Source organism: Hallella mizrahii (genome assembly GCF_009695775.1).
Taxonomy (GTDB): Bacteria; Bacteroidota; Bacteroidia; order Bacteroidales; family Bacteroidaceae; genus Prevotella; species Prevotella mizrahii.
In genome coordinates this window covers 1-57,671 of record NZ_VUNG01000003.1, presented here as the reverse complement: position 1 = coordinate 57,671, position 57,671 = coordinate 1, and the positions used below count along the sequence as shown (strand labels likewise).

48 protein-coding genes (1 of these 48 running past the window's edge) are annotated in these 57,671 nt (G+C 51.1%); 16 read left to right on the top strand and 32 right to left on the bottom strand.

What is annotated here, in order from left to right:
• The 3 genes from fabF to nadA all read left to right on the top strand — a co-directional run.
• Positions 1-1,172 carry the 3' portion of a beta-ketoacyl-ACP synthase II gene (gene fabF / locus FYJ73_RS02160; RefSeq protein WP_154533068.1) on the top strand. It extends 91 nt beyond the left edge of the window, so the window shows 1,172 of its 1,263 coding nt (coding positions 92-1,263); its start codon lies beyond the left edge, outside the window; it ends in the stop codon at positions 1,170-1,172.
• A gap of 24 nt (positions 1,173-1,196) precedes the next feature.
• Positions 1,197-2,261, top strand: coding sequence for a ribonuclease III (rnc, locus tag FYJ73_RS02155; protein WP_154533067.1), 1,065 nt, complete (start codon positions 1,197-1,199; stop codon positions 2,259-2,261).
• Between the two features lie 653 nt (positions 2,262-2,914).
• Positions 2,915-3,913, top strand: a complete 999-nt coding sequence (gene nadA / locus FYJ73_RS02150; protein ID WP_154533066.1) for a quinolinate synthase NadA — start codon at positions 2,915-2,917, stop codon at positions 3,911-3,913.
• Positions 3,914-4,354: 441 nt separating this feature from the next.
• On the opposite strand, the gene FYJ73_RS02145 is transcribed toward nadA, so the two are convergent.
• The 13 genes from FYJ73_RS02145 to rnr form a co-directional block, all read right to left on the bottom strand.
• Positions 4,355-4,570, bottom strand: a complete 216-nt coding sequence (locus tag FYJ73_RS02145) for a hypothetical protein (RefSeq protein ID WP_154533065.1) — start codon at positions 4,568-4,570, stop codon at positions 4,355-4,357.
• A gap of 20 nt (positions 4,571-4,590) precedes the next feature.
• Complete coding sequence (locus FYJ73_RS02140) at positions 4,591-6,759, bottom strand: chitobiase/beta-hexosaminidase C-terminal domain-containing protein (RefSeq protein ID WP_154533064.1); 2,169 nt, start codon at positions 6,757-6,759, stop codon at positions 4,591-4,593.
• Between the two features lie 285 nt (positions 6,760-7,044).
• Complete coding sequence (gene miaA, locus FYJ73_RS02135; RefSeq protein ID WP_154533063.1) at positions 7,045-7,980, bottom strand: tRNA (adenosine(37)-N6)-dimethylallyltransferase MiaA; 936 nt, start codon at positions 7,978-7,980, stop codon at positions 7,045-7,047.
• A 407-nt stretch (positions 7,981-8,387) separates the two neighbouring features.
• Positions 8,388-9,347, bottom strand: a complete 960-nt coding sequence (locus FYJ73_RS02130; RefSeq protein WP_154533165.1) for an aldo/keto reductase — start codon at positions 9,345-9,347, stop codon at positions 8,388-8,390.
• A 120-nt stretch (positions 9,348-9,467) separates the two neighbouring features.
• A complete protein-coding gene (locus FYJ73_RS02125; protein ID WP_154533062.1) occupies positions 9,468-11,327 on the bottom strand; it encodes a 4-hydroxy-3-methylbut-2-en-1-yl diphosphate synthase in 1,860 nt (619 codons plus the stop codon).
• Positions 11,328-11,386: 59 nt separating this feature from the next.
• Complete coding sequence (gene purE / locus FYJ73_RS02120) at positions 11,387-11,893, bottom strand: 5-(carboxyamino)imidazole ribonucleotide mutase (RefSeq protein ID WP_154533061.1); 507 nt, start codon at positions 11,891-11,893, stop codon at positions 11,387-11,389.
• Between the two features lie 75 nt (positions 11,894-11,968).
• Complete coding sequence (locus FYJ73_RS02115; protein ID WP_154533060.1) at positions 11,969-12,580, bottom strand: phosphatase PAP2 family protein; 612 nt, start codon at positions 12,578-12,580, stop codon at positions 11,969-11,971.
• 2 nt (positions 12,581-12,582) lie between these two features.
• Complete coding sequence (rpoN, locus tag FYJ73_RS02110) at positions 12,583-14,112, bottom strand: RNA polymerase factor sigma-54 (protein WP_154533059.1); 1,530 nt, start codon at positions 14,110-14,112, stop codon at positions 12,583-12,585.
• A 23-nt stretch (positions 14,113-14,135) separates the two neighbouring features.
• Complete coding sequence (locus FYJ73_RS02105) at positions 14,136-14,795, bottom strand: hypothetical protein (protein WP_154533058.1); 660 nt, start codon at positions 14,793-14,795, stop codon at positions 14,136-14,138.
• A 167-nt stretch (positions 14,796-14,962) separates the two neighbouring features.
• Positions 14,963-17,026, bottom strand: coding sequence for a dipeptidyl-peptidase 5 (locus FYJ73_RS02100; protein WP_154533057.1), 2,064 nt, complete (start codon positions 17,024-17,026; stop codon positions 14,963-14,965).
• Positions 17,027-17,169: 143 nt separating this feature from the next.
• Entirely contained in the window at positions 17,170-18,654 is a 1,485-nt protein-coding gene (gene cysS, locus FYJ73_RS02095; RefSeq protein ID WP_154533056.1) for a cysteine--tRNA ligase, read from the bottom strand.
• Between the two features lie 855 nt (positions 18,655-19,509).
• Positions 19,510-21,243, bottom strand: a complete 1,734-nt coding sequence (locus tag FYJ73_RS02090) for an AAA family ATPase (RefSeq protein WP_154533055.1) — start codon at positions 21,241-21,243, stop codon at positions 19,510-19,512.
• Positions 21,244-21,406: 163 nt separating this feature from the next.
• Positions 21,407-23,761 (bottom strand): ribonuclease R, encoded by a 2,355-nt coding sequence (gene rnr / locus FYJ73_RS02085; RefSeq protein ID WP_154533054.1) that lies wholly within the window; start codon positions 23,759-23,761, stop codon positions 21,407-21,409.
• 128 nt (positions 23,762-23,889) lie between these two features.
• Between rnr and FYJ73_RS02080 the strand changes: the two genes are divergently transcribed.
• Together FYJ73_RS02080 and FYJ73_RS02075 are read left to right on the top strand one after the other, a co-directional pair.
• Positions 23,890-24,885 carry an NAD-dependent epimerase/dehydratase family protein gene (locus FYJ73_RS02080; protein ID WP_154533053.1) on the top strand — a complete coding sequence of 332 codons (996 nt, stop codon included), beginning with the start codon at positions 23,890-23,892 and terminating at the stop codon, positions 24,883-24,885.
• Positions 24,885-25,856 carry a phosphatase PAP2 family protein gene (locus FYJ73_RS02075; RefSeq protein ID WP_154533052.1) on the top strand — a complete coding sequence of 324 codons (972 nt, stop codon included), beginning with the start codon at positions 24,885-24,887 and terminating at the stop codon, positions 25,854-25,856. Before FYJ73_RS02080 ends, FYJ73_RS02075 begins: the two co-directional genes overlap by 1 nt.
• A 138-nt stretch (positions 25,857-25,994) precedes the next feature.
• On the opposite strand, the gene FYJ73_RS02070 is transcribed toward FYJ73_RS02075, so the two are convergent.
• From FYJ73_RS02070 to pckA, 11 genes are all read right to left on the bottom strand, one after another.
• Positions 25,995-27,215, bottom strand: a complete 1,221-nt coding sequence (locus FYJ73_RS02070; RefSeq protein ID WP_154533051.1) for an FtsX-like permease family protein — start codon at positions 27,213-27,215, stop codon at positions 25,995-25,997.
• 12 nt (positions 27,216-27,227) lie between these two features.
• Positions 27,228-27,566 carry a 30S ribosome-binding factor RbfA gene (gene rbfA / locus FYJ73_RS02065; protein ID WP_154533050.1) on the bottom strand — a complete coding sequence of 113 codons (339 nt, stop codon included), beginning with the start codon at positions 27,564-27,566 and terminating at the stop codon, positions 27,228-27,230.
• A gap of 21 nt (positions 27,567-27,587) precedes the next feature.
• Positions 27,588-28,472, bottom strand: coding sequence for a glutamate racemase (murI, locus tag FYJ73_RS02060; protein WP_154533049.1), 885 nt, complete (start codon positions 28,470-28,472; stop codon positions 27,588-27,590).
• A 106-nt stretch (positions 28,473-28,578) separates the two neighbouring features.
• The gene (locus tag FYJ73_RS02055) at positions 28,579-29,142 is read right to left on the bottom strand and encodes an OmpH family outer membrane protein (RefSeq protein WP_154533048.1); all 564 of its coding nucleotides are present in this window, start codon (positions 29,140-29,142) and stop codon (positions 28,579-28,581) included.
• 185 nt (positions 29,143-29,327) lie between these two features.
• Positions 29,328-29,822, bottom strand: coding sequence for an OmpH/Skp family outer membrane protein (locus FYJ73_RS02050; protein WP_154533047.1), 495 nt, complete (start codon positions 29,820-29,822; stop codon positions 29,328-29,330).
• Positions 29,823-29,853: 31 nt separating this feature from the next.
• Positions 29,854-30,405, bottom strand: a complete 552-nt coding sequence (locus FYJ73_RS02045) for an OmpH/Skp family outer membrane protein (RefSeq protein ID WP_154533046.1) — start codon at positions 30,403-30,405, stop codon at positions 29,854-29,856.
• Between the two features lie 227 nt (positions 30,406-30,632).
• Positions 30,633-33,266, bottom strand: coding sequence for a BamA/OMP85 family outer membrane protein (locus FYJ73_RS02040; protein ID WP_154533164.1), 2,634 nt, complete (start codon positions 33,264-33,266; stop codon positions 30,633-30,635).
• A gap of 23 nt (positions 33,267-33,289) precedes the next feature.
• Positions 33,290-34,054 (bottom strand): isoprenyl transferase, encoded by a 765-nt coding sequence (locus FYJ73_RS02035; RefSeq protein ID WP_154533045.1) that lies wholly within the window; start codon positions 34,052-34,054, stop codon positions 33,290-33,292.
• Between the two features lie 2 nt (positions 34,055-34,056).
• Positions 34,057-34,755 carry a type IX secretion system protein PorG gene (gene porG / locus FYJ73_RS02030; RefSeq protein ID WP_473733507.1) on the bottom strand — a complete coding sequence of 233 codons (699 nt, stop codon included), beginning with the start codon at positions 34,753-34,755 and terminating at the stop codon, positions 34,057-34,059.
• A gap of 25 nt (positions 34,756-34,780) precedes the next feature.
• Complete coding sequence (locus FYJ73_RS02025) at positions 34,781-36,130, bottom strand: DUF6242 domain-containing protein (RefSeq protein ID WP_154533044.1); 1,350 nt, start codon at positions 36,128-36,130, stop codon at positions 34,781-34,783.
• Between the two features lie 639 nt (positions 36,131-36,769).
• Complete coding sequence (gene pckA, locus FYJ73_RS02015) at positions 36,770-38,386, bottom strand: phosphoenolpyruvate carboxykinase (ATP) (protein WP_154533043.1); 1,617 nt, start codon at positions 38,384-38,386, stop codon at positions 36,770-36,772.
• Positions 38,387-38,635: 249 nt separating this feature from the next.
• On the opposite strand from pckA, the gene upp reads away from it, so the two are divergent.
• The 3 genes from upp to guaA all read left to right on the top strand — a co-directional run bounded on the left by upp (position 38,636) and on the right by guaA (position 41,865).
• On the top strand, positions 38,636-39,295 hold the full coding sequence (gene upp, locus FYJ73_RS02010; RefSeq protein ID WP_154533042.1) for a uracil phosphoribosyltransferase: 660 nt from the start codon (positions 38,636-38,638) through the stop codon (positions 39,293-39,295).
• A 153-nt stretch (positions 39,296-39,448) separates the two neighbouring features.
• Positions 39,449-40,276, top strand: coding sequence for a sugar phosphate nucleotidyltransferase (locus FYJ73_RS02005; protein ID WP_154533041.1), 828 nt, complete (start codon positions 39,449-39,451; stop codon positions 40,274-40,276).
• Positions 40,277-40,320: 44 nt separating this feature from the next.
• A complete protein-coding gene (gene guaA, locus FYJ73_RS02000; RefSeq protein WP_154533040.1) occupies positions 40,321-41,865 on the top strand; it encodes a glutamine-hydrolyzing GMP synthase in 1,545 nt (514 codons plus the stop codon).
• Between the two features lie 127 nt (positions 41,866-41,992).
• Here the strand turns inward: guaA and FYJ73_RS01995 are convergent, their stop codons facing one another.
• The 5 genes from FYJ73_RS01995 to nrfH all read right to left on the bottom strand — a co-directional run bounded on the left by FYJ73_RS01995 (position 41,993) and on the right by nrfH (position 46,717).
• The gene (locus tag FYJ73_RS01995) at positions 41,993-42,163 is read right to left on the bottom strand and encodes a hypothetical protein (protein ID WP_154533039.1); all 171 of its coding nucleotides are present in this window, start codon (positions 42,161-42,163) and stop codon (positions 41,993-41,995) included.
• A gap of 326 nt (positions 42,164-42,489) precedes the next feature.
• On the bottom strand, positions 42,490-43,284 hold the full coding sequence (gene ccsA / locus FYJ73_RS01990; protein WP_154533038.1) for a cytochrome c biogenesis protein CcsA: 795 nt from the start codon (positions 43,282-43,284) through the stop codon (positions 42,490-42,492).
• A 2-nt stretch (positions 43,285-43,286) separates the two neighbouring features.
• The gene (locus tag FYJ73_RS01985; protein WP_154533037.1) at positions 43,287-44,564 is read right to left on the bottom strand and encodes a cytochrome c biogenesis ResB family protein; all 1,278 of its coding nucleotides are present in this window, start codon (positions 44,562-44,564) and stop codon (positions 43,287-43,289) included.
• A 28-nt stretch (positions 44,565-44,592) separates the two neighbouring features.
• Positions 44,593-46,086, bottom strand: coding sequence for an ammonia-forming cytochrome c nitrite reductase (gene nrfA / locus FYJ73_RS01980; protein ID WP_154533036.1), 1,494 nt, complete (start codon positions 46,084-46,086; stop codon positions 44,593-44,595).
• Positions 46,087-46,114: 28 nt separating this feature from the next.
• Entirely contained in the window at positions 46,115-46,717 is a 603-nt protein-coding gene (nrfH, locus tag FYJ73_RS01975; protein WP_154533035.1) for a cytochrome c nitrite reductase small subunit, read from the bottom strand.
• A 168-nt stretch (positions 46,718-46,885) separates the two neighbouring features.
• Between nrfH and FYJ73_RS15675 the strand changes: the two genes are divergently transcribed.
• Positions 46,886-47,035, top strand: a complete 150-nt coding sequence (locus FYJ73_RS15675) for a hypothetical protein (RefSeq protein WP_206081666.1) — start codon at positions 46,886-46,888, stop codon at positions 47,033-47,035.
• A gap of 31 nt (positions 47,036-47,066) precedes the next feature.
• On the opposite strand, the gene murQ is transcribed toward FYJ73_RS15675, so the two are convergent.
• Positions 47,067-47,879: an N-acetylmuramic acid 6-phosphate etherase gene (gene murQ / locus FYJ73_RS01970; protein WP_154533034.1), complete on the bottom strand. Its 813-nt coding sequence runs from the start codon at positions 47,877-47,879 to the stop codon at positions 47,067-47,069.
• Positions 47,880-47,895: 16 nt separating this feature from the next.
• Entirely contained in the window at positions 47,896-48,315 is a 420-nt protein-coding gene (gene mscL / locus FYJ73_RS01965; protein ID WP_154533033.1) for a large-conductance mechanosensitive channel protein MscL, read from the bottom strand.
• 219 nt (positions 48,316-48,534) lie between these two features.
• On the opposite strand from mscL, the gene gap reads away from it, so the two are divergent.
• The 7 genes from gap (at position 48,535) to FYJ73_RS01930 (ending at position 56,726) form a co-directional block, all read left to right on the top strand.
• On the top strand, positions 48,535-49,605 hold the full coding sequence (gap, locus tag FYJ73_RS01960) for a type I glyceraldehyde-3-phosphate dehydrogenase (RefSeq protein WP_154533032.1): 1,071 nt from the start codon (positions 48,535-48,537) through the stop codon (positions 49,603-49,605).
• A 236-nt stretch (positions 49,606-49,841) separates the two neighbouring features.
• The gene (locus FYJ73_RS01955; protein WP_154533031.1) at positions 49,842-50,720 is read left to right on the top strand and encodes an AraC family transcriptional regulator; all 879 of its coding nucleotides are present in this window, start codon (positions 49,842-49,844) and stop codon (positions 50,718-50,720) included.
• Complete coding sequence (locus tag FYJ73_RS01950) at positions 50,717-52,183, top strand: rhamnulokinase (protein ID WP_154533030.1); 1,467 nt, start codon at positions 50,717-50,719, stop codon at positions 52,181-52,183. The genes FYJ73_RS01955 and FYJ73_RS01950 overlap by 4 nt, the downstream gene beginning before the upstream one ends.
• Before the next feature lie 8 nt (positions 52,184-52,191).
• A complete protein-coding gene (locus FYJ73_RS01945; protein WP_154533029.1) occupies positions 52,192-53,442 on the top strand; it encodes an L-rhamnose isomerase in 1,251 nt (416 codons plus the stop codon).
• A gap of 79 nt (positions 53,443-53,521) precedes the next feature.
• Entirely contained in the window at positions 53,522-54,556 is a 1,035-nt protein-coding gene (locus FYJ73_RS01940; RefSeq protein ID WP_154533028.1) for an L-rhamnose/proton symporter RhaT, read from the top strand.
• 20 nt (positions 54,557-54,576) lie between these two features.
• Positions 54,577-55,386, top strand: coding sequence for a rhamnulose-1-phosphate aldolase (gene rhaD, locus FYJ73_RS01935; protein ID WP_154533027.1), 810 nt, complete (start codon positions 54,577-54,579; stop codon positions 55,384-55,386).
• A gap of 575 nt (positions 55,387-55,961) precedes the next feature.
• Positions 55,962-56,726: a CPBP family glutamic-type intramembrane protease gene (locus tag FYJ73_RS01930; protein ID WP_154533026.1), complete on the top strand. Its 765-nt coding sequence runs from the start codon at positions 55,962-55,964 to the stop codon at positions 56,724-56,726.
• Between the two features lie 100 nt (positions 56,727-56,826).
• Here the strand turns inward: FYJ73_RS01930 and FYJ73_RS16270 are convergent, their stop codons facing one another.
• The gene (locus FYJ73_RS16270; RefSeq protein ID WP_419471123.1) at positions 56,827-57,207 is read right to left on the bottom strand and encodes a CPBP family intramembrane glutamic endopeptidase; all 381 of its coding nucleotides are present in this window, start codon (positions 57,205-57,207) and stop codon (positions 56,827-56,829) included.
• Positions 57,208-57,671: the final 464 nt, after the last annotated feature.

The window sequence follows — 57,671 nt, the reverse complement described above, 5'->3', positions numbered from 1 at the left end:
GCAAGAGCGGTGCAGCACCTATTACATCATTTGACACAACCAATTTCAAGACGAAGTTCGCTTGTGAAGTCAAGGACCTCAATGTTAATGACTACATCGACCGCAAGGAGGCTCGTAAGATGGACCGCTGCACCCAGCTGGCCATGATCAGTGCCATTCAGGCTGTCAAGGACTCGGGCATGGATTTGGAGACTGTCGACAAAAACCGCGTGGGCGTGGTCTACGGTATCGGCATTGGAGGCATCAAGACATTCCAGGACGAGGTAGTGTACTACGGCCAGCACATGGATCGCGGACCGATGTTCAACCCGTTCTTCATCCCCAAGATGATTTCAGATATTGCAGCTGGACAGATCAGCATTCACTTTGGCTTCCATGGTCCCAACTATGTGACCACCAGTGCGTGCGCTTCGTCATGCCATGCTTTGGCTGACGCTTTCAACCTGCTGCGCCTGGGCAAGGCTGATGTCATCCTGGCCGGAGGTGCCGAGGCTGCCATATGCGACTGCGGTGTCGGTGGTTTCAACGCCATGAAAGCACTGTCCACACGCAACGACGATCCTCAGGGCGCAAGCCGCCCATTCAGCGCAAGCCGCGACGGATTTGTCATGGGTGAGGGTTCGGGCTGTCTTATTTTGGAGACTCTCGAGCACGCCAAGGCTCGTGGTGCTAAGATCTATGCCGAGATTGCCGGTGAGGGCATGAGTGCAGACGCATATCACATCACTGCCTCTCATCCTGAAGGACTCGGTGCTAAGCTCGTCATGAAGGCAGCTCTCGAGGACGCTGGCATGAGCGTGGAGGATATCGACTACATCAATGTCCACGGTACTTCCACTCACGTAGGCGACATCTCTGAGGCCAAGGCCATCAAGGATCTCTTCGGCGAGCAAGCTTACAAGGTCAACATCAGCTCTACCAAGAGCATGACCGGCCACCTCCTCGGTGCCGCAGGTGCCGTAGAGGGCATGATCTGCGTGCTGAGTGTAAAGAACGACATCGTGCCGCCGACCATCAACCACGCCGAGGGCGATGATGATCCGGAGCTGGACTACAACATGAACTTCACTTTCAACAAAGCTCAGAAACGTACCATCCGCGCTGCCCTGTCCAATACCTTCGGCTTTGGCGGACACAACGCTTGCGTCATCGTCAAGAAGTACGCTGAGTAATAGATTGCTGAACAAAGAAAGTATATGTTTAATCATATCTTAGACAGAATAAGGCTCCCCTTCCGAAAGGATAAGGAGCTTTATTCTTCTTTATACCATATCATCGGTGTATATCCCCACAACATCAGCTATTACAAAATGGCACTGATGCACAAAAGTGTCATGCACCGAAACAAAAAAGGCAAACCCGTCAACAACGAGCGACTGGAATTCCTGGGCGATGCCATCCTCGACGCTGCTGTAGGCGACATCGTCTATCGACACTTCCCCGGAAAGCGTGAGGGCTTCCTCACCAACACTCGATCGAAACTCGTACAGCGCGACACACTCAACAAACTGGCCATGGAGATGGGCATCAACAATCTCATTCTCTCCAGCGGCCGCTCCGCCACCCACAACAGCTATCTCGGTGGCAACGCTTTCGAGGCACTCGTCGGCGCACTCTACCTCGACCGTGGCTACGACGCCTGTATGACCTTCCTTAAGAAACGCATCCTCTCGCAGATGATCAACATCGACAAGGTGGCATACAAGGAGGTGAACTTCAAAAGCAAACTCATCGAGTGGAGTCAGAAAAACAAGGTGAACCTCGACTTCAGCCAGACCACACAGAGCAAGGATGCCAACGGCAGTCCCACATTCTGCTGCGTGATCAAGCTCGAAGGTCTTGACGGATGCATGGGCAAAGGCTTCTCGAAAAAGGAAAGCCAGCAGAAAGCCGCAAAGGACACCCTCGATAAACTCAAGCGCGAACCACAGTTCATCGACAGTGTCTTCGCCGCCAAGGCCAGCCGCACCAAGATGGAAGAGGAACCGGTACAGGATGTACCCAGCACCAGCGAGGCTGAAGCTTTCGTCAAGACGACAGACGCTTCCCGCAACATGGGGCCGAAGCACGAGACATCGTTCCGCGAGCAGGTCTTCTCCGAAGAAGACAGTGCACTCGAGCAACCAGCCAACTCTGTAGAGGCAAAGGAAGAGGAATTCGACCTGAGCGATATCAGTGCCAGGGAGAAAACCCGGGAGGAGATCATCGCTGCCGCTGAAGAGGCTGCCTTCGTTGAAGACGGAGACAATCAGAAACAATAGCTTTTATTCTATCCATACGATGATGATGGGCCCAACCTCGCCGCAGGTTGAGCCCATCATTGTTTTTCAACGCCAACCTCCTTATGCCTCTACAACCTATGAAAATGACACAGTCAGGCTGACACGCCCTCCTCATGATCTTTCATATACTCTATCCGCTCATGTTTACATAGCACATGATACACGATACACGATCAGTGATCCATAAAATCTTATTCACTATACACAATACATTGTCATTTCTATGTGGATAACCTTGTGGAAAACTGTGGAAAAACCCCGGAATAACTTTATGCTTATCCACACGATCGTGTCGAAAAGCCACGGACTGGGGATATCCACAGTCTTTTGAAAGCAATGCGACAAAGTTTTCCACGCTTTTACACCGAAAAAAGATATAAACTTATTATCTTTGCACAATAGTTGATAATTGTGGATAAGTAGACAACCAACTGATAAACAAAGAGAAGATATTCAACCATGATGTGGATCTTTCTATATCCAATGTTGATATCCTAAACACCAAATATTTCAATATCATAATATCAACTTTTCCACATTACATCATCATACTATTATTTCTTTTTTTATAGAAGAAAGACTAATAGAATAATAATGAATGGTGGATAACACCGAAAACAGAACGCATACACATGGAGACGATCAAGAAGGAATGGAAGGAAAAAGGATATGTCGATGAGCCGATTCCCGAGGGACTGGACTTGAAAAAGGCCATCAGACAACTGTGCAAGGAGAAGGATGCCATCATCCTGGCGCACTACTATACCGTAGGCGACATTCAGGACATCGCTGACTTTGTCGGTGACTCGCTGGCTTTGGCCCGTAAGGCGGCAGACACCGACGCGAAGATGATGGTGATGTGTGGCGTGCACTTCATGGCAGAGACCTGCAAACTGCTCTCTCCCGACAAGACAGTGCTCTGTCCCGACCTCACAGCAGGCTGCTCTTTGGCCGACAGCTGCGATGCTGCAGACCTGAAGAAATACAAAGAGGAGCACCCGGGCTATCAGGTGGTGAGCTATGTCAACACCACGGCGGCTGTCAAGGCGCTCACGGACTGTGTGGTCACCTCGGGCAATGCCGAGAAGGTGATGGCGAGTTTCCCCAAGGACGCAAAAATCATCTTTGGGCCGGATTATAACCTTGGCAACTATATCAACAGCGTCACGGGGCGCCACATGCTCTTGTGGAATGGTGGCTGCCATGTCCATGAGAAGTTCTCTGTCGACGGCATCGTGAAACTCAAGCAGGAGCATCCTCATGCCGTGGTGATGGCGCATTTGGAGTGCAAGGCTCCTGTGCTGGCCATCGCTGACGTGAAAGGCTCCACTGCCACAATGCTGAAATATGCCCAAGCGCATCCTGAGATCAAGGAGTTCATCGTGGCTACTGAGGCGGGCATCTTGCATGAGATGCAGCGCACGTGTCCCGATCAGACTTTCATCCCCGTACCGCCGGAGGTCAGCGAGGGAGGAGTAGGGTGCTCATGCAACGAGTGTGAGTATATGAAGAAAAACACGCTTGCCAAGATCTATAATGCGTTGAAGTATGGTTGGCCAAGCGTAGAGATAGACCCGGCGATCGCCCGTGAGGCCGTGAAACCTATTCAGCGCATGCTCTCGCTGTCGTAAGGGAAACAGCCTCACCCCCAACCCCTCTCCAAGGGGAGAGGGGAGTAAAATGCTCTGCGGACGATAAGGTATTGGCGTAGGGGCGGCTCGCTGTGGCCGCCCTATCCCCCGTATGGCAACCTACAGAACAACCAAGGCTGTTTGGAGGTTAACGCCCCACTACGTGGAATTACGAATATCCCCGAATATTAAGAATATTATTCTCGATATTCGGGGATATAATTGTTACCACCAAGCATGATGATCGATATATATGTCTTGCGGGGTTAGTGGCGTTGATAATATATGTCTTGCGGAGTTAGTGGCGTTGATAATATATGTCTTGCGGGGTTAGGACGGCCACGGCGGGCCGCCTCTACCTTGTTGACCCCTTGTTAGTAATTACTCCCCTCTCCTTTGGAGAGGGGTACAGGGGTGAGGCTGTGTTTGGGGGTGAGGCTGTTATTCTTCCTCCTCCCACTGGTTGCCGGGGAACGACCCTTGCTTTGAGAGGGCACTGGTACCACTTACCTGCGGCGTGTTTTCCGTGGTGCCTATTATACCAGTATAGCTTTCACCTGTTGGAGTGAGGTTGTTTCCTCTACTTCCGGTGAGCATGCTTTCAGCTGCGTCTATCTCCTTGATCTTCAAGGAGGGTTTCATATAAATTGCTTTCATTGTATGATGTTTTAAGGGTTTTACTTTCTGATGACTTTATGGCCGTTGACGATGACCAGGCCTTTGTAGTTGTTGTCGACACGCTGTCCAGCGAGGTTATAGTGCACGTCTTCTACGTTTTTATTCTCTTCCATGGTGTTGATGATGCCGGTAGTGGTGTTGCCGATGGCATAGAATGGTTTGGCGGCAACGGTAGAGGCAGCGTTGATAGCGAGGTAGCCTTTGAAAGGAGAAAGAGTTTCATTGGCTTTCATGGGATAGAAGCCGCAGCCATTGCCATGCTTGGCAAGCACATAGATAGTGAAGGCTTTAGTCACCTTCATGTCTGTATATTTAAATTTCAGGTCATTGTTTACTATTGTTGTACTTTCCTTGCTTCGTTGCAATTCATACGTTCCCGCGTTGGCCTTGACAACTACTGCCGTATTGCCAGGAATGGCAGTTACAGGGGTGAGTGTTACTCGGTTGTTCGAGTCATTGTATTTCACCAAGTAGGCGCTGATGTCATTATTTTTAGAGAAGTCTACGGCACGGCGGCTGACGAACGTAGCCCATCCGGCTGTGGTTACTTTCGCTTGGTCTTGATACTCCTTAATGTTTAGCAAATTTGCGTTTTTCAGATTTTTGTGGCCATTGTCCGTATTCACTGTAGCAGCTACCACTACTTCGTCCCCACGAACTATTTGAAAAGCATTGTAGATTTTGTTATTTTGAAGATAGCGTCCGTTTAATATTTCAAGAGTTTCAGCTGCGTTTTCGTTATCAGCGATGTAGTAGTTGAGGGTGGGACTGCTGCTGTTGTATGTTTCTGTCTTGGCGACCTTTGCCTTGATATATACTTGAGTATTGTCAGCTGTTTTAAGAGCTTGTGCAACAGAGATGAGTTCGTTTTCTTCCACCTTTTTAAAGTATTGTGAGGCCACCTTGCTTTTTTCACCATTTATGTAGGCTACGGCTTTCACGGGAGTGGAAGCGTTGAGTGAAAAAGGTGCCGTGTATACTGTACTCTGATCTGTAGGTTCTGTACCGTCGATGGTGTAGTAGATTTTTGCGTCTTGATTTTCGCTACTGAGCGTCACAGAAGTACTGTCGAGAAATGAGGTGGAGCCAAAGATGTGAGGAGAACTAATATTATTTTTTATAATTTGCGTGATGCAGCCTCTAACTATTTGTGGTTCAGAATTAACTACCTTATTTCTTCCCTTAATAGTAACAAACCATCCAATTGAAAGATTATCTTTGCTTTTGAAATCTGTTTCATTAATGTTTTTGGCGTCGACTAACAGTTGTTTTTTAGCAGAGGTATTGTCTGAGATATAATAGGTCATTATTCCATTTGTTAAACTTTTAATTTTAGTGATGTATCCATGTACATATATAAAATCTCCTTCTTTACTATACATAGCGGCATCTCTAAGTTTATAAATTTCTTCAACAGTATAGGGATGGTTTTCTGTGCCATCATTATAGGGATAGACCGTTATGGTATAGTTGTCAGCAGAAGCATTTAGAGTGTCATTACCGGAAAAAGAAGACTTGATAGTAGCTATTCCTAATGTATGATTTAGACTTACCTCTCCAGTTTTTACATTTACTGTTGCCACTTTTTCGTTGTTGGAAGAGTAAACAAGTGGTAGTTCATAAGGGGTTGTTTTTGCTTGTTGACCTTTGAACGCTTTATAATTATCATTATCAAGATTCAAGTTGAACTTTTTTATGGGAAAAAGCGTATAGGTATTCTGTTTATTGTTACAGAGATCATATGTAATGATTACCTGTGAAAAAACGAAACTACCTTTACCTCCTTTTACTAAAAGCACTATGGGTTTGGATGTTTTACCTGTCCAAGTACTTCCAAAAGAAGTTTTCTTCAGTGTACCTTCTGATTGTATTTGGGGAGATGGTGCGTAATAGTTTTTTAAAATTTTATAATAATAATCTATTTTAGTAAGAACATAGTCCTTGTTAGGTTCGATCGTTATGGTCCCTTTGGTGTAGAGCATAACACAATCGTCTTTTGTAGTAGGATAATTACTCCCACCATTTTTTTGAAAAGTAACCACTGCGGATGTTCCTTTGGGTGGATGCGTTGTTGATGTAGTAATAGTTTCTTGATAAATTGCAGATGCTTTTTCTGAAATAAACATCAAAAGAAGAAACATTAATAAAAATTTGAGTTTTCCTGTCATGTATGATATATTTAAGGAAAAAATAATTGTTGCAAAGATAATAATTTATCTAATAAATACAAAATAAATTAGAATATATTATTGTGATTATAAAGAAAAAATGCGATAAGTGATTTTTTTGTTACTAGCAAATAGGCTGTGTTTGTCTACCTTAGATCTTTAGATCAAAGGTAAAATAAAGAATATGTAGTTTTTACTCTATTCCGTATAGTGTAGCGTAATGTAAGCCCATAAAGAAGAATGAATCTTTATGGGCTAAGTGGTTGTAAGGTGATAACAAAGTATTTACTTGTTTGCAGAGCGATAGATCTCCTCTACTTTCTTCACTTTTTCCTCCATCGGCAGCATGGCGTCGACCCAATGGATGACCGTACCACGGCGCTCCATGCCGCGGAACCACGTCATCTGGCGCTTGGCAAACTGGTGGATGGCAATCTCCAGTTGACGCACCATCTCGTCGTAACTGAGTTTTCCGATGACGTACTCTGTGACGTATTTATACTCCAGGCCATAGTAGGTGAGGTCTTCGGCCTTGATGCCGCTGTCAAGCAGACGGCGCATTTCCTCCACCATGCCATGGTCGAGACGCTGATGCAGACGGGCTGTGATGCGGCGGCGGCGCTCATCGCGGTCAATGGCCACGCCGATGACGACACTGTCGACAGGCGGCATCTGCCGCAGCTCGGTGGGATGCTCGAGGTTGTAGGTCTCGATCTCTATGGCACGGATAGCGCGTTGGCACGAATCTACGTCGGTTTTGTTGTGCATCGTAGAGCCCGTCTGCTGTTTCAGTTTCACGAGCATGTCGGTCAACTCGTCGAGATTCTTGCCCTCTAAGCGCTGCCGCAGTACCGGGTTCTGCGGTACGGGAGAGAGTGCATAGCCCTTGAGCACTGCCTCAATATACAGGCCAGTGCCCCCGCAGAGGATGGGCAGTGCACCGCGCTGTTGGATGTCGTCGTAAGCGCGGTGGAAGTCCTGCTGGTACTGAAAGAGGTTGTATTTCGTTCCCGGTTCCGCGATGTCGATGAGATGATAGGGCACAGGCTGCCCGTCGACGACATAGTCTTCGAGGTCCTTGCCCGTGCCGATGTCCATACCGCGATATACTTGTCGTGAGTCGCCGGAGAGAATTTCACCGCCGAGCACGTGTGCCACGTGTGCGGCGAGGTCTGTTTTGCCCGTTGCCGTGGGGCCGAGAATGGTCAAGAGTTTCTTCATAGTGGTGTGCGTAGCCTGCTGCTGCAGAGAGATATGGATTTATCCGCTGACAGCTGTTTGCCAAACTATTGGTGGTTCTTTCTGCAAACTTACATAAAAAACGGGAGACCCGCAAGTCGGATCTTCCGTTTTTTGGCAAGCAAATTCATTTTTTATGTTCAACAAAGTGTCTGCAAAGGTAATAAGTACCAAGAGTTGATGTTATCAAAAGCAGAAGGGTTAAAGAATCGAGTTTAAAGTCTTCTGCGATGAGTAAGAGGAAAACTCCAAATAAGTAGATGATTATGATGCAAAATACTCTCGCCATAAATATAAGAATGATGCTTTTAAAGGCAAGCCGGACGGTCAGAGACGGCAGGTTCTTCAGTAAATATAGGCAAGCCAAACGGTCAGAGCCGGCATGCCTGTCAGTCAAAGATGCACTTCATATTTCTTTCCAGCTGTCCTACACTGCTGGCACCTACGAGCACACTGGTGATTCCCTTCTGATGAAGGATCCATGCCAGCGCATTCTCGGCAAGGGTATGGCCTTGAGCCTGTGCCTCGCTGTTGAGCTGACGTAAGTGCGCTAATAGCTCCGGCGTAAGTTTGTCAGCGGTCAGCGAACCGCCTTGTGCCATACGTGAATCCTTTGGTATGCCATTGAGATATCGGTCGGTGAGCAGTCCCTGCGCCAATGGCGAGAAGCTGATGAAGCCGATGCCATGCTCGCAGCAATAGTCCAATATGCCCTCGTCAATCGGTTCGTGGTCGATCATATTGACTCGCCCCTGATAGATAAGCAAGGGCACATCATGGTCGCGAAGGTACTTGTCAGCGACTTTCAATGCTTCCAGTGGCCAGCGCGAGATGCCCACATAGAGAGCCTTTCCCGCTCTGACGATATCCACCAAAGCCTGCAGAGTCTCCTCCAACGGTGTCTGAGGGTCGTAGCGATGGCTGTAGAAGAGGTCGACATAGTCCAGTCCCATTCGCCGGAGACTTTGGTCGATACTTGCCATAAGGTATTTGCGCGATCCCCAATTACCGTAAGGTCCCGGCCACATGTCGTAGCCTGCCTTCGTGGAAATGAAGAGCTCGTCGCGATAGCGAAAGAAATCGTCACAGAGAAGCTTGCCCATCGTCTCTTCTGCCGAGCCGTAGGGAGGTCCATAGTTGTTGGCAAGGTCGAAGTGAGTGATGCCGTGGTCGAAAGCGTAGTGCGTGATGTCACGCGCACGCTCATAGCTGTCATTGCCGCCAAAGTTGTGCCAAAAGCCCAAACTCACTTTTGGCAGCAACACGCCTGACCGTCCACAACGGCGGTAAAGGCTGTGGCTTTGGTCATAACGGCTGTCCGCGGCGATATAAGGCTTCCTCAGCTCCATCTCGCTCAGCGTTCTGCTCTTCGTGTTGATATTCATTGCTTTGTCTTTAAAGTAGAGGATTTTGGTGACTATATTGCCCCACGGCTCCGTTCAGGACAGTGCCGTGAGGCAAAGAGAGTTCTACCCTTGCCGGTCGGACTTGATGAGTTGCAGCAGACGATCCACGGCTTCATCCTCTGGAATGTTCTTTTCCACACATTCCTGTCCACGGTAGAGTGAGACCTTTCCCGGTCCTGCGCCCACATAACCATAGTCGGCGTCTGCCATCTCTCCCGGTCCGTTGACGATACATCCCATGATGCCGATCTTCAGTCCGTGCATGTCTTTAGTAGCCTCCTTGATGCGCGCGATCGTCGTGCGCAGGTCGTAGAGCGTACGTCCACAGCCCGGACAACTGATATACTCGGTGCGCGAGGTGCGCAGACGGGCTGCCTGCAAGATGCCAAAGGCCGTATCCTCGATGTCGCCGACACTGATATTGCCCTTGTTCATCAGCCAGATGCCATCAGTAAGTCCGTCCATCATCAGTGCCCCCATGTCGGCGGCAGCTTCCAACTGGAACTCTTCCTTGTCATTGAGCTGGTACATCTGTGCGAAGACGACGGGATTGCTGACTTCAGCGGTCATCATCTCGTGAACAAGCGCGCGCTGATTACCGAGTCTGTTTTGCTGGTTGCTCGTACAGACAACCACCACTTCCGGATGTGCCTTCAAGCAGGCCAGGTACTCAGCACTCGGCGTTCCGAACTGGAGCACGAGAAACTTCATGTCGCTCTGCACCATAGCCACAAGCGGCATGGCCACCACGGGGAAGATAGGATAAAACGTTGCCTTGCCCTGGGCCTTATCGAGGTTACCCTCACTTTGCAGTTGTGCGAAGACATCGTAGTCGAGGATATAGTGTTTGCCGGGCTGTGGATGCTCAGGCACCTGCTGTCCTACATAGACATAGTCAGCCTTACCGGCATAGTCGGTCTGCTCAGCCGAGACGATGACAACAGGCACGTGTGCGCCTCCCACATTCCCGACGGGCTGTGTCTCGCGCCGTGTGGGACGAAGCCAGTCAAAGCTTTCGCAGGCTTCACCGGGCACCATCAGACTGCCAGCCTTGCGGCCTATGTAGTCTACGAGATGGCGTGCCACAGGTATCTCAGCCTCAGGCTCCTCTGACAACGACACGCGTACGGTGTCACCAATGCCGTCGGCCAGCAGGGCGCCAATGCCTACCGCACTCTTGATACGTCCGTCCTCACCCTCACCGGCTTCCGTCACGCCAAGGTGCAAAGGATAGTGCATATCCTCCTTATCCATTTGTTCGACAAGCAGTCTCACCGACCGCACCATGACCACTGTATTGGAAGCTTTGATAGAGATCACCACATCGTCGAAATGCTCTTTCTTGCAGATGCGCAGAAACTCCATGCAGCTCTCCACAATACCTTCCGGTGTGTCGCCGTAGCGGTTGCGGATACGGTCCGAGAGCGAGCCGTGATTCACGCCGATACGAATCGCCGTGTGATGCTCCTTACAGATATTCAGGAAGGGCACAAAGCGGTCCTCTATCTTTTTCAGTTCTTCGGCATATTCCTCATCTGTATATTCTTTCTTGATGAACTTACGTGCCGGGTCGACATAGTTGCCCGGATTGACACGCACTTTCTCGGCATAGCGTGCAGCCACGTCAGCCACGCGAGGATTGAAATGCACGTCGGCGACAAGCGGCGTAGCGAAGCCGTCACGGCGTATTCCATCGTGAATGTTCTTGAGATTCTCCGCTTCACGCACTCCCTGTGTGGTCAGTCTGACGAGTTCTCCTCCTGCTTTGATAATGCGTTCAGCCTGCTCCACGCAAGCCTGCGTATCGTCGGTGTTGGTAGTGGTCATGGACTGGATGCGTATCGGATTGTCTCCTCCCATATCCAGTCTGCCGATATGCACTACAGAAGTCTCGCGCCGATGATAGTTAAACAAATCGACCATATCTGTTGATGAGTTGGTATGTTGATGAGCGAATGGAGTCCTAAGAAGGACTCCGTCGCTTAGTTGCACTTATAGGTATATTTCACCTCTTTGAGATCAGCGTTGGCTTTCTCGATCTTCTTGCCGAGTCCAGCCTTCCATGCCTCCACTTTCTTGGCGACATCTTCGTCACCCAAGGCGATCATCTCAGCGGCGAGGATGGCAGCATTCTGTGCGCCGTTGACGCCAACGGTGGCTACGGGGATCCCCGGTGGCATCTGTATGATGCTCAGCATGGCATCGAGACCGTCGAGCATGCCTTTGATGGGCACACCGATGACGGGCAGCGGTGTAGAGGCAGCAATGACTCCGGGCAGGGCGGCAGCCATGCCGGCACCGGCAATGATGACTTTGATGCCGCGCTCTTTGGCTCCCTTGGCGAAAGTCTCAACGGCGTCGGGCGTGCGATGAGCCGACAATGCATTGACCTCAAAGGGAATCTGTTGGTCATCGAGCCACTTACATGCTTTTTCCATGATGGGCAGATCACTTGTAGAGCCCATGATGATACTAACTAATGGTTTCATACTTATGTCTTTTAAATCTATGGTATCTAACTGATGTCTTTATTTGTTTTCACGAGGCCACGTCACTTCGTCGGCTTACAGAATCATCCAGAAGCCCAGGACCACACCTACAAGGAAGCCCACAACCACCTGTGTGAGGGTATGCTGACGCAGGATCATGCGACTGCTGCCCACCAGTCCCGCAATGAGAATGACGAGGCAGAACCACCAGATCGGGTTGAAGGCAAAGAGTATCGAGAACGCTACGAGCGCACCGGCGAAGCCTCCTATGGCTGCCGTGTGGGTGGAGATCTTCCACCAAACGTTGATGACGGCACAGACAATCTGTATCATCAGCGCCGCCACAAGGATGTTGGCCATGAACTGCGGAATGCGCAGCAGGCTCATGATGTAGTAGCAGCAGAAGTAGCAAAGGATGGCGATGATGTAAGGCACCATGCGCCGCTCCTTCTTTCCCATCTCCAATGGTGTCCATCCCTGGTAGCGTCGGTAGACATGGATCAGCAGTGTGGGGAAGAGAATGGTGAAGAGATACACCATAAACACCACGCTGAGCTTGTATTGCCATGGCATGATGCTCAGATAGCTGAAGGTGAACAGAGCGATGAGCCCGACTATCGGCAGATAAAACGGCGTGAAGATCAGACTCATCAGCCTTGCTGTCAATATTATATTTTTTTCTTTCATCATCATATCTTTCTCAGGCGTGCTACGGGCACACCCAGTTGTTCACGGTATTTGGCCACGGTACGCCTTGCGATGGGAAATCCTTTTTTCTTCATCATGGCGGCGAGAGCGTCGTCGCTGAGCGGTTTGTGCTTATCTTCCTGCTCCAGGGCTTCACGAAGCGCTACTTTGATCTTTCTCGTCGACATCTCTTCTCCGTCCTTGGTGACATAGCTGTCGGAGAAGAAGAAACGCAGGGGGAACGTGCCCCAGCGTGTCTGTGCGTACTTCACATTGCACACGCGTGAGATCGTAGAAATGTCGAGTCCCGTCTTCTCCGCGATGTCTTTGAGGATCATCGGGCGCAAGTCTGCCTCGTCGCCGTCCTGGAAATACTTTTTCTGCCAGTCGATGATGGCCTTCATGGTGACGTAGAGCGTATGTCGTCTCTGCTTGACGGCTTCGATATATCCCTGTGCTTTGTCGAGTTTTTCCTTGGCATAGAGCAGAGCCTCCTTATCCTGTCGGTTCATCTTGGCTTTATTGTTTTTATAGGTGTCGACAAGGTCGGTGAAAGTCTGTGACACCCTCAGGTCGGGAATGCGGCCATTGTTGAGCGTGAAGGTCACGTTGCCCTCATCGTCAGTGTCCACGATAAAGTCGGGCGTGATCTGCTGCAGGTTACGTCCCATCGCTTCGCCGAGTGATGCACCGGGTTTCGGGTTGAGCCGTCGGAGCTCGTTGCGCAGAGCTGTGGCCTGCTCTTCGTTGAGTTGCAAGGACTGCGAGATTTTGTCCCACCGTTTGTGTGTGAAATCTTCGAAATGGGCTTTGATGATGCTTTCCATCAGTTCCCGCACTTTTCCTTTCGGCTTTCGTTGTATCTGCAGCAACAGACATTCTTGTAGGTTTCGCGCCCCGATACCGGCCGGATCAAAGGTCTGTAGAAGTTTGAGTAGCTTTTCTATCTCCGATGTGGATACGTCGATGTTGTGATAGATAGCCAGTTCGTCGGCGATGTCGTCGAGGCTTTTTCTCAGCAGTCCGTCACTGTCGAGCGATCCGATCAGATATTCCATGATCGTCTGCTGCTGTTCGGTGAGTTCGAGCTCTCCCATCTGTTCTTTCAGTTTGTCGTAGAACGATGTCGTGTCTCCCCACACCATCTCTTCCCGGTCAGCGTCGTCAGTGCCGGATCCGCCATAGTAAGAGGATTCGGCTGAGGGCATTGCGTCGTCGCGTCCCAGATCCTCAAGGGCACTGTCCAAGGCATCCTCACGCTCTTCCCGCTCAGATTTCTCCTCGTAGTCTTCTTGTTCGCCATCGCCGTCAGCGTCGGACAGACGGTCATCGTGGCCGTCGCTCACCCCAAACTCGTCAGGCTCATGGTCGTCTTGCTCCAATGCCGGGTTGTCATCGAGCTCAGCATTGACGTTTTGCTCGAGTTCTGCCAAGGGCATCTCCAGTAGTTTCACCTGCAGCATCTGCTGCTGTGAGAGCCTTTGCTGCTGGAGTTGTTGCTGCGTTTCGGTTTGTATTAACTTTTGTGCCATAACATGCTATGTAGGGGGAGAGTCTATTTCCAGTAATCTTTGAGTTGTGCGGCCAGTGCGGCCAGTTTTTCGGGATCGTCATTGCCAAAGCGTCGCCAGATGTTTCGGCAAGGCTCATAGAGCGGACTCTTGCGTCCCTCGTCCTCACTGAGGAAAGGATCGCAGGCCTGATAGACGGTCATGATGTCGGCAACCTCCTGCGCGCTCATACGCAACAACTTTGCCAGTGCCGCTACTTCGGGTGTGCTGGGAACCATCGTCGCCGGCACCAGTTGGTAGTAAAGGTCGAGGATGGCGATGAGCTTCACCGGTGTGACGGCATCCTTGCCCCTTGCGGCCTCTTCGGCACTGACGGGCTTGAAGTCGCGTTCCCACTCTCTGGTAGCCTCCACTCCGTCGTAGAACTCCTCGGCATTGCCGAAACCATCCATCATCTGCAGTTTTTTCACCACGGCTTTCAGTCGTGCAGGCTTCTCAGCATAGCGGTTCCACAGTTCCTGGAGCAATGGTGTGTCGATGCGTCGCAGGCGGGAGAGCTTGCGATAGATATACTGCGGTTTGAGATGGGTGCGCAATGCCACGTCGATGAGTGCGCGGCTATAGAGGGGCTTCACGCCTTGCGGAGCCTTGAGATAGAGTTGCAGGAGCAACAACCAGTAATCGTCTTGCCAAAGTCTTGCCATAATCTTAGGATTTAGGTGCTGTTGACATCATTTCTTTGTTTTGTCTACAAAGATACGTCTTTTTCCGTTTGGTTGCACCTTTTCTCCACTCTTTTTTACAGATAAAAGCACTGCATGTCACTAAAACAATAGAGAGGTCCTTCAGAGACCTCTCTATCATGTGTTTTTTACCATTCACCTTGCTGCACCATCTTCTCGCTGTCCCAGGGAGCGGGCGCACCGCCAAGATACTTATGGAACCACTCGAGGTGGGCATTGTAGTAGAGCGGCATGGACTTCAGCGTGCTAGGCCAGTGACCATCGTTCTTGAAGACGATCAGACGCGAGGGGATGCCCAGCGACTGCAACGTGGAGAAATATTGCAGGCTCTGTGTGTAGCTGACACGATAGTCCCGCTCACCGGTGATGATCAGCGTAGGCGTGGCGAAGTTCTTCACATAGTTCGACGGACTCCACTTGGTGTAGAGTTCTGAGTTCCAGGGCTGTCCCTCAAGGTCGAAGTTGGGGAACCAGAGCTCCTCTGTAGCGCCCCACATCGAGCGCAGGTCAAAGAGTCCCATCATCGAGGCGAGGCACTTGAAGCGCTTGGTCTGTCCTTGTACCCAGTTCATGAAATAGCCGCCGTAGCTCCATCCCATGGCTCCCATGCGCGTAGAGTCGACGTAGGCGAGTTGCGCGAGCTTGTCGGTGGCCTTCATAAAGTCTTCGAAGGGATAGCTGCCCCAATGTCCGCTGATGTCGCGGCAGAACTGCTGTCCGTAGCCCGTGGAGCCGTGGATATTGGGATAAGCCACTACATATCCAGCACCGGGATAGACTTGCCAGTCGGGACGGAAAGAATCCATCCACTGCATCTGTGGTCCACCGTGCACATTGATGACCAATGGATACTTCTTGTTGGGGTCGAAGCCGTGTGGTTTCACGATGAACACCTCGACAGAGTCGCCTTTGGCTCCTTTGATCCACATGGTCTCCGAGGGTCGGATGTCCACCGTGGCCTCCAGACTGTCGTTGAGATGTGTCACCTGCGTCTCCTTCAGCTCCGCACGTCCCTTGGCTGCCGCGATGGCCTTGGCGGTGGCGTGGTAGATAGCCGAGGGCTTGCCGGTGCGCGAATAAGTATAGTAGAATCCGCCCTTACCGTCGAAGTCGAAGCTGCCGATAGCGCGGTTGGCGATGACCTTAGTGATGCGGTCGTTCTTCAAGTCGACACGATAGAGGGGCTCATAGCCACGCTCCTCCCCTAAGAAATAGATAGCCTTGGAGTCCGAAGTCCATTTATAGTCGTCGACCCAGTTGTCGAATTTCTCGGTGAGCACACGCTTCTGCCCCGTCTTACGGTCGTAGAGTCCGAGGATGAAACGGTCGCTCTCGTAGCCGGGCGTGCGCTGGAAGCGGTAGGCGATGTAGCGTCCGTCGGGCGAATACTGCGGCGAGCCGTCCCAAGCCTTATTCTCAGCCGTGATGTTCTTTGCCTCGCCGCCGGTCACGGGCACTACCCAGAGGTCGCAATTCGTCGTGGCCTCAGGATGCTCGTCGTGGTTGCTCAGATAGCAAAGCTCCTTGGAGTCGGGTGAGAACACAAAGCCCGAAGGACCACTGGGCGAGAACACCGGTGAGTGGAACCGTCCCGGCGTGACGTCGGTGTAGGTCTTGTTCTTGAGATTATAGACGATGATATGCCAATACTTCCCGTCGCTGTATTCTGTCCAATGGCGATAGAGCAGATGATCAGCGATATGTGCCTGTATAGGATTCTTAGCCTTGCGCTCGATGGCGGCTTTGTTGGCCTTGCCGTCCGCGCCGCCGATCTCTGGATCAACCTCTGCGGCGAAGGCAATCAAGTTGCCGTCGGGCGACACGGTGGCGCCGTCGATGCCCAGCGCATAGTCGGTGAGCTGCGTAGCCTTGCCGTCTCGCCAGGCATAAAGCTGAGATGAGCCGCTGGCCGTGGAGACATAGTAGAGTGTGCGTCCGTCGGCCGACCAGAACGGCGAGAAGCTCTTGTTGTCAGTGGTGATGGTTTTGCCGTTCACGACAATGTTGCTGTAGCTCTTCTGAGCCTTCAGGTCAGAGCGGCTGGTGCCGTAGGCCAGTGCCCCGGTGGCCGACACGGTCGGACCGGAAGCGTATTGCAACCGATAGATATCCTCGATGGTGAACGCCCGCTTCTGTGCTGCAAGCGGCATAGCGGCGAGCAGAGCCAAAGTAAAAACTGCTATTTTCTTCATATACCGTAGATTTTATGATACAAAGATAATGATTTTCTTTTAGACAGAGTAACATAAATAAAAAAGACATAGTAACATAGTAAACATATAGTGTGACTTGTGTTTACTATGTTACTATGTCTATAATATGTTTACTCTGTCTTTTACAGCGACCAGGTCGTTCCGTCCTTGGTGTCGTTGATGACAAAGCCTGCATCGTTGAGTGCGTCTCGGATCTGGTCGCTGGTAGCCCAGTCTTTGGCCTCCTTGGCCTGCTGGCGCAGGCGCAGCACCATCTCCATGACCTTGCCATAAGCCTTTTCTCGGCTGGCGTTACCCTCAGCAGCATCGTCTTTCAAGCCCAGCAGGTCGAAGGTGAAGAGGCGCATGGTGTCGCCGAGTTCCTTGAGATCGTCGGCAGAGATCTTAGCCTTGTGGTCGACAAGCTGGTTGACGAGATGGCAAGCCTCAAAGAGCGCGCTGATGACCAGCGGTGTCTGCAGGTCGTCGTTCATGGCGTCGTAGCAGCGCTGACGCAGTTCTTTGACAAACTTCTGCACCTCGGGTTGCGATCCCTTGGCAGCTTGCACGCGGGCCAAGTCCTTGATGCCTTTCATCAGACGGTCGTAGCCTTTCTGTGCGGCCTTGAGTGCTTCGTTGGAGAAGTCCACCGTGCCGCGATAGTGAGCCGAGAGGATGAAGAAGCGGATTGTCATGGGCGAATAGGCCTGCTCCAGTGTGGGATGGTTGCCGGTGAAGAACTGCTCGAGTGTGATAAAGTTTCCGAGGCTCTTACCCATCTTCTGTCCGTTGATGGTGATCATGTTGTTGTGCATCCAGTAGTGCACCATCTGATCGCCTTGGGAGGCTACAGCCTGAGCGATCTCGCACTCGTGATGCGGGAAGATCAAGTCCATGCCACCGCCATGGATGTCGAAGTGGTTGCCGAGATACTTGCGTCCCATGGCCGTGCACTCACAGTGCCAGCCGGGATAACCCTGGCTCCAGGGACTGGGCCAGCGCATGATATGCTCCGGTGTAGCCTTTTTCCATAGGGCGAAGTCGTACTGATGCTTCTTCTCCCCCACTCCGTTGAGCTCACGGCTGTTGTCCTTGATGTCGGTGAGATTGCGTCCGGAGAGGATGCCGTAGTGGTATTTCTGGTCGTATTTCTCCACGTCGAAGTAGATAGAGCCATTGCTTTCGTAGGCGAAGCCATTGTTCATGATCTCCTTGACAAGCTCTTCCTGCTCGATGATATGTCCCGTTGCGTGTGGCTCTATCGACGGCGGCAGCACGTTGAGCATGTCCATGGCCTTGTGATAGCGGTTGGTATAGTATTGTGCGATCTCCATGGGCTCGAGTTGCTCCAGCCGTGCTTTCTTCTCGATCTTGTCGTCGCCCTCGTCGGCGTCGTGCTCGAGATGGCCCACATCGGTGATGTTGCGCACGTAGCGAACCTTGTAGCCCAGATGCTTCAGATAGCGGAAGAGCACGTCAAAGGTGATTGCGGGACGGGCGTGGCCCAAGTGCGGATCGCCATAGACAGTAGGTCCGCAAACATACATGCCCACGTGGGGAGCGTTCAAAGGCTTGAAGAGCTCCTTGCTGCGGGTGAGCGTATTATAAATCAATAAATTCTGTTCCATATTCCCAAACGTTATTTTTTATAGATGCAAAGTTAATGATTTATTTCGAAATAGACAATAATGGCAAAGAAGAATAGCACTGGACAATGGGGGAGTTGAGATTGGTTGTAAGCATGCAAAAAAGGATGATGACGGACAGAAACACCGGAAAGAAAACAAAAGAGGGAACACAGCCTATCTGCGTCGTTCCCTCTTGGATAATATATAATCAACTGCTTTTTTAATGGAAACTATCCGTTTCCGCTTGCAAACTTACGAAATTAAAATGGAAACAGGCTGGTCCAAATTGACTCAAATTTAGTCCAGCACAAAAATACTCTTTGCTTGCTCATAGAAAACACGCATGTTTCTCAAGTGTATTGTGGCATAATTTATTTACAAAACGTCTTCAACATTTTCTTTCAATCTAGAGAATGATCTATCACTCTTCGTTGTTGAAAATCAGAAAAAGCAAGCTTTTTCACCTGTTTTTTGTCTTTTCTTAGGCACAAAAAATTGTTTGTCGCTGTCATCTCAGTGTTTTGACACGGTCAGAAAAGTGAGATGATAAGGTCATCTCAGTGTTTTGACCGAAAATTCTCTAGAGAATTTTGCGCGAAAAACGTTTTCTACTTTCTACGACACACACATATATTTATAACATGCTGATTATCTTACAGATACAAAAACACGCTATTTTTTGCAAAAATCAGCCCAAGGGAGGTTTTCGTTCAAAAAAATCGATTCTCAGAGCCCGTTTTTTGTCAGAAAACACAACAATGAGAAGTTGCTGCCCACACAAGGCAACAAGTCTCTTTTTTACTTCTTTCCTTCTTATGTTTCTTTTTACTCTTCTACCTTTTCACTTTTCTGCCTTTATCTTATTTCCTCCATCTTCACCACATCGTAGCCTTTGATCTGCACGACGATGAGGTGGAGCTTCGTGCCGTGGAGCATTGTTTGCAACTTACGGTCGGCGGCGTAGGTCTTGATCTGCGTGACGGCCTCGGTCCACTGCTGGGCAGCCTCAGCGTCGGCAGTGTCGGTCTTGAGATACTTCAGCTCTAAGATATAGCTGTGGGCAACCATCGGGTAGACTGTATAGTTGGGCAACAGGAAGAAGTCGCAATAGCCGTGGGAGAATTCCATCTCGGGAGCGACAAGGTAATAAGGGGCAAGCGAGAGAAACGCATTCATGAAGCCTTGCAGGTTGCGCTCGCCTTCGATGAGCTGTCGCACGGCGGTGGTGTCGTGATAAGCCTTGAGGATATAGTCCATCATCGGGCGCCAGTTGCCTTCCATGGCAGCTTGGTAGAACGGGATGTTTAGCTGCGAGACCGCGATAGGGTGAATTTGCTGGAAGGCCAGCATGAGGTAGTTGTAGTACTGTATGCGCACGTTGTTGTTCGGAATGCCCAACTTCAGCATAGCGCCTAAGGTGCCGCGAATGGTGAGCATGCCGTAGTAGAAGAGCAAACTGACGAAGTTGTCCTCGTCGGTAATGCTCTCCGCAGGGAAGTAGCTGTTGATCATCGCAAAGGTGTAACCCGTGTGCACGATGTCGTAAATGGTTTGTCGACGCTCCTCCGTCATGTTGCCGATCTCAATAAGGTTGCGCAGCTTCTTATAATCGGTCTTTGTATTCGGGTCGACCATCTCTTTCGGCTTGTGTCCGGTATCGATAAGCGTACTCATATAGTAGCAGACCATATCGCTGTTGAACATACTGGGCTCAGTACCGAAGCTGTCCTCTGCAAAGCAATAGTTGTCATACCACGGTTTGATATCGTCGATGATGCTGTCCTCTGTAACTTCCGGCTTGATAGCACCAACCTCTTTGTAATAACGAATCATCTGTCGCACGTCTTCCTCTGAGAAGCCGAGCATCTGGTTGAAGCGCGAGTCGATGGTCATGTTCAGCGCGATGTTGTAACCACTTGTCAGGTCGTCAAGCGTGATGGGGGCGACGCCGAGCATGATGATGCGGTGGAACATCGGCTTGAAGATCTTAAACACGTCGCGGTAGAAGCCCGTGCCGTGAGTAAGGTCATGGTAAGCTTTTTGTCCCTTTACATTCAATACGTTGTTGGTAAAGTTGTCGTATTCGTCAACAATAAGGTATAGTGGATAGCCTGCTGCATGGGCTGCATCACTGATAAAGTTAAGTTTTTGCTCCCCTCTCTTTATCTGTTTCAACTCATCTGCGAAGGTATCAGGATAAAATCGTGCGTAGGCCTTTGCGAAGCTATCGCAGCGCACCTCCATGTAAAGGTCGAAGTTCTCTCGCAAGCGATCCACATCACTACCCACACGCGAGAAGTCGAGATGCAACACCTGGAAGCTGTTGTGGTACTCCGTCGGATGGTCTGCCACATACATTCCCTTGAACAACTCCTGGAAGTTGTCCTTCTCGTTGATGTCGTAGTAGGCTTCAAGCATGTTCAGGAACAGACTCTTGCCAAAGCGGCGCGGGCGTACGAGGAACAGAAAGTGTCCCGCCTGCTCCATCCGCTCGAAGAACATGCTCTTATCTACCAAATAAAGTCCTTCCTTCCGCACCTGCTTGAAGTCTGCAATGCCATAGGGTATTTTCTTGAAATCCTTTCTCATCGTTTCTTTCACCTGCACTTGTCTTTTCTGCAAATATACGCCATTTCCCCCATATATGCAAGCATTTATTCGATAAAAAAGGATAGAGTTGCAAAAGAAGACTCACTTGTGGAATGGCTATAGAAAAAGGGACGGTCCCCGAAAGATCCGTCCCTTTATGGTGTTACTTTTTCTTCTTGCCGGAACCGCGGTGGCCTTTGCCCTGATGGCGGCCTCTGCTCTTGGCAGCCTCAGCGGCAATGTTGCCCATGTCGGATATGGCGGCGCGCGTATCGTCATGCTGACTTGAAGTCGAGTGTGCGTCCGTCTTGCCGTCATCACCGTCCTTGGCGATGACAAAGTCGAGCTGACGCCGCTCCATGTTGGCACGGTCCACACGGATACGTATCGGGTCGCCAAGCTGATACTTGTGATGGTGGCGACGACCACGGAGCAGGAAGTTCTTCTCGTCAAAGTCGTAGTAGTCATCATCAAGATCACGCATGGGCACCATGCCCTCGCAGTGGTTGGAGTCTATCTCGGCGTAGATGCCATAGCTGGTGATGCCGCTGATATGTGCGTCGTACACCTCGCCGATATGGTCACCCATGAACTCCACCATCTTGTACTTGATGGAATCACGCTCAGCGTTCTGTGCGATCTGTTCCATATCGGAGCAGTGCTCGCAGAGCTCCTCATAGTGCTTTTCGTTGGCCGAGCGCCCGCCCTGCTGATATTTTGTCAGCAACCGGTGCACCATCGTGTCGGGATAGCGGCGGATTGGCGAAGTGAAGTGAGTGTAATACTCAAATCCCAGTCCGAAGTGTCCGATGTTGTGCACACTGTACTTTGCCTTCATCATCGCACGCAGTGCCACGCTTTGCACGAGTTTCTGCTCGCGCTTTCCCTCACATTCGTCCATGAGCTTGTTGATGCTCTTGGCCATGGCACCGCGTGTGCCGTCGGTCTTGACCTTATATCCAAACTTGACGATGAACTGCCGGAGCGTTTCCATCTTTTCCGGATCCGGGTTGTCGTGGATACGATAAGGGAATACTTTGGCTTTCTTGCCCTTGGGCACACGGCCCACACTCTCGGCTACCGTGCGGTTGGCAAGGAGCATGAACTCCTCGATAAGCTTGTTGGCATCCTTCGACCGCTTGAAGTAGCAACGGGTGGGATGGCCTTTCTCGTCGACGTCGAAATGGAGTTCCTCGGTGTCGAACTTCACAGAGCCGTCTTTAAATCTTCTTTCACGCAGCTTCTTGGCAAGCCGGTCAAGGGTACAGAGCTCCCATCCGTACTCATCCTTATAGCCTGCTGCCCCCGGGTCGGGAGCCGGCTGTCCCTGTCCGTCCACGACACCGTTGTCCTCCAGCACCTGCTGTGCCTCCTCATAAGCATAGCGACGGTTGGAGCGGATGATCGTGTGGACGATGCGCGAGCGCTTGACATTGGCATCCTCGTCGAGATCAAAGATGACACTAAACGTCAGCTTGTCCTCATTGGGTCGCAACGAGCAGACGAAGTTGCAAAGGCGCTCGGGCAACATCGGTATTGTGCGGTCGACGAGATAGACCGACGTGGCACGCTTCACGGCCTCGCGGTCGATGATACTGCCTTCGGTGACATAGTGCGAGACATCGGCAATGTGCACGCCCACCTGATAGAGTCCTTCGTCGAGTTTCTTGATGGACAGGGCATCGTCGAAGTCTTTGGCATCAGCCGGGTCAATGGTGCAGGTCCATGTATCGCGGAAGTCCTCACGTTCGGCAACGTCCTCGGGCGTGATCTCGCCCGTGATTTTCTCCGCGGCGTCCTCCACGTTCTTTGGATACTTATAGGGCAGGCCGTACTGTGCGAGAATGGAGCACATCTCGGCATTGTTCTCTCCGGTTTTGCCCAGCACGTCGACGACTTCGCCAATCGGATTCTTATGGTTCTCGTCAGGCCACTGAACGATCTTCACGAGCACCTTGTCGTCGGTCTTTCCGCCCTTGAGTTTCTTCTTGGAAATTAGGATATCCTGCACGAAGGTGCTGTTTTGCGTAACACAGAAGGCAATGTCGCGGTCCACACGCAACCGGCCGACAAAGGTGTCCTTGGCACGGCTGAGAATCTCGATGACCTGGGCTTCCTTGATATGTTTCTGGCGGCGTGCCATGAACGACACCCTTACACGGTCGCCCGTAAGTGCCGACATGGAGTTGCGCTCTGCCACGAAGATGGGCTTGTCGCTGCCGTCGGCGAGGAACGAGTTCTTGCCGTTTGGCTTGCGCACGAAGGTACCCTCCTGCACCTGTCCTTTGGTATTGAGCTGATAAGCGTTCTCACCTTTCTTGGTGATAAAATCGTCCCATGCCATCTCTTCCATGATGTCCATGGCAAGCATCTTCAATGGATGCGTGTCAAGGTGAAGCGCACGGAATATGTCTTTCAGTGTTAGTTTCTTTCCTGGTTGCGATGAGAAGAATTGTTCCAACTGTTGGGAAAGCTGCTTTTTAGTGATGCGCTTACCCGCTTTCTTACCTTTTCCCATAGGCTAATGATCTAAAAGATGAATTTGTGATGCAAATTAACGAAAAAGAAATGAATAATCCTAATATCGTTTGGATTATTTTGCTTAAAATCTGAAATATGTAGTATCTTTGTAAGCAAATAGAAACTATGAACATTCTCATTACCGGTGCCAGTGGCTTCATTGGCAGTTTTATCGTTGAGGAAGCACTCAGAAGAGGCTTCGATACATGGGCCGCCGTGCGCAAGAGCAGCTCGCGCGCCTATCTGCAAGACCCGCGCATCCACTTCATCGAACTGGACTTCAACTCCAAGGACAAGCTCGTGGAGCAGCTCCGTGGACATGATTTCGACTATGTCGTACATGCCGCCGGTGTGACGAAATGCCTGCATCCCAACGACTTCTTCCGCGTGAACTACGAGGGAACACGCAATCTGGTGGAAGCCATCTTGGAACTGCACATGCCGGTGCGACGCTTCATCTACATGAGTAGTCTGAGCATCTTCGGGGCCATCAGGGAACAACAACCCTATCACAGCATCACCGAGCACGATACGCCACGACCCAACACCGCATACGGGCGCAGTAAACTCATGGCCGAGAAATTCCTCGACAGCGTGGGCAACGAATTCAACTATATCGTTCTCAGACCCACCGGTGTGTATGGTCCAAGGGAAAAGGACTACTACCTCATGGCCAAAAGCATCAAGCAGCACGTCGACTTTGCGGTAGGCTTCAAACGGCAGGACATCACCTTCGTATATGTCAAGGACGTGGTACAGGCTGTCTTCCTGGCTCTCGACCACGGCATGTCGGGACGGAAATACTTCCTCTCTGACGGAGAGGTCTATCAGAGCTCCACATTCAGCAACGAGCTGCGTCAGGCCATGGGACGTCCATGGTGGATACGCATCAAGGCACCAATCGCCGTGCTGAGGCTCGTCACCTGGTGCGGAGAGTACTACGGCAGACTCACAGGACATATCACTGCCCTGAACAATGATAAATACAATATCCTCAGACAACGCAACTGGCGCTGCGACATAGAGCCCGCTTGCGACGAGCTCGGCTTTCATCCCCAGTATCAACTCCATCGCGGCGTAAAGCTCACCGTGAAATGGTATCAAGAAAACAATTGGCTATAATGCAACTCAAGAAATGGTTTGAAATCGAAAAGCATCCCCACAAGGGTCCGATGCTCCTGGAATGGGTGGTTATCGGCTACATGGTCTTCACACTGCTCATCATTCTCTTCTGCTTCACCAAGGTGCAGCATCCCGAAGCAATGATTTGGGACAGAGTAAAACTGGGTGCTATCACCATGGCCATGTGGGTGGTCTATCGGCTTATCCCCTGCCGTGTGACACGATTGCTGAGGGTGTTGATGCAACTGGTGATGCTGAGCTGGTGGTACGGCGATACTTATCAGATCAACCGCATGTTGCCCAACCTCGATCACGTCTTTGCGTCGCTCGAGCAGCAGCTCTTTGGCTTTCAACCTGCACTGGTGTTTTGTGAGCATTTCCCGCAGCACTGGATCAGTGAGATTCTCGACATGGCCTACGCGAGCTACTTCCTTCTTTTCGTGGGCACGATTGTCTATTATTTCTTCAAGCGCTACGACGACTTCGAGCGTTGCGCCCTCGTCATCCTGGCATCGTTTTTTAGTTTCTACGCCATCTACGACCTCCTGCCCGTTGCCGGACCGATGTATTACTATCATGCGGTGGGCATCCAGAAGATAGCCGCCGGCATCTTTCCCAACGTAGCGGACTATTTCAGCACCCACACCGAGATGATGAAAAGCCCCGGATACAGCGACGGCATCTTCTATCACCTCATCACTGACGTGCACAACGCGGGCGAGCATCCCACAGCGGCTTTCCCCAGCTCGCATGTAGGCATATCGGTGATTGCACTGCTGATGGCAGGACGTGCCCGCAGCAAAGGACTGTTCTTCACGTTGCTGCCCTTTGTGGTGCTGATATGCTTCGCCACGGTGTATATCCGCGCCCACTATGCCATCGATGTCCTGGGCGGTCTGATAGCAGCCGCAGCGTTTTATTTTCTCTGGAATTATATCTATTCGATGACATGCAAACAAAAAGTGCAATGAAACGGCACATGGCGTTTCATTGCACTGATATCCTTTTCGCTGTTGTCAGAACCGTCAGTGACGGTGACTGGCAACAGTTTTTTTATACTCTTAGTTTCCTATTTTATACTCTTAGTCTCCTATTTTTCCCTTAGTTCTCTACTTTTCAAGGCTTTTCCGTACAGGATACCATACAGCGAGCCAGCCCGTAGCGATGACAGTGAGGAAGATCAGCAACACGTCGCTGTAGTGGACGCTCACCGGATAGGCGTTGACGACAAACGTACCGTCGCTGCTGCCCATCTTCACAAAGCCGTACTGCTGCTGCAGCCAACAGAGCAATAAGCCCAGCAAAATGCCAAAGATGGCTCCGAAGACACTGATCAAGCGCCCCTCGAAAAGGAAGATGCGGCGGATCTGCTTGTCAGAGGCTCCTAAGTTGCGCAGCGTGACGACATCGTCCTTCTTGTCGATGATCAGCATCGAGAGCGAGCCGATGATGTTGAAGCACGCCACGATGAGGATGAACGTCAGGAAGATATAAGCCATGAGCTTTTCCACTTTCATGATCTTGAACGTGTCGCGCTGCTGCTCGAAGCGGTCGAGAACCTGATACTTCTTACCGGCGACCTGCTGCATCCGGGCCTTGACGCTTTCAAAATTCGAGCCTGGTTTCAGTCTCAGCTCCAAGGCGGACACCATGCCCTGCTGGTTGAACAGGTTCTGAGCAAAGCCCAGACTGGTGACGATATAACTCTTGTCGTACTTACCCTGATTGACTGAGAATACCACACCGGGGGAGATCAGCGAGTCGACGACAAAGCCCGACTGAGGATCGGTCATGTCGAGCTGGCCCTCACGCTGCGGTGCATAGATCTTGAGATAGCCTTTCCAATTGGCTCCCAAGCCCAAGGTCTGAGCCAGACGGATGCCCGGCGTACCATACTGCAGGTTGGCTGTGTGGAGCTGGAATTGCCCGTCGCCATAGAGTATCTCGGTGATATGAGTGAGCTGCGGGAAGTTGTCGTCCACACCTTTTATCGTCACCATGGCCTGTTTGCCGTTGTAGATGGCCAATGCCATGTCCTCCACGGTACCCGTGGCAACGTCGACTTCTGGGAAATGACTGATCTTTGTGAGAATCGGATCATCGGCTGGTACGGTCTTTCCCTCCACAGGCACAACCTTCAACTGTGGGTCGAAGTTTGTGAAGAAGCTGGCCACCAGGTCATGGAAGCCGTTAAACACCGACAACACGATGACGAGGGCCATCGTAGCCACAGCCACTCCGATGACAGAGATCAGGGATATCACATTGATGGCGTGGGTCTTCTTCTTGGAGAAGAGATAGCGGCGCGCCACAAAGAACGGAAAATTCATTGAAAACCTCTATTACTTCTTATTGAGCAACTCGTCGATATGGTCGATATAATCCAAACTGTCGTCGATGAAGAAACGAAGCTCCGGGATGATGCGCAACTGGTTGTGGACACGGCGTCCGAGCTCATAGCGGATGCTCTTCTCGTTGGCCTTGATGTTGTTGAGCAGTTCTTCTGACTTTGCAGAAGGGAAGATGCTCAGATAAGCCGTACAAATGCTCAGGTCTGGACTGATGCGCACACGGGTGACGCTGACGAGGACACCGTGCATGGCACGTGTCTGACTTTGGAATATCTCAGCCAGCTCCTTCTGAAGGAGTCGGGCGATTCGGTTCTGTCTGGTTTCTTGCATAGCAAATGAATATTTGAAGTTTTATCCTAATTCTATATGTTCTACGTGCACTCGCTCATGGAGGAAGATGGAAGCGCTCTCCTTGAACTTGTCGGGATTCTCGGTCGTATAGTACTTGACCGTGGCGCCGGTGGTCAGCCGCGAAGCCATGTCGGTGTGGCGAAGGAGGTAGTCTTTCAGGCTGTCGGCGACATACTCTCCCTGAGGAACAATGCGCACGCCGGGCTGCACATACTTCAGGATCTTTGGCATCAACAGCGGGAAATGGGTACAGCCCAGGATGATCGTGTCGATATCGGGATCGAGTTGCATGAGCTGATCGATGCGCTTCTTGACAAAATAGTCTGCACCGGGCGAGTCTGCCTCGTTGTATTCCACCAAGGGTACCCAAAACGGGCAGGCCTGCCCCGTCACCTTGATGTTGGGCCAAAGCTTAGCGATCTCCATGTCGTAGCTATGGCTCTTCACCGTGCCTTCTGTGGCGAGCAGTCCCACATGGCCGTTGCGTGTGAGCTTTCCGATGATTTCTGCCGTAGGCCGGATGACGCCGAGCACACGCCGCTTGGGATCCCACTGTGGCAGATCATGTTGCTGGATCGAGCGCAACGCTTTTGCCGATGCGGTGTTACAGCCAAGGATCACCAGCTGACAGCCCATCTCGAAGAGCTTCTGTACGGCCTGACGCGTAAATTCATAGACGACATCAAACGAGCGGGGACCATAAGGAGCTCGTGCGTTGTCGCCAAGATAGATATAATCGTACTGAGGCAACAACTGTCGGATGCCATGCAATATGGTTAATCCGCCATAGCCGGAATCAAAAATGCCTATGGGACCCGGTGCTGGCGGGAAAGACTCTTGAACGGCCTCAGACTTCTCGGCCTGATCATCAATGTTTGTTTTCATCTCACTACTCCTTATTATAATTGACAGCTACATTACAGATATGACAGCTACAGATGGTTATATGACAGCCACAGACAGTCTCCTTACTAAGGGGATGTCACCGCTGCTATTTGACAGCCGACAGCACATCGGCGGTGATGTCTGTTCCCATCTCTGGATTGACAAAAGGCAGTGTGCCGTTGTCGGTGTTGAGCACGAAAGCCAGTCCCTTGGCATGTCCCACACGCTGGATGGCTGCCGCCAGTTTCTCACGCAAAGGCTGGTAAGCGTCCTGCTCTGCATTCTTGAGATATTGCTTGGCCTGATCCTTGAATGCCTGGTTTTTCTCCATCAGTTCCTGCAGTTCAGCCTGCCGTTTTTCGCGGATCGACGGTGCGAAGGTGCTTTGGCCATCGAGAAAAGCCTCGTATTTGGCATTGAACTCATCCTCCACGCGTTTCATCTCGGCATCGTATTTTGCCTTCAAGTCGGCTAAAGAACGCCTGGCATCTGCATAGCCTGGCATGGCCTCTAAAGCACTCTGACAGCTTAGAAAACCATAATGAAACGACGGCGCTGCCTGCTGAGACGGCACCGTAGCTGTGGATGACACCGTAGATGACACTGTACTCTGGGCAAAAAGCGGACTGCCGAGAAACAGAAAAAAAGCACTAACAAACAAATGCCTCATGGTTGGAATGATTTATGTTGACAATACGGAGACGGTAAATGGATAACGATTGCGCCAGCGACACCGTGGTATATGATTGCACGAAGCGAAGGCACAGTCCTTAAAAGACAGCAAGAGGTGAGGGTATGCCACGTAGCGCACCCTCACCCCAGCTCCTCGTCATGCCGAGGAAAGAGCAATGCCGTTTACTTCATCTTGTTGATTTCGGCCTGCACCTTAGCGGTGACATCCTCTACATTGGTGCCTGTGTAGACAGCGGCACCCTCTTCGAAGATGTAGGTAAAACCACCTGTCTTGCCGACATTCTCAATGGCTTTGCGCACTTTCTCCACGACAGGCTGCATCTTGTCCTGCTGTGCCTTCTGCAGAGCCTGCTGGTTGTCGCTATAGGTCTGCTGGATCTTCTGATAGAGCGTGTTGAGTTCTTCTTCCTTCTGCTTCTGAGCAGTAGGATTCATCGTGCTCTTTGCCTTGTCATAAGCATCGCTCTGACGCTTCAACTCGTCCTGCATGCTTTTCAAGTCATTCTCGTACTGCTTGGCAGTAGCTTGGAGTTCTCCGTTGATCTTAGCGATTTCAGGCAGATTCTGCATGATGGTCTGTGTGTTGACTTTGCCGAACTTCTGGGCGAAAGTAGCCAAAGGAGCCATCAGCATTAACATTAAAAGTAACTTTTTCATGATTGATTGTTTTTATTGTTTTTATTGTCTTTTACTTTCCATATCCCAGTTTTTGGAGCACCTCGTCTGAGATGTCGATCTTCGGCGAGCCGAAGATGATAGCGGTATCAGAGGCACGGTCGAGCACGAGGCTGTAGCCACGGAGCTCAGAGATGTCCTTCACCGCATTGTAGATCTCTTCCTGGATGGGCGTCATCAGGCTCTCGCGTTTCTTAAAGAGCTCGCCTTCGGGGCCAAAATATTTTTGTTTGAGGTCAGCAGCTTCCTTTTCTTTCTGCATGATCTGCTCCTGCTTGGCTTTTTTCTGCTCCTGTGAGAGGAATACCATCTCATTCTGATAGTTCTTATACATGGTGGCAGCTTCTGTGTTCAGAGCCTCTACCTCAGCCTGCCACTTCTTTGATACTTGATTGAGCTGCTCATTGGCACGCTCATAGGCCGGTATGTTTTTTAGCACATAGTCCATGTCCACCAATGCGAACTTCTGTGCATTGGCCTTTGAGAATGGCATGAAGGCGAAGAGACAGAGTAGAAGGATGCCCCCCAGTCTGCTCCAATTGTTTTTTACAATCATCTGCTTCATATTCAATTTCCTTTTATTGATCAGTTGACTATCCCTGCGACGTTTGTCTGAACTAAATGTTACAGGGAAGCCCTTATCCTTTAGTGTTTTTTTACTTTTCAGCCGTTTCGTTGACGGAATTGCGTTCCGGCGTTGACAGAATTGCGTTCCGGCGTTGACGATTGGTGCTTTATCGTTGTGTCAAAGCACCCTTTCGTCATACGCTTCTCATGTTTCCTTGCTTCGGTTTAGAACTCTTGTCCGAGGACAAAGTGGAACTGGCTTCCGCCCTTACTGCCGTTGTTGTCCTTGTCGAAGCCGTAAGCCCAATCGATACCCATCAGGCCGACCATAGGCAGATAGATACGTACACCGACACCTGCCGAGCGCTTCATCTGGAAAGGATTGAACTTGCTCGTCTCAGTCCAGGCGTTACCGCCCTCCACGAAGGTCAGTCCGTAGATGGTCGTATTGCCTAACAGGAACGGATAGCGCAACTCCAGCGACATGCGGTCATAGGCATATCCCTCAGAACCATAAGGAGTGAGAGAACCATTCTCGTAACCGCGCAGTCCGATCGTTTCCTCGCCATAGGTGCTGGAATAGCCGCTCATGCCGTCACCACCGACGTAGAACGTCTCAAACGGGCTCTTCTTGTATTTGTTGTAGCTGCCGAGAATACCCAATTCCACGCGCGTCATGAGCACGAAGCATTTCTGAGCACTTGTCAGAGCCGTGAATGTGCGTGCCTTGAACTTCCATTTGTTATATTCTATCCAGCGGTATTTCTCCTGCTGCTCTCTGACGTAGTTGGCAGAATATGGGTTTGTGGCCAGATTTTTATAGTCTTTTCCGTCCCACATACTCCATGGCGGAGTGAGTGTGACACTGGCAGTGAACTCGGAACCGCGGCGTGGGAAGAGCTGGTTGTCGGTTGACGAGCGGTTGATGGCTATGCTCAGGTTGAGGTTGTTGCTGTTGCCTGTAGTCATCAAATCAGAGAAATAGCGCCAGTTCTTCAGCATATAGCGGGTGAACGAGAGCTCAAGCGATAGGTTGAAGTAATCGTCGGGCCAGCGCAGACGCTTGCCCCATCCGATGCTTGCCCCCAGAAGTTTGACATACTTGTCGGGGTCGTAGTAGTTCTCGTAATTGCTGTAGTTATAAGAATAACTATTGTAGCCATAGAGTGACTGCAGGTAGCTGTTCTGCCAAGCTGAGTTGTAATAGTTGCTCGACACATCGGTCTGTTTGGAGTAGAACGCTCCGACAGAGAACTGAATAGGCCGCTTTCCGCCAAACCAGTTGGTGGAGTAGCTGGTGTTGTAGCTCTGATAGTAGGAGCCATTGGTCTGTACGCCGATGGAGAGCTTCTCACCGTCGCCGATAGGCATAATGCCGCGGTGTTCCTTATTCTTGTTGAACAGATTGGCCATAGAGAAGTTGTTGAGCGTCAGTCCCACGCGTCCGATGATACCCGTCTGTCCCCAACCGAGTGAGAACTCGATCTGGTCGTTGGACTTCTGTGTCAGGTTCCAGTTGATATCCACCGTTCCGTCCTCAGCATTTGGCTTGACATCCGGTGTCACCTTTTCTGGATCGAAGAATCCCATAGAGGCCAACTCACGTGCAGAACGCATGAGGGCTTCCTTAGAGAAGAGGTCGCCGGGCTTGGTACGAAGCTCACGGCGCACCACATTTTCATAGAGTCGGTCATTACCATTGATGCGCACATGGCTCAGATGGGCCTGTGGTCCTTCCAAGACACGCATCTCCAGGTCGATAGAGTCGCCGACGATATTTTGCTCAGCAGGATCTATGGAGGAGAAGACATAGCCATTGTTGTAGTAGAGGTTGGACACAGCGTCATCGTCTTCTCGGAGTCGCTTGTTGAGCAACTTCTGATTATAAACGTCACCTTTCCGCATTCCCAGCAGATTGGAGAGGTAGGCTGAGTTGTAAACAGTATTGCCCACCCAGTGGATATTACGGATATAGTATTTCTTGCCTTCGTCTACTTTGACGTAGACATTGACATGTTTGGGATCATTGTTCCACACGCTGTCCTTCAAGATCGTGGCGTCGCGGTAGCCCAACTCGTAGTATTTCTCGATGAGTTTCTCCTTGTCTGCTTTCCAGCGCTCGGGGGTGAACTTCTTTGATTTCAGGAAGGTAGAGAGCTTTCCTGCCTCATGTGTCTTGGCAAAGGCGCCCTTATGGAAGAGTCCGCCCTTGATTCTGAGGTTGCTCAGATACTTGTTTCCCTCGATGTAGATATGTCTTACCTTGATCTTATCCTTCTTGTCGATGATGACGTCGAGGATGACCTGGTTCTTACCGGTGACGTCGGGACGCTGCTGAATCTCGATATCTGCATTCTTGTAACCCTTATCGTCGAAGTATTTCTTGGCCAGGATCTTGGCACGGTCGATCATGTTTGGCGTGATCTGTCCACCTTGCAGGATACCGAGTTTCTTCTCCATATCCTCTTTCTCGCTCTTTTTCAGTCCCACGTAGTTGATGGTGGAGACACGGGGGCGCGCCTTCAGGGAGATATGCAGATAGATCTTATCACCCACGATAGAGTCGGCCGAGATCTTCACATCGGAAAAGAGGCCGTGCTTCCAATAGCGTTTGACAGCCTCCGTGATTTCCGTACCGGGCACTGAGATGTGCTGTCCGACAGAGAGTCCGGAGATTCCTGTAAGCATATAATCCTCATAACCGTCAATGCCGGAGACGTTGAAGCCGCCGATGACGAGGTCACGCGGCGTGCCGGCATAGTTGATGTCGGGGTGTACGATTTGCTCCTGCGCCTGCACGCTGGCCACGATGGCCATAGCAAGACAAGCTGCCAGGACTTTTTTCTTATTATGATGCATCTTCAAAGAATTGTCGTTTATGATTATATGTTATCCTCGGTATTCTCTTCCACCTGCTGTTCAGTCTTGCCAAAGCGGCGCTGGCGCGACTGATAGCTGAGGATAGCTTTGTGCAAGTCTTCCTCAGAGAAGTCGGGCCAATAGGTGTCACAGAAATAGAGCTCACTGTAAGCGATCTGCCACAGCAGGAAGTTGCTGATGCGCAGCTCGCCACCGGTACGGATTAGCAGGTCGGGATCAGGCATGAAGCTCGTCTGCATGTGCTGGTTGATGAGGTCTTCTGTGATATCAAAGCTCTCGACATGCTGCCGTCCGAGACGCCAGGGCCGTGTGCGCTCCTCGATGATGTCTTTCACAGCCTGCGTGATTTCCCAACGCGAGGAGTAGCTCAGTGCCACGACCATCGTCATAGCTTTGTTGTCCTTAGTATGCTCTTCGGTCTCCTTGAGTTTCTGCTGCACCTCGTCAGGCAAGCGCTTCACGTCGCCGATGACACGGAATCTGACGTTGTTCTTCATGAAGATTTCATCCTCAAGCGACGTCAGCACGAGTCCCATCAGCGCATGGATCTCAGTGGCAGGACGGTTCCAGTTCTCTGTGGAAAAGGTGTAGAGCGTGAGATATTTCACGCCGAGCCGCACACACTCGGAAGTGATCCGGCGCACAGTGTCCACCCCGGCCTGATGACCGTAGGAGCGGTCTTTACCGCGCTCAGTAGCCCAACGCCCATTGCCATCCATGATGATGGCGATGTGCTGTGGAATCCTTGTCATATCGAGTTCTGCCATATCTAAAATTCTTTATTGCACGTTGTACATTTGGGCGAGAAACTGTAGGTGAGTGTTGCTTGCAGGAGCGAATAGCAATCAGTGTTTTTAAACAGTCCGCTGCTTTTGATGTGATAGGGATCTTTCACCCCGTCGAGCTCATCGTTCTGTGCGAAATGTATGGACCATTCCAGTCCAATGTTCACCCGTTCTCCGATTTTATATTTCATTCCCACGCCTAATGGAAGGTTAAAGGCCACCTTTCCCTTTTTGGCTCCATTGGTTTTCACATCTGCATAGGTCATGCCCAATCCTGCAAAGATGAAGGGCGTGAGGCGTTTGGCGCCTCTGTAGTCCCTTCCGGTGCCGTAAGGCCAGAAATTCAACTCATAGAGCACAGAGGCATCATAGAGTGAGTTCTTAAAGGTATAGACCTGGTCGGCATAGTCGGGATAATAGGTCTCCACATCAGCCGATGAGCCTTTCATCGTGCCTTTGGCTACGTTGATCCGCAATGCCATGTAAGGATTGAAGACATATCGCCCCGTCAACGACACGGCAGGCTGGAGATCTTTTGTCAGGCTGCCGTTGAAGTCACCGAGATAGCCCATCGCTCCTGCTCCGACACCGACCTCGAGCCGGTATTCGCTGTCGTCCTGCGCTGTCGACGGGATCACCATCGTGGTCAGTAAGACAAGGGAAGCAATCAGCCGCAACATCATGTACGCGTCGTTTTGTAAAGACCGATTAGTACGCTGCCCACCCGTAGCGGGTCAGACGTCCATAGTAGACGATGGGTGAGTCAGATGCCGAGAGGTAGATCATTCCTTTCTGTCCGACTGTCATGGCTGTCGGCACTGCAGTGCCGGCAACAGCGTCGGGAAGTGTATAGGTCGTGTCTGCCGACCATGTGAGTCCCTGATCGCGGCTGCTGTAAATCGTCTTCAGATCTCCGCCTACAGCCAGAAGCGTGCCCTCACAGTTGACTACTTGTAGATTGCTGAGGCAGGGCAGTGTCTTCCGATTATATTCGTCGTCGGTGAAGAGATACCACGGCTGGCTCTGTGAGCCACTCCCGTTTTCCTCCACCTTCGCCCATGTCACGGTCTTGCCGTTGCGGTTTCCAATCAGCAGCAGGTTGTAGGTGTTGTCGTTGGTGACCGCTGCGGAGCTGATAAAGTTCAAGTCTGTATCCGGCAGATTGGCTGTTGCGTCGTCCAAAGCATCCGCCGTCCATGTGGTGCCTTGGTCTGATGAATAGCTGATGCCGTTGTCCGTCATCGCATAAAGCCTTGCGGGCGTTGCGCCCAACAACTGTTTGACACCCGTTAGTGTGGAAACTGTCTGCCACTGCTCACCGTCGCTGGTACGAAGAAGCGCATTGCCGTCAAGGACAAAGATGCTTCCCTGCTGCACGGCAACATTCTTGTAGGCATCAGCGCCAAAGGAGCGGCTGAGCTGTTTCCAGGCCTGATTGCTGTAGACATATCCTACGGTAGCACCGTCTTTTAAGCCGAAGAGATAGAGGTCATTGCCGTTGGCGATCATGCGGCGGTGTGCGAGGGTCTGGAGAGCAGGCTCATTCAGAGAGTTCCAATAAAAGACATTGCCCTCTTGCTGATGTATGTTGACTTTTACGGTATACTCGCGATAGGCGGTGCCCTGAGTGTTATAGACACGCAGGCGTACAGGATTAGTGAAGTCAATGGAGTCCGTGGAAGAGTAATAGGCCAATGAATCCTGCCCGGCTTTGTCTTTCAGATTGAGCACGATGTTTCCGCTGTTCTTGCTGGAAATGGTTGCCAGGATATGAGCTGCGTCCGTACCAACTGGCAAGGAATCGGTATTATAGATCAGCCGTTGTTGCTGATCGATGGAAAAGGCATAGCCTGTCACGGTCAGCGTAGTCTTATACACGCTGTCCGTCACGCCATCAGAAGCGGTGGTGTGGATGTATCTGTTGGCGGCACTGAGTGAGAATGCGGTCACTGCAGTATCGTCATAGTAGGTTATTTCATCTTCATCGGAGTTGAGGCATGAAGAAAATCCAAACATAGCCAATGCCATGCAGGCAAATGCCAAGAACTTCTTTATCATTTTTGCGCGCTATATTATTTTTGCTGCAAATTTACTTAGAATTCTCGGAAATAATGCGGTTTTTCCTGAATATTATGTAAAAAGTCGCATTTGTCAAGTGATTTTAAGTTTGTTTAGTGCTTTTGGTGATAGGGCACAAAAAAAGACAATACAATCACTTGCACTGTCTTCTTTGTAGAATAATGTTATTCAACGTGGTTGTTCACCAAGAAAAAAACGCTTAGTGCGGTCATCAAAATGACCAAAACCAACATTGATATAGATTCTAAATCTAATAACATCATCCTAACTTTACCTTAAAAATCTATCAAACTACTAACCTAATGAAACTTTATGTATATCTTCTCACGAAGACATTGCAAAGTTAAGCAATAGTTGAGAATCCTCCAAATAATATTCAGTTTATTTTCATTCCTATGACAAAAAAAGTCTGTACAGGTAAGTACAGAGCTCGAAAACAGCACAATTGATCTATTTTGTGCAGGCTATCATTAGTGTGTGGGCACTAAAAAACCTCCTCTGTGCCAAAGCACAGAGGAGGTATATGTTGAAGACTGTCTCCCGCTATCTATACGAGAAGTCTGCACTCCTTATTATATATAGGAGAGGACGTCTTGCTGTATCGACTTTCTGAGACGATTAGAGCTGAGGACCAGCAGCTACGAGAGCCTTACCAGCCTCGTTGCCTTCGTACTTCTTGAAGTTCTTGATGAAGCGCTGTGCCAGATCCTTAGCCTTAGCGTCCCACTCAGAAGCGTCCTTGTAAGTATCGCGAGGATCCAGGATGTCCTTGTTCACACCCTCGAGCTCTGTAGGAACGACGAAGTTGAAGTAAGGAATGGTCTTCGTAGGAGCCTTGTCGATGTCGTGATCCAGGATGCGGTCGATGATACCACGTGTATCGCGGATAGAGATACGCTTGCCGGTACCGTTCCAACCTGTGTTCACCAAGTAAGCCTTAGCACCGCTCTTCTCCATGTGGCGGACGAGCTCCTCGGCATACTTTGTAGGATGCAGCTCGAGGAATGCCTGGCCGAAGCAAGCAGAGAAGGTAGGAGTCGGCTCTGTGATACCACGCTCTGTACCAGCCAGCTTAGCTGTGAAGCCAGAGAGGAAGTAGTACTTGGTCTGCTCAGCATTCAGGATAGACACTGGAGGCAGCACACCGAAAGCGTCGGCGCTCAGGAAGATAACCTGCTTTGCAGCGGGACCCTGGCTCTCAGGACGCTGGATGTTCTTGATGTGATAGATAGGATAGCTGACACGTGTGTTCTCTGTCACGCTCTTGTCAGCGAAGTCGATCTTACCGTCCTTGTCAACGGTAACGTTCTCCAGCAGTGCATCACGTGTGATAGCGCCGTAGATGTCAGGCTCAGCATCCTTGTCGAGGTTGATGACCTTAGCATAGCAGCCGCCCTCGAGGTTGAAGACGCCCTTGTCGTCCCATCCGTGCTCGTCATCACCGATGAGCAGACGCTTAGGATCGGTAGACAGAGTAGTCTTACCTGTACCAGACAGACCGAAGAAGATAGCGGTGTTCTCACCGTTCTTGTCGGTGTTGGCAGAGCAGTGCATGGAAGCGATGCCCTTCAAGGGGAGGAAGTAGTTCTGCATAGAGAACATACCCTTCTTCATCTCACCACCATACCATGTATTGATGATCACCTGCTCCTTGCTGGTGACGTTGAACATCACACAAGTCTCAGAGTGCAGACCGAGCTCTTTCCAGTTCTCGACCTTAGCCTTAGAGGCATTGTAAACGATGAAGTCAGGCTCCTGCTCGAAGTCAGCTGTTGTCTTCGGACGGATGAACATATTTGTAACGAAGTGAGCCTGCCATGCAACCTCCACGATGAAGCGAACCTTCATGCGGGTGTCGCGGTGTGTGCCGCAGAAACCATCAACGACATACAGCTTCTTGTTAGAGAGCTCTTTCTTGGCAATCTCCTTCACAGCGTTCCAAGCCTCCTTGGTAGCACGGTGATTATCGTTGTGATACTCCTCAGAGTCCCACCATACAGTGTCGTGAGAAGTCTCATCGTCAACGATGAACTTGTCCTTAGGAGAACGACCGGTGTAGATACCTGTGAACACGTCAACAGCACCCAGCTCTGTCTCGTGGCCTACCTCGTAGCCCTCGAGACCTTCCTTGGTCTCCTCGTTGAACAGCACCTCGTAAGAAGGATTGTACAGAACCTCAGCAGTACCTGTCTGAATTCCGTAGCTTGCTAAAACTGATTTATCAAACTTTGCCATTTTATAAAATGTATTTAAGTTGTGAATGGTATTTTACCTTGATTTAATCCGAATGCAAAGGTAGCAAAAAGATAATTCTCCCCAAAAGTTTGCAGAAGAAAATTCCCGCCCGTACAAGCCTTTTTAGGTTAAAGATTATAAAAACAGACGGCTCTTTGCTGTTTTGACATTTACACTTTGCAAAAACTAAGTACCTTTGTATCATACCTTTTACGGTTCATATAAAATACAAAGACACTAAATCATAAGATGGAAGTTATTGACTTATCCAAAGAAAACAGTATCATCGGACAGTACATGGCCGAGATGCGCGATGCCGAATATCAGAAAAACCGCCTGCTCTTCCGCAACAACATCATGCGGATGGGCGAATACGAGGCTTTTGAGGTTTCCAAACGGCTCAACTATGAGCAGCGTGACGTGGCCACACCTTTAGGCATTGCACGCGTCAACGTGCCGACGGACAAGATTGTGCTGGCCACGATCTTCCGCGCCGGACTGCCTTTTCATCAGGGCTTTCTCAACATCTTCGACCATGCGGGCAACGCCTTTGTCTCGGCATACCGCGAATATACCGACAAGGAGCACCACAAGGTAGGCATACACGTGGAGTATCTCGCCACGCCAAGCATCGACGCCAAGACGCTCATCATTGCCGACCCGATGCTCGCCACTGGCGGAAGCATGGAGCTGGGCTACAAGGCTTTCCTCTCCAAAGGCACGCCCAAGCGCATCCACGTCTGCTGTGTCATCGCCACAGAAGAGGGCATCGACCACATCAAGTCGGTATTCCCCGACGACAAGACCACCATCTGGTGCGCTGCCATCGACCCGGGAATGAACGAGCACAAATACATCGTACCGGGATTTGGCGACGCCGGCGACCTCTGCTACGGCGACAAACTCTGATCAACAACAGGATTCCATAACGACGATGCTGGCGGGCTGACTGTCAGCATCTGTCGTTTATTTAGACATGGAGACATGAAAGATGCCACGAAATTTGTCAGAAACATAAATTATTGGTATCTTTGCACCAATACAGCGAAGAGCTTTTAAGAGATGATGCAAGCAATGATTTTCGCAGCAGGCTTGGGCACACGCCTCAAGCCTCTCACCGACCACCTGCCAAAAGCACTGGTGGAGGTTGGCGGCGAGCCCCTGCTCAAACGTGTAATCCTCAGATTGCGCGATGCCGGTGTCACGCGCTTTGTGGTCAACGTCCACCATTTTGCCGGTCAGATCGTGGACTATCTCAATGCCAACAACAACTTTGGACTCGACATCCGCGTCAGCGATGAGAGCGAGCAACTCCTTGACACCGGTGGCGGCATACGCCACGCTGCCCCTCTCTTCGACCCTCACTACCCTATCCTTATTCATAATGTGGACATTCTGAGCAATGTCGACCTCGGCAAGTTCTATCGCCTTGACCCTAAGGTGATGTGTCCGGAGTGTGGCGTGCCCCATGTCATGGCAGGCGCGCAGTTGCTCGTCAGCTGGCGCAAGACACGTCGCTATCTGCTCTTCAACGATCAGATGCTTCTCGTCGGATGGGTGAATATCGAGACGGGAGAAGTGAAGACGCCGTGGCCCGACGTGCGTGAGGCACTCTCACAAGTGAAGTTTCCGCTCTCTGTCGGTGAAGAGCAACCGCCACTACTCGCCGGGCGCTATCACATGTATGCCTTCAGTGGCATCCACACTTTTTCCCCCACCCTATTTGTCAAGATGGCCGGCTGGCCGGAAAAGTTCCCGATCATGGATTTCTATCTTAAGATCTGCCACGACGTGCCCATCAAGGGATATGTCAAAAACAACCTTCGACTCCTCGACGTAGGCAAGCAGGACACGCTGGCCGAGGCGGAGCAGTTCCTCAAAACACTGTAGCATTCATCATTCCATATTGCACACTCAACATTAACATATCGTTTATGCAACAGAAGATTATCATTCTTGATTTCGGATCGCAGACCACGCAGCTCATCGGCCGCCGTGTCCGCGAGCTGGACACCTTCTGCGAGATTCTGCCCTACAACAAGTTTCCTAAGGACGACACAGGTGTTATCGGTGTCATCCTCAGCGGCAGTCCTTACTCTGTCCACGACAAGGAAGCCTTCAAGGTAGACCTCAGCCAGTTCATCGGCAAGTATCCGGTGCTGGGCATCTGCTATGGTGCGCAGTTCATCAGCTACTCCGGTGGCGGCAAGGTAGAGCAGACCGGTACCCGTGAGTACGGCCGCGCCAATCTCCAGCAGTTTGATGCCAGCAATCCACTCTTCAAAGGGTTTGAGCCCAACTCACAGGTGTGGATGAGCCACGGCGACACGATCACCGCTATCCCGAGCGACTATCATGTCATCGGCTCTACCGCCGACGTGAAGTACGCTGCCTTTGCCAGCGACACCAACCCCGTGTGGTGTGTGCAGTTCCATCCCGAGGTGTACCACAGCACGCAGGGTACACAGCTGCTCCGCAACTTTGTTGTGGACATCTGCGGCAGCCGTCAGGAGTGGAGCCCGGCCTCGTTTGTCGACACCACCGTCAAGGAGCTGAAAGAGCAGCTCGGCAACGATCGCGTCATCCTTGGTCTCTCCGGCGGTGTGGACTCCAGTGTCTGCGCTACCCTGCTCCACCGTGCCATCGGCAAGAACCTCACGTGTATCTTCGTCGACCACGGCATGCTACGCAAGAATGAGTTCCAAAAGGTCATGGAAGCCTACAATGGTCTGGGGCTGAACGTCATCGGCGTAGATGCCAGCGAGAAGTTCTTCAAGGACCTCGAAGGCGTCACCGACCCAGAGAAGAAGCGCAAGATCATCGGCCGCGACTTTGTGGAGGTCTTCAACGCCGAGGCTAAGAAGATCACCGACGCCAAATGGCTGGCTCAGGGCACTATCTATCCCGACCGCATCGAGAGCCTTAGCATCACCGGCATGACCATCAAGAGCCATCACAATGTAGGCGGACTGCCCAAAGACATGAAGCTTCAGCTCTGCGAACCGCTGAAATGGCTGTTCAAAGACGAGGTGCGCCGCGTGGGCTATCAGTTGCAGATGCCTGAGCGTCTCATCAAGCGTCATCCTTTCCCCGGTCCCGGTCTCGCCGTGCGCATTCTTGGTGATATCACGCGTGAGAAGGTGCGCATCCTGCAAGACGCCGACGATATCTATATCGAAAAGATGCACGACTACAAGATGCCGGACGGCACGAGCCTCTATGACCACGTCTGGCAGGCCGGCACCGTGCTGCTCTCTACCATCCGTTCCGTGGGAGTGATGGGCGACGAGCGTACTTATGAGCATCCTGTAGCCCTGCGCGCCGTGACCTCTATGGACGCTATGACGGCCGACTGGGCCCGTCTGCCCTATGACTTCATGGCCGACGTGAGCAATGAGATCATACGCAAGGTGAAGGGGGTCAACCGCGTTTGCTATGACATCTCCTCAAAACCGCCTTCGACAATCGAGTGGGAGTAGAAGAGTAGCAAGAAATATATAAGTACAAAAAATCCCGGTACGCTGTTCCGTACCGGGATTTTTTTGTCTCGTTGTAAGGGGCTTTCATCCAAAACCTGACGGAGAGATGAGTCCCAAAGAAGTGGTTTCAGCGCCGGAGAGCCACATGGGACGAACGGGCTGACAGCTTCTTGGATGTAGCGTTTCGCGGGCATGGTCCCGGTGCTCTGTCGCCATGATAGAATGCCACCTGCTTGATGGCGGACACAGCCCCATGCTTTGCTGTTGCCGAGCTGATGCTTTGGTGTTGCTGTACCAATACTGTGCCGCATCTGAACCAATGCTTTGGTGTTGCCGAACCCATGTTTCGCCGGGTATAAAGCTATGTTGTAATGGGTATAAAGCTATGTTGTAATGTGACTGAAGTCATGTAATCGATATTGTAATCCTATAGAAAAAGATCTTTTCCTAAGCAGGGAAAGATCTTTTTCTACGTAGGAAAGTGTCTTTTCCTAAGCAGTAAAACCAAAAGCGGACAAACCCTTTGACTTAACCTATAATCACTTTACACTCCTTGTTGTTGTTTACGGTTTCACTTTACATTGCTTTAGACACTTTACTGATTCTCGTTACACGACCATGCTGTCAGTTCATGTAATAGGTGTGTACGCTGGTTCCTTTGGCAGAAGGCAGGTAGTTGATGCCCCACCAGCACATCTGCAACAGCGCGAAGTTGACGATGAGCACCCATAGGGCAAAGCGCATGTTTCCCTGTTTCCTCAGTCGATAATGAATATAGACCAGATAGGCGAGCCACGTGGCTGCCGCCCACGTCTCCTTAGGATCCCATGCCCAGTAGTTGCCCCATGCCATCTTGGCCCACAAGGCACCGGAAAGCATGCCAAGGGTGAGGAACGCCCAACCGACATACACGAGGTTGTCGGTGATCGTCCACTCCTTGTCCGATGGTGCTTGATGGTGATGGAAGAAGAGCAGATAGGCGGCCATGACAAAGGCGGCGCCGAGCAGGGCGTAAGCCATCATGTAGATGATGACATGCGGAGCAAACCATGGGCTTTGCAGCGCGGGCATCATCGTCTTGCTGTGTATCTCAGGTTTGAGCAGGTTGATGGTGATAAACACGGCTGCCAGTACGGTGGAGAACGACAGCAACCACTTGTAGTTCCACCGGCTGTAGACGATCAGACCCATCAGTGGCAGGAAGAGTGAATACCACAAGCGAGTCTCTCCCATCGTGCGCATCGGCGGACGGTCGAGAGCAATCCACAGTACGATGACATAGGAAAGGAAGACGGCCAGACCCGCCACAGTAGCTCCGACGGCCAATGCCTTCTTCCCCTTCCAGGCAAAGAAGGCACCGAGCGACCAGAAAAGCAGGGCGGCAAGGGCGAAGATAAGAAAGAAATTCCAGATTTGCATGGCTAACGTTTTTGTATGAATATCAGTATGGCACCGATGATCAGCAGATACAGCCCCACATAGGTATAGGGCAGCCAAGGATCCTTGACGAGTTCAAAGACACTGACATTGCTCCACTTGCCCATCTGCTCGTTGTAGCTGAGCTGATAGATCTTCCAGTCACCGAGGCTGAACGGCTTGTTGACTTCGATTGTTGTCGGTATGTTCAGCGCGTCCTTTTGGGTATAGATATTCACGTTGGAGGCATAACGCATCGGCTCGCGCGTCGGCATGACCACCTCAAGATTATTGCCTAAGCTGACGCCGCTGATGGGAAAGAGATAGCTGCCACTGGAGACCCAGCCTGTCTTCCGCTGTTTTCCCTTGGTAGCGGAGATGTAGAGTGCTGTAGCGGCTCCTTTGCCCTGGTAAGCGACAAAGCCGCCCTCGTTGAGCCGCATGCCGAGCTGGTCCATCTTCATGCGGGTCGCCATTCCCTCAGGCATCCCCTTCATCATCTTTGCCATAGCCTTCGGCATGGCATTGTCTATTCTTTTTAATACTTGGATCTTCCAGCCTAAGAGTTCCGTCGGCGTGTAGCTGTCGTCGATGACAAGCGTCTGAGGCTTCTGCTGCGGCTGTGGCAGTCCTGTCGTCATGCTCACCACCATCAGCTTCGGTGGATACTCGTCGATGGTGAAGCGGTTGAGCTGGATGGCAAGCGGCAGTTCTACGACATTGTTGTAAGCGTCGAGCGCGCGCCATTCGGGCTTTCCCTCCTCACAATACATCTTCAACTTCTGCATGTCGGCACTGCCGAGTGTGCCGCAGACAATGAAGATGAACAGGCCGGCATGGCACACCAGCGAGGGGATCACCTGGCGGCGGAAGTGACAGATCTGAAAGATAGCCACCTCGCCGACGATCATTGTGTTCCACAGATAGACGAGGATAAACGGCCAGAAGTTGAGCATCTTGGTCAGCCCGAGCACATCGGCGGCAGGCTTTTCCTCGGGTGCTTGCCGTGTGAGCCCCATGACAACGGTGAGAACGGCGGCTGTAGCCAGTGCGGGCACGGCAGCCTGGACGGTTGTCATAAACCGGAAGAAATAGACATGTGACCGCAGGGCATAGAAGACTGCCAGCAGTAGCAACAAAAAGGCCAGGGCAAGAATGTTGCCCGGCCACATAAACACGATCCAGTCAAGAGGCCCCACCGCCACCTGCAGCAGGCCCCCAGTGACGAGGAGCCCAATGCTGATGGCGGAGCCTTCTTTATAGGTATAGGGTTGTTTCCACATATTCTTCAATTGTTCTACAGCCGCTGGGTTAGATCGGCTGGGTGATGAACCGTTTGTTCTTTCTTGCTGTCTCGATCCATTTCGGCACGATGGTGTCGAGGAATTCTTTCTTTTGCTGACGGAGCTTACCCATGTCGAGGCCGATATATTTCTGAGCCTTCTCCTTGGTGGAGAGATCTGGAATTGGCACCTCGCCGCTGTAGCCGTGACGGGCGAGCACCTTGGCAATGCTCAGGCGGGCTTGTCCGGCATAGTAGAGTGCGTCGCTGAGCAGTCGGGTGACCTCTTGTGGGGCGTGGAAACTGGCACCATGGCTGGCCACAGCGTAGTCCCAACGCCACTGACTCTTGCGGATGTCAGCCAAAGCGGCGGCCATCTCCTTCTCGTTGGCACCTTTCTTCCATGCGAAAGCGGCCTCGATATGCGCCGTGGAGAGTTCTTTTTCCACCTTGGCACGCACCTCCAGCACCTTCTCTTGGCGCTCATATACATTCTTGCGCAGCGTCTCGGCATCCTGGCGATGGCAGGTCTGGCACGTGCGATCGATATGCGCCAACGGCGACATGATGTGGTGATCGGTATATTTCACGCCGCCATCCTGGATATAAGGCATGTGGCAATCAGCACAGGACAGGCCGCGCTGACCGTGGATACCCTGCTTGAAGATCTCGTAACCCGGATGTTGTGCCTTCAAGATCTTGGCATGGGACAGCGGATGGATATAGTCGTAGAAGCCAATACTGTCGTAGTAAGCCTCGGCATCCTCGCAGGTCAGACCCTTGTCCTGTGGGAATTTGAGGTAGTTGGTACCTTTTTCGAAGTAGTACTCCGTATGACATTGTGCACACACGAGGGAGCGCATCTCCTGGTGGCTGGCCTTTCTGACGTCTTTTCCGGCGCGTGCCCATGCCTCGTAGAGAGCCGGTCGGGCAGGCTTCAAGTCCATGGTGCGTGCATCGTGGCAGTCAGAGCATCCGACGCTGTTCATCACTTCACTGCCCCAGTCGCTCCACTTGGCGGCATAGAAAGCGTTCTTGCCTTTCTCGCGCATCAGTCGCGGCACGTCAGGACCTTTGCAAGTCCAACAAGTACCGGGCTGCATGTCTTTCTGTCCGTCAACGCCCGGTGATCCTGTGCGCAGGATTTTGCGCAGGTCTTCGATACAGTGACGGTGCCCGCGCGGCGTGTTGTAGTCGCGGCTGAAAGCATAGCCGTCCCATAGAATGACCATCAGCGGATGCTGTGCGAGGGCATCCTGCTCCTGCGAGGAGTTGTATTTACTCACAAACGAGGTGTCTTCCGTCATCGACCATGTCTCATACTCGTGTGGGAAGTCTTCCGCAAACTTCTCGTTTTGTGCCACGATGGAGTCGGTCATCGGCGTACGGCGATTGTTAAACACAGATACGACTTCGGCGCGGCGCTCCAAGAGCGACGAGCATAGAAGCCCAAGAACGAAAACGATGACCATGGCTCCGAGGAAGAGCAGCCATCCTTGCCATTTTTTCAATTGTCGTGACATATCAGTAAGTTTTTAGTTTTTCTTTATGTTAATGTCCCAATGCCTTTTGCAGCCATGCGGGTACAGGGCTGGGTGGAATCGGTGCCTGTGTCTCAGCACCAGGCGTAGATGAGAGTGTGTTCATGCCTCCGTGTGGCACATTGCGGTGGCAGTCCCAACAGGCAAATCCTTCACCGCGCTTCGCAAGCATGTAGTCGATCTTGCCCGTGCGCACCATGCGCGTGTTGAGCTCAGTGTGGCAACGGATGCAGTTGTCCATGATGACCTCCGCGCTGGCGTTTTCTGCCATGATTGCCTGATGCTCGCTGTTGGTGACAAAATAGGCAACGTGCTTCATGCCGTCAAGGCCTTTGAAGAAATATTTCGCCGCCAGCGAGGTGTGAGGAACATGGCAGTCGTTGCACGTGGCATCGCGTCCATGGGAGGAATGTGACCATGTGGCATACCAAGGCGACATGATATGGCAGTTGACGCACGCTGCCGGATCATCACCTATTATATAGGTATGCATGCGAAGCAAGTAGGCAAAGAGTCCGCCTAAACCTACGATGATGCCACACAGGACAAGGCCCACGACCTTTTGACGATAAGAGAGGGTAATCCTCCATTTTTTGAATTTGCCAAGATCCATAGGTTGTTATGTTATTAAGTAATAGCTTCTTTCGTTTGCAAATATAAGCGGAATATTTGAGAAAAGCAAATATTTCGGCTACAAATTATCCTAATAAATGAGGATAATCCCATTTCAGCTAATTTTCCTACCTTTGCATTCCATCAACAAAACTATCATCGACAGGTTATGGCCAAAGTCTTCACCCATTTCTCATCCGACGGCGACAGTCGGCGCGACGAGCTCATCCGCACCATAGAACACAGTGTAGAGCACCTCACGCTCGCTGAACTTGAGGCACTCTACTACGATCTTGTGTCCAAAGATTATATCCGATAGGGCTTCCGGTGGTCGCTAAGTGCCCTATCCCCTACTCTGTTGCTTCCGGTTCCCGCATGATGGCGTCCAGCGATTTCCGCATCAGCTCTTTCTTGGCAGCGTCGTAGTTGAGGTGGTCGTGATCCATCACCATGCGCACGGCACGGTCGATGAGCTTCTCGTTGGTCAGTTCCATGTCGACCATCTTGTTGCCCTTGACACGTCCGAGACGTATCATCACCGTGGTGGAAATCATGTTGAGTACCATCTTCTGCGCCGTTCCAGACTTCATGCGCGACGAGCCGGTGACGAACTCTGGGCCTACAATGGTCACCACCGGATAGTCGCTTTCTGCCTCCAAAGGCGTGCCGGGATTGCTGGTGACGCATCCTGTGACGATGCCGTGGCGCCGAGCTTCACGCAGTGCACCCACCACGTAGGGGGTAGTGCCCGAGGCGGCGATGCCGATGACGGTGTCTGCTGAGTCTATCCCCTGCCCTGCCAAGTCTTTCCAACCTTGTTGCTCATTGTCTTCGGCATGCTCCACGGCGTGCCGGAGAGCAGTGTCGCCACCGGCAATCAAGCCTACCACCAACCGAGGATCCGTGCCGTAGGTAGGCGGCAGCTCTGAGGCATCGAGCACACCGAGACGGCCGCTGGTGCCCGCCCCGATGTAAAACAAACGCCCTCCTTGCTCCATGCGCGCGGCAACAGCCTCTGTGAGCCGTGTGATCTGAGGCAGTGCCTGCTCCACGGCTTCCGCCACACGATGATCCTCGTGGTTGATGTCGCGCAACAGTTCGGCTATCGGCTTGTGCTCCAAATCATCGTAGAGAGAGGCTTCTTCCGTAATCCGTCGCATCATCTTGACTCATTGAGCGTTATTTCTTATCCTTGAGCAGGTCGCGGATTTCGGTGAGCAGTTTCTCCTCGTTGCTCGGTGCAGGTGGCGCAGCGGGCTCCTCTTTCTTCTTGCGTGTGAGCACGTTGATAGCCTTGACCAGGAGAAAAACACAGAAAGCGATGATGATAAAGTCGATGAACGTCTGGATGAAGTTGCCATAGTTGATGGTGGCGGGCTTCATCTGCTCCACACCGGGGATGACCACCCTGGGCAGGGTGACCTTCAGATCAGAGAAGTTCACACCACCGATCAGCCATCCGATAGGCGGCATGATGATGTCGTCGACAATACTACTTACGATTTTACCAAACGCGCCGCCGATGATCACACCGACAGCCATGTCCACAGCATTGCCTCTGACAGCGAAATCTTTGAATTCTTGAATAAATTTACCCATAATAACTGAACTGTGTAAAGCGAAGAGTCCATTTTGCCAAGTGGACTTAACACTCTGATAAACGTTTATATTATTTAATACTTATTGATTGTGCAAAATTAGAAAATAATTTGTATCTTTGCAATCGATAAGCAAGAAAAGTCTCTTGCGAGACACAAAAAAGATATTTTCAAGAAAGAGAACACATTTTATAACCCTTTATAAATAATAGAAAGTAAAATGGCAAATGTTAAAGTAGCTATCAATGGTTTCGGTCGTATCGGCCGTCTCGCATTCCGCCAGATGTTCGCAGCTCCTGGCTATGATGTTGTTGCTATCAACGACCTGACCAGCCCGAAGATGCTGGCTCAGCTCCTGAAGTATGATACCACACACGGTGGTTATCAGGGCATCATCGGTGAGAAGCCCGAGCATACCGTTTCTTACAGCGACGAGCCTTTCACAGAGAATGGCAAGGAAGCAGCTGGTTACATCGAGGTAGATGGCAAGAAGATCACTATCTACAAGGAGAAGGACGCAGCTAACCTGCCTTGGGGCGCTCTGGACATCGACGTTGTCCTCGAGTGCACTGGCTTCTATACATCTAAGGACAAGAGCATGGCTCACGTAAAGGCTGGTGCTAAGAAGGTCGTTATCTCTGCTCCTGCAGGCAACGATCTGAAGACTATCGTCTTCAACGTGAACAATGAGACTCTGACTAAGGACGACCAAATCATCAGCGCAGCTTCTTGCACTACTAACTGCTTGGCTCCTATGGCAAAGGCTCTGAACGACAAGTATCCTATCCAGGCTGGTATCATGCAGACCATCCACGCCTACACTGGCGACCAGATGATCCTCGACGGTCCTCAGCGCAAGGGCAACCTGCGTCGTAGCCGTGCCGGTGCTTGCAACATCACTCCTGCTTCCTCTGGCGCTGCTAAGGCCATCGGCCTGGTTCTGCCTGAGCTGAACGGCAAGCTGATCGGTGCTGCACAGCGTGTACCTGTGCCAGACGGTTCTACAACTCTGCTCTACGCTGTTGTCAAGGGCAAGGATGTTACTGTTGACAGCGTCAACGCTGCTATGAAGGCTGAGTCCAACGAGAGCTTCGGTTACAACGACGAGGAGATCGTTTCTTCTGATATCCTCGGCATGCGCTACGGTTCTCTCTTCGACGCTACTCAGACAATGGTTGTGAAGCTCGATGACGACACTTATGAGGTGCAGGTTGTTTCTTGGTACGACAACGAGAACTCTTACACTTCTCAGATGGTTCGCACCATCAAGTACTTCGCTGAGCTGAAGTAATACCCGAGAAGGTAACAACTCTGAAATAATAAGGCTCGCAGCATTTCGCTGCGGGCCTTTTTTTTGCGCCGTACAAGCAATGTGCGCGGATTGGCTCTTCTTGATGATATAATTACTATTATATATCAAAATTCACGTGTTTTTTATCATTTATGACCGTAGATAGTAAGAAAAACACGCTATCTTTGCAGCCAAACAATGATCAATAATCAAGGATTCCTATAACTGAAAACGTCATGACCACGCAATTGACTTCTATCTACTTGCTCAGCAATGACCAGGATATCAACTGGGGACTGACCGTCAGCACTGTCGGTTATCAGCATATCGCGCCCGGAGAAGCCTATCCTCCTAAGGGACATCCGCAGGCTTATTCGTTCCAGGCGGGTAGGGGGCGTGTGCTCGATGAGTATCAGTTTGTATACATCTCCCGCGGACGCGGCGTCTTCGAGTCAAAGAGCTTCGGACAGGCAACGGTCGGGGAGGGTGACATGTTTCTGCTCTTTCCCGGTGAATGGCACAGTTATCAGCCCGACGAAACCACGGGATGGGACGAATACTGGATAGGTTTCAAGGGACTGAACATCGACAGCCGCGTGAGCAATGGCTTCTTCCTGCCACGTGAACCAATCTTCCACGTGGGCCTCAGCGAAGACATCGTGCGGCTCTACCGCAATGCCATCGCCATTGCAAGCGAGCAGAGCATTGGATTCCAACAGATGCTCGGTGGTGTGGCAAATATGTTGCAAGGCTACGCCTTCGCCCTTAACCGCCACAACACCTTTGAAGATCAGCAGGCCGCCGAAGCCATCCATAAGGCTAAAATCATCATGATGGAGAAGTTCGGACAGAAGATTGGACCCACTGATGTCGCTGACGCCATCAACATGGGATACTCCAAGTTCCGCAGGCTCTTCAAAGAATACACCGGTTACGCGCCTTTGCAGTATTTGCAGGAGCTCCGCCTCCAGCGCAGCAAACAACTGCTCGTTGGTACTGAGCTCACCCTCACCGAGATAGCTGACCGCGTTGGCTATGACAATGCCGACTATTTTTCTGCTGCCTTTAAAAAGAAAAACCATATTACACCAGCCAATTTCCGAAAGAAAAGATGAAAAACTATTTAGCCATTGACTTGGGAGCTACCTCCGGACGCACCATCGTCGGCACGCTCGACAAAGGCCGCATTGACCTTGAGGAGCTCACGCGCTTCGACAACCCGCTCATCGCTTTGGGCGGACATCTCTATTGGGATCTCTACGCTCTCTACAATGAAATCATACGCGGACTGCAGCGCACTGCACAACGTGGCATCGACATTCAGAGTATCGGCATCGACACCTGGGGCTGCGACTTCGCGCTCTTTGGTGACGACGGCGCACTGCTTGGCAATCCCATCGCCTATCGTGACCCGCACACCAACGGCATGATGGAGCACTTCTTCAACGATCGCATGCCTAAGGACGAGGTTTATCGCCGCACCGGCATACAATTTATGAACTTCAACAGCCTCTTCCAGCTCTATGCCATGGAGCAGCACCATAACAGTGGTTTAAAGGCTGCCAGGAAGATTCTCTTCATTCCTGATGCTCTCGGATACATGCTCACCGGTAAGGCTGTCTGCGAGTACACGGTGGCATCTACGTCTCAGCTGCTCAATCCCGCTACCGGTGACCTCGACGAGGAACTGCTCCGTGCACTCGGCATTGCCCGTGATGTCTTCGGTCCAATGGCTATGCCGGGCACCGTTCTCGGCACGCTCACACCGGAAGTACAGAAGCTCACAGGGCTCGGAGCCCTACCCATTATCACTGTTGCTGGTCACGACACAGCCAGTGCCGTGGCTGCCGTGCCAGCCAAAGACGAGCACTTCGCCTATCTCAGCAGCGGCACGTGGAGCCTCATGGGTATAGAGACACCTAAGGCTATCATCAACGAGGATAGCCAAAAACGCAACTTCACCAATGAGGGGGGAATCGACGGCACCACACGCTTCCTGAAGAATATCTGCGGCATGTGGATGTATGAGTGCTGCCGTCGCGAATGGAAGAAACAAATTCTCACTGAAGAACATGATGAGACAAAAGCAATACAGCGCATCAAAGAGGAGCTCGCACACCAGCGACTGCAGGATGACGCCATGAAAGAGGCACCCAACCGCACACTCGTCAACCCAGATGATCCGATGTTTGCCGCTCCGGACTCCATGCTGCAGGCTATCCACAACTACTGCGAAGCCCACCATCAACCCATTCCCGAGACTCGCGCTCAGGTGTGCCGCTGCCTCTTCGACTCGCTCGTCAACCGCTATAAGACTGTCTTTGGCTGGCTTCAGGACTTCGCTCCGTTCACTATTGACACGCTGCACATCATCGGCGGCGGCAGCCTCAATGCTTATCTCAACCAGATGACCGCTGATGCGCTCGGTGTGCGCGTCCTCGCCGGACCACAGGAAGGCACGGCTCTCGGCAACATCATGCTTCAGGCTAAGGCTGGCGGTGGGGTAGGGAACATCTGGGACATGCGTCGCGTCATTGCCCAAAGCATCACACTGAAAGAATATCAACCAAATAAATAAAGACCAATATGACAACGAAACAAATCCAACAGAACTATGAGATCGCCCGTGAACGCTATGCCGCACTTGGCGTAGACACCGACAAAGCACTGGAAACACTCCAGCATACACCGATCAGCCTCCATTGCTGGCAGGCCGACGATGTCGTCGGCTTTGAGCGCGGTGAGGCTGCTTCAGGCGGCATCCAGGCTACAGGCAACTATCCCGGACGTGCCCGCAATATCGACGAGCTGCGCCAGGACGTCGATAAGGTGCTCTCATTGCTCGGCGGTACCTTCCGTTTCAACCTCCACGAGACCTACGGCGAGTTTGGCGGAAAGTTCGTAGACCGTGACCAGGTGGAACCCAAATACTTCGAGGGCTGGATACAGTGGGCGAAAGAGCGTCACATGAGTCTCGACTTCAACTCTACATCGTTCTCACATCCCAAGAGCGGCTCACTGACACTGGCCAATCCCGACAAGGAAATCCGCGACTTCTGGATTGAGCATACCAAGCGCTGTCGCCGCATCGCCGACGCTATGGGTAAGGCACAGGGCGACCCTTGCATCATGAACATCTGGATCCATGACGGCAGCAAAGACCTCACCGTGGAGAAATACCGCTACCGCGAGATTCTCAAGAACAGTCTTGACGACATCCTCGCTGAGAAGCTTCCCAACATGAAGGACTGCCTTGAAGCCAAGCTCTTTGGTATCGGACTGGAGGCTTACACTGTCGGCTCGCATGACTTCTATGCCGGCTACTGCTCCAAGAACAATGTCATCTACACCCTCGACACCGGTCACTATGAGCCCACAGAGAACGTCTCTGACGCTGTCTCCTCGCTGTTGCTCTTCGTGCCCGAACTGATGCTCCACGTCAGCCGACCCATGCACTGGGACAGCGACCACGTGACGCTCTTCGACGACAACACACGCAACCTTTTCGCCGAACTGGTGCGTGCCAACGCCCTCGACCGTGCACATATTGGTCTCGACTATTTCGATGCAAGCATCAACCGCATCGGTGCTTACATCATCGGCGTGCGGGCCGCACAGAAGAGCCTCCTGCAGGCCTTGCTCGAACCGCTGCCCAAGCTCCGCCAATACGAGGATGAAGGACGCTTCTTCGAGCGCCTTGCCCTGCTGGAAGAGGAGAAGACGCTGCCCCTCGGCGCTGTCTATGACTATTACAACTTGAAGAACAACGTGCCCGTGGCTGAGGACTATCTCGCCGACGTGGAGCAATACGAGAAAGACGTGCTCAGCAAGCGCTGACACCTTATTTATATATAGGAACAGAAACTATAAACTACAGCAGGGTGGGGGAGTGTTCTCCATCCGCTGTCTACCGATTATGGAGATACTGATAGGTTTATTGATTATTGCCGCCGGTGCCTTCTGCCAGTCGAGTTGCTACGTGCCCATCAACAAAGTCAAGGATTGGAGTTGGGAGAGCTACTGGCTTGTGCAGGGTGTCTTTGCCTGGCTGCTTCTACCGCTATTGGGCGCTGAGCTGGCCGTGCCGGCTGGTCATGGTCTCATAGAGCTGTTGGCTGGTGCCAACCGTTTCCATGTGGCTATGACAGTATTCTTTGGTGTGCTGTGGGGCGTAGGCGGACTGACCTTCGGCCTGTCCATGCGCTACCTCGGCGTAGCCCTCGGACAGTCCATCGCCTTGGGCACCTGTGCGGGTCTGGGCACGATCATGGGACCGGTACTCATCAACGCTTTCTTCCCCGAAGAGCACGCCCTCAACCAACTGACTGCCTCGGTGTTCATCGGTGTCGCCGTCACTCTTCTCGGCATTGCCATCATTGGATGGGCCGGGAAACGCAAGACAGCAACACTCTCGGAAGAGGAGAAGCGCAAAGCTGTCAAGGACTTCAACTTCCCAAAAGGCATCACCATCGCGCTGCTCGCCGGTTTCATGAGCGGATGCTTCAATGTGGGACTGGAGTTTGGCAAGGACATCAACTTCGGTGAACTCACACCGGCGATGTACCGAACGTTGCCTGCCACGCTGCTTGTCACTCTTGGTGGCTTCGTGACCAACGCTGTCTACTGTCTGTGGCAGAACCAGCACAACCACACATGGGGCGACTACGGCAAGGGGAAGGTATGGGGCAACAACCTCTTCTTCTGCTTTCTTGCCGGCGCACTGTGGTACAGCCAGTTCTTCGGACTCTCTTTGGGCAAGGGCTTCCTCACTTCCTCACCCGTACTCACCACGCTCTCGTTCTGCATCCTCATGGCGCTGAACGTGGTCTTCAGCAATGTGTGGGGCATCATCCTTAAGGAATGGAAAGGCTGCGACCGCACTACGATAGCCATCCTCGTCACGGGTATCGTCGTGCTGCTCATCTCCTGTTTCCTTCCGCAAATCATTTGAATCAAATCATTCTATCACTTATGAAGAGTATATTGGAAAACCGACCGGCCTTGAAAGAGGAGGTCGAGAAGATTGCCGAAGTGGCCGGATACCTGTGGACCAACGGGTGGGCCGAGCGCAACGGCGGTAACATCACGGTGAACATCACAGACCTCGTTGACGACGACATACGCCAGATGCCTGCTATCACTGAGCCAATTGCCATCGGCGAGAAGCTCCCTCACCTGCGCGGCTGCTATTTCTTCTGCAAAGGCACCGGCAAGCGTATGCGCGACCTTGCTCGCCGTCCTATGGACAACGGCAGCATCATCCGCATCCTCGACGATTGCGAGCACTACGAAATCATTGCCGACAACCCTGTCATGCCTACCAGCGAGTTGCCCTCACACCTCCTTGTCCACGACAAGCAGGTGGAGACAGGCAGTGGCTACAAGGCCACGCTCCATACCCACCCGATAGAGTTAGTGGCTATGAGCCATCACCGTCCGTTCTTAAAGAAGGACGTGCTTACCCGCCTGCTGTGGAGCATGATTCCCGAAACCAAGGCGTTCTGCCCGTTAGGACTGGGCATTGTACCCTACGAACTGCCCGGTAGCGTGAAACTCGCTGAAGGCACGCTCAATGCCCTGGCCGACTACGATGTCGTGTTGTGGGAAAAGCATGGCGTCTTTGCAAAAGGCACGGATATCATGGACGCCTTTGATCAGGTCGACGTGCTGTCGAAGAGCGCAAAGATCTATATCGATAGCCGTGCAATGGGCTATGAGCCCGAGGGCATGAGCGACGAACAGATGAAGGAGATGACGCGTGCCTTCCATTTGCCTAAATAAGGCTGCCTTCTCATCTGAAATGAAAGTATTTATATTCACAAGGGCATTGGTCCCAAACAGTGCACGCTCTGTTTGGGACTGCAAGCCCTTATATCCAACGACCCTTTTGTCTTCATAGGCAAAAGGGGCGTGGATTTCAATTTTGTGTTTCTCTCTGGTTCACTTGGCTGTTAGATTATTGTTTCCAAGGGCAATACAATTCTATGAGTCATAATAATTTTTAGGCTTCTGTATTGCCTTACATTTGTAGAGATCTTTATTTGTTAAATTATGTATAGTGCAATTTGTTTTCACTAAAACATATTATTTTTGCAGTAGAAAATGAGGACTATTTTTTCCTCTTTCTAATTGCATGTAAACTAATTAAAAGAATTCAAGCATGGAAGAACAAGAAAATGGACATCTCTTGCTTGTGGCACTTTCAACAAAAGAGTCACAAATGATTGATGGAGGGATATTACAAGAAAGCTTACAATATGGGGCATAAATTGGGACAGAAGCTTAGAACTATCGTTGACGACATTCGCCTTGCAACCAGCATCTACAAGATGCTGTAAAACTTACAAAAATAAAGAATGGATACATACAGTACTGTAAAGGCAATGATCTTCTCTGACGGCAAAAGCCTTCAGAAGAAGACCATTGCTGTAAAGGGCATAGTGTTCTATGTAAAATACTTTGCCATCACTTATCCTATCCTCGCCACATTGGCCATTTTGGCTCATCTATTGAAATGGGACATCAGCGACCATATCGTCAATGGCGTATTCCGTGAGGCAATCATGGGACATCCAATGAATGCCATCCTTGTCATCGCCTTGTTTGCGCCTCTGTTAGAGGAGATCGTCTTTCGTTTGTGGCTGTCCTTCTCCAAGAAAGACATTGCTGTCAGTTCGTTTTGTCTGTGCTATCTGACATTGACCTTCTTCCAAGGAACGCTCGTCTATCCAAAGCTGATAACGTATGGCTTGCATGGTTTTACCAATTCCGCGTTCATGACGGCTATTGGCTCCAAGATTTTATGGTCACTTTTGGCAAGCGGCCTGACAGTCGCTATCTTTACGAAGTTGCAGTCTCGCATTACTCCCAAGGTCAAAGACGTAGCGGCAGCGGTCTCTGTGCTTCTCTTTATGCTCCTGCATGTCACCAACTATGATCTTTCCTTGCCTCTCTTGCCTCTTGCCGTCATCATGTGCACCCCTCAACTTCTGTTAGGCATCACCGCCACCTATTTCAGACGACGCCTTGGCTTCTTTTATGGCTACCTGCTCCACATCCTCGTTAACTTTATCTCTGTAACCGGTTACCTATTGAATGGACAAAACGTTTTAGGGAGCTGAATAGCCTATGTAAAGCAATACAGACTTAACTATAAAAATCAAATGCTCCCATCTAAGTGCTTCTTTACGGAGATAGTTATATTGCCCATATCCTTTCTCCTTAGCTTATCAGATATGGAATAAAAGCAATCAATGAATTCATGAAATTCAAGACAAAATGCATGAGAATGCAATAACGTATATCCCGTGTTTTGAAGAACATACAACAAGTCAGAACGCTTAGAGCAAACGTGTCCAAACATGAATAGAAGGGTATGACAGGAGTCCAATGATAGAGGTAAAACATTGTTGAGATGGTCAGAATGATTGTGGGCTTAGAGAAAGACTTAGACTCCATGTAACAGAGCATCCATCCTCTGAAAAACATCTCCTCGACTATTGGTGACACCAAAAAAAACATGACACTTAAGCAAAGCGCATAGTTGTTCCTTATACGCGGATGAGCTCCTGGATAAGCAAAGGTGTACAAGATCGCAGCCATCGCCCAAACAGCCAGTCCCAGTGCAATGCTTATCATGGTCGGACGTAAACGTAGCTTGGGGAGATTCATAAATGCCATGCTCTGAATATTACGAAAAGCGAACACTGTCGCTAATACTGAGAGCTGACTGACTATGAAATACAGCAGCGTCTCTTTTTCATTATAGAAGTGACCAAATAGGGTATAGATAATGTGTACGATTACCAACGTCGCCAATGCAGGCAATGCCAAGAAGAGCACTGCCGTCAACCAATTGATTGTCTTCTTCATATCATCCTGACTGTCATGAAATAGATTCAATACCCCCTCCTCCATTTTGGAGGGGACTATTAGTTATCCTTAATTCCGCAACACTTTGATTTAACTTTATTTATAAGTACCTGAGCAACAAAAAGTTGCTCAGGATTTTGCCATGTCAGATTTTTCACCTATCTTAGTGTTGCAAATCAAAATATGTATCAAAC

Excerpts from the sequence above, each read along its gene's own strand:
- rnc (WP_154533067.1), top strand. The coding sequence starts at position 1,197 with ATGTTTAATCATATCTTAGACAGAATAAGGCTCCCCTTCCGAAAGGAT.
- nadA (WP_154533066.1), top strand. The coding sequence starts at position 2,915 with ATGGAGACGATCAAGAAGGAATGGAAGGAAAAAGGATATGTCGATGAG.
- FYJ73_RS02145 (WP_154533065.1), bottom strand. The coding sequence starts at position 4,570 with ATGAAAGCAATTTATATGAAACCCTCCTTGAAGATCAAGGAGATAGAC.
- FYJ73_RS02140 (WP_154533064.1), bottom strand. The coding sequence starts at position 6,759 with ATGACAGGAAAACTCAAATTTTTATTAATGTTTCTTCTTTTGATGTTT.
- miaA (WP_154533063.1), bottom strand. The coding sequence starts at position 7,980 with ATGAAGAAACTCTTGACCATTCTCGGCCCCACGGCAACGGGCAAAACA.
- FYJ73_RS02130 (WP_154533165.1), bottom strand. The coding sequence starts at position 9,347 with ATGGAGCTGAGGAAGCCTTATATCGCCGCGGACAGCCGTTATGACCAA.
- FYJ73_RS02125 (WP_154533062.1), bottom strand. The coding sequence starts at position 11,327 with ATGGTCGATTTGTTTAACTATCATCGGCGCGAGACTTCTGTAGTGCAT.
- purE (WP_154533061.1), bottom strand. The coding sequence starts at position 11,893 with ATGAAACCATTAGTTAGTATCATCATGGGCTCTACAAGTGATCTGCCC.
- FYJ73_RS02115 (WP_154533060.1), bottom strand. The coding sequence starts at position 12,580 with ATGAAAGAAAAAAATATAATATTGACAGCAAGGCTGATGAGTCTGATC.
- rpoN (WP_154533059.1), bottom strand. The coding sequence starts at position 14,112 with ATGGCACAAAAGTTAATACAAACCGAAACGCAGCAACAACTCCAGCAG.
- FYJ73_RS02105 (WP_154533058.1), bottom strand. The coding sequence starts at position 14,795 with ATGGCAAGACTTTGGCAAGACGATTACTGGTTGTTGCTCCTGCAACTC.
- FYJ73_RS02100 (WP_154533057.1), bottom strand. The coding sequence starts at position 17,026 with ATGAAGAAAATAGCAGTTTTTACTTTGGCTCTGCTCGCCGCTATGCCG.
- cysS (WP_154533056.1), bottom strand. The coding sequence starts at position 18,654 with ATGGAACAGAATTTATTGATTTATAATACGCTCACCCGCAGCAAGGAG.
- FYJ73_RS02090 (WP_154533055.1), bottom strand. The coding sequence starts at position 21,243 with ATGAGAAAGGATTTCAAGAAAATACCCTATGGCATTGCAGACTTCAAG.
- rnr (WP_154533054.1), bottom strand. The coding sequence starts at position 23,761 with ATGGGAAAAGGTAAGAAAGCGGGTAAGCGCATCACTAAAAAGCAGCTT.
- FYJ73_RS02080 (WP_154533053.1), top strand. The coding sequence starts at position 23,890 with ATGAACATTCTCATTACCGGTGCCAGTGGCTTCATTGGCAGTTTTATC.
- FYJ73_RS02075 (WP_154533052.1), top strand. The coding sequence starts at position 24,885 with ATGCAACTCAAGAAATGGTTTGAAATCGAAAAGCATCCCCACAAGGGT.
- FYJ73_RS02070 (WP_154533051.1), bottom strand. The coding sequence starts at position 27,215 with ATGAATTTTCCGTTCTTTGTGGCGCGCCGCTATCTCTTCTCCAAGAAG.
- rbfA (WP_154533050.1), bottom strand. The coding sequence starts at position 27,566 with ATGCAAGAAACCAGACAGAACCGAATCGCCCGACTCCTTCAGAAGGAG.
- murI (WP_154533049.1), bottom strand. The coding sequence starts at position 28,472 with ATGAAAACAAACATTGATGATCAGGCCGAGAAGTCTGAGGCCGTTCAA.
- FYJ73_RS02055 (WP_154533048.1), bottom strand. The coding sequence starts at position 29,142 with ATGAGGCATTTGTTTGTTAGTGCTTTTTTTCTGTTTCTCGGCAGTCCG.
- FYJ73_RS02050 (WP_154533047.1), bottom strand. The coding sequence starts at position 29,822 with ATGAAAAAGTTACTTTTAATGTTAATGCTGATGGCTCCTTTGGCTACT.
- FYJ73_RS02045 (WP_154533046.1), bottom strand. The coding sequence starts at position 30,405 with ATGAAGCAGATGATTGTAAAAAACAATTGGAGCAGACTGGGGGGCATC.
- FYJ73_RS02040 (WP_154533164.1), bottom strand. The coding sequence starts at position 33,266 with ATGCATCATAATAAGAAAAAAGTCCTGGCAGCTTGTCTTGCTATGGCC.
- FYJ73_RS02035 (WP_154533045.1), bottom strand. The coding sequence starts at position 34,054 with ATGGCAGAACTCGATATGACAAGGATTCCACAGCACATCGCCATCATC.
- porG (WP_473733507.1), bottom strand. The coding sequence starts at position 34,755 with ATGATGTTGCGGCTGATTGCTTCCCTTGTCTTACTGACCACGATGGTG.
- FYJ73_RS02025 (WP_154533044.1), bottom strand. The coding sequence starts at position 36,130 with ATGATAAAGAAGTTCTTGGCATTTGCCTGCATGGCATTGGCTATGTTT.
- pckA (WP_154533043.1), bottom strand. The coding sequence starts at position 38,386 with ATGGCAAAGTTTGATAAATCAGTTTTAGCAAGCTACGGAATTCAGACA.
- upp (WP_154533042.1), top strand. The coding sequence starts at position 38,636 with ATGGAAGTTATTGACTTATCCAAAGAAAACAGTATCATCGGACAGTAC.
- FYJ73_RS02005 (WP_154533041.1), top strand. The coding sequence starts at position 39,449 with ATGATGCAAGCAATGATTTTCGCAGCAGGCTTGGGCACACGCCTCAAG.
- guaA (WP_154533040.1), top strand. The coding sequence starts at position 40,321 with ATGCAACAGAAGATTATCATTCTTGATTTCGGATCGCAGACCACGCAG.
- ccsA (WP_154533038.1), bottom strand. The coding sequence starts at position 43,284 with ATGCAAATCTGGAATTTCTTTCTTATCTTCGCCCTTGCCGCCCTGCTT.
- FYJ73_RS01985 (WP_154533037.1), bottom strand. The coding sequence starts at position 44,564 with ATGTGGAAACAACCCTATACCTATAAAGAAGGCTCCGCCATCAGCATT.
- nrfA (WP_154533036.1), bottom strand. The coding sequence starts at position 46,086 with ATGTCACGACAATTGAAAAAATGGCAAGGATGGCTGCTCTTCCTCGGA.
- nrfH (WP_154533035.1), bottom strand. The coding sequence starts at position 46,717 with ATGGATCTTGGCAAATTCAAAAAATGGAGGATTACCCTCTCTTATCGT.
- FYJ73_RS15675 (WP_206081666.1), top strand. The coding sequence starts at position 46,886 with ATGGCCAAAGTCTTCACCCATTTCTCATCCGACGGCGACAGTCGGCGC.
- murQ (WP_154533034.1), bottom strand. The coding sequence starts at position 47,879 with ATGATGCGACGGATTACGGAAGAAGCCTCTCTCTACGATGATTTGGAG.
- mscL (WP_154533033.1), bottom strand. The coding sequence starts at position 48,315 with ATGGGTAAATTTATTCAAGAATTCAAAGATTTCGCTGTCAGAGGCAAT.
- gap (WP_154533032.1), top strand. The coding sequence starts at position 48,535 with ATGGCAAATGTTAAAGTAGCTATCAATGGTTTCGGTCGTATCGGCCGT.
- FYJ73_RS01955 (WP_154533031.1), top strand. The coding sequence starts at position 49,842 with ATGACCACGCAATTGACTTCTATCTACTTGCTCAGCAATGACCAGGAT.
- FYJ73_RS01950 (WP_154533030.1), top strand. The coding sequence starts at position 50,717 with ATGAAAAACTATTTAGCCATTGACTTGGGAGCTACCTCCGGACGCACC.
- FYJ73_RS01945 (WP_154533029.1), top strand. The coding sequence starts at position 52,192 with ATGACAACGAAACAAATCCAACAGAACTATGAGATCGCCCGTGAACGC.
- FYJ73_RS01940 (WP_154533028.1), top strand. The coding sequence starts at position 53,522 with ATGGAGATACTGATAGGTTTATTGATTATTGCCGCCGGTGCCTTCTGC.
- rhaD (WP_154533027.1), top strand. The coding sequence starts at position 54,577 with ATGAAGAGTATATTGGAAAACCGACCGGCCTTGAAAGAGGAGGTCGAG.
- FYJ73_RS01930 (WP_154533026.1), top strand. The coding sequence starts at position 55,962 with ATGGATACATACAGTACTGTAAAGGCAATGATCTTCTCTGACGGCAAA.
- FYJ73_RS16270 (WP_419471123.1), bottom strand. The coding sequence starts at position 57,207 with ATGGCTGCGATCTTGTACACCTTTGCTTATCCAGGAGCTCATCCGCGT.